The 55,577-nt window shown below is 68.7% G+C and carries 57 protein-coding genes, 2 tRNA genes, 2 pseudogenes and 1 riboswitch (2 of these 62 cut by a window edge); of the genes and pseudogenes, 34 read left to right on the top strand and 27 right to left on the bottom strand.

The features are described 5' to 3' along the window. The 4 genes from ACWEKS_RS14220 to ACWEKS_RS14205 form a co-directional block, all read left to right on the top strand. Positions 1-1,201, top strand: the 3' portion of a protein-coding gene (locus ACWEKS_RS14220) for an MFS transporter (protein ID WP_452340454.1). 38 nt of this gene lie to the left of the window's left edge; only the last 1,201 of its 1,239 coding nucleotides appear in the window; its start codon lies off the left edge, out of view; its stop codon occupies positions 1,199-1,201. Between the two features lie 79 nt (positions 1,202-1,280). Next, positions 1,281-1,465: riboswitch (M-box (ykoK) riboswitch) on the top strand. 355 nt (positions 1,466-1,820) lie between these two features. Beyond that, on the top strand, positions 1,821-2,606 hold the full coding sequence (locus ACWEKS_RS14215) for a hypothetical protein (protein WP_452340453.1): 786 nt from the start codon (positions 1,821-1,823) through the stop codon (positions 2,604-2,606). Positions 2,607-2,642: 36 nt separating this feature from the next. After that, entirely contained in the window at positions 2,643-4,400 is a 1,758-nt protein-coding gene (locus ACWEKS_RS14210; RefSeq protein WP_452340452.1) for an ABC transporter permease, read from the top strand. Between the two features lie 26 nt (positions 4,401-4,426). Further along, positions 4,427-5,713: an ABC transporter ATP-binding protein gene (locus tag ACWEKS_RS14205; RefSeq protein ID WP_452340451.1), complete on the top strand. Its 1,287-nt coding sequence runs from the start codon at positions 4,427-4,429 to the stop codon at positions 5,711-5,713. Between the two features lie 73 nt (positions 5,714-5,786). Here the strand turns inward: ACWEKS_RS14205 and ACWEKS_RS14200 are convergent, their stop codons facing one another. Further along, positions 5,787-7,121 carry a DUF2786 domain-containing protein gene (locus ACWEKS_RS14200; RefSeq protein ID WP_452340450.1) on the bottom strand — a complete coding sequence of 445 codons (1,335 nt, stop codon included), beginning with the start codon at positions 7,119-7,121 and terminating at the stop codon, positions 5,787-5,789. Between the two features lie 168 nt (positions 7,122-7,289). On the opposite strand from ACWEKS_RS14200, the gene ACWEKS_RS14195 reads away from it, so the two are divergent. Continuing rightward, positions 7,290-7,652 carry a hypothetical protein gene (locus ACWEKS_RS14195; RefSeq protein WP_452340449.1) on the top strand — a complete coding sequence of 121 codons (363 nt, stop codon included), beginning with the start codon at positions 7,290-7,292 and terminating at the stop codon, positions 7,650-7,652. A gap of 258 nt (positions 7,653-7,910) precedes the next feature. On the opposite strand, the gene ACWEKS_RS14190 is transcribed toward ACWEKS_RS14195, so the two are convergent. Beyond that, positions 7,911-8,492 carry a hypothetical protein gene (locus tag ACWEKS_RS14190; protein WP_452340448.1) on the bottom strand — a complete coding sequence of 194 codons (582 nt, stop codon included), beginning with the start codon at positions 8,490-8,492 and terminating at the stop codon, positions 7,911-7,913. Positions 8,493-8,599: 107 nt separating this feature from the next. After that, positions 8,600-9,739, bottom strand: coding sequence for a lipase family protein (locus ACWEKS_RS14185; protein ID WP_452340447.1), 1,140 nt, complete (start codon positions 9,737-9,739; stop codon positions 8,600-8,602). Between the two features lie 120 nt (positions 9,740-9,859). Here ACWEKS_RS14185 and ACWEKS_RS14180 point away from each other — a divergent pair, with 120 nt between their 5' ends. Continuing rightward, positions 9,860-10,468 carry a TetR/AcrR family transcriptional regulator gene (locus tag ACWEKS_RS14180; RefSeq protein WP_452340446.1) on the top strand — a complete coding sequence of 203 codons (609 nt, stop codon included), beginning with the start codon at positions 9,860-9,862 and terminating at the stop codon, positions 10,466-10,468. Positions 10,469-10,519: 51 nt separating this feature from the next. Here the strand turns inward: ACWEKS_RS14180 and ACWEKS_RS14175 are convergent, their stop codons facing one another. After that, positions 10,520-11,173: a hypothetical protein gene (locus ACWEKS_RS14175; RefSeq protein WP_452340445.1), complete on the bottom strand. Its 654-nt coding sequence runs from the start codon at positions 11,171-11,173 to the stop codon at positions 10,520-10,522. Positions 11,174-11,191: 18 nt separating this feature from the next. Between ACWEKS_RS14175 and ACWEKS_RS14170 the strand changes: the two genes are divergently transcribed. Beyond that, positions 11,192-11,374 (top strand): hypothetical protein, encoded by a 183-nt coding sequence (locus ACWEKS_RS14170; protein WP_452340444.1) that lies wholly within the window; start codon positions 11,192-11,194, stop codon positions 11,372-11,374. A 158-nt stretch (positions 11,375-11,532) separates the two neighbouring features. On the opposite strand, the gene ACWEKS_RS14165 is transcribed toward ACWEKS_RS14170, so the two are convergent. Continuing rightward, positions 11,533-12,216, bottom strand: coding sequence for a GntR family transcriptional regulator (locus tag ACWEKS_RS14165; RefSeq protein WP_452340443.1), 684 nt, complete (start codon positions 12,214-12,216; stop codon positions 11,533-11,535). A gap of 89 nt (positions 12,217-12,305) precedes the next feature. Here ACWEKS_RS14165 and ACWEKS_RS14160 point away from each other — a divergent pair, with 89 nt between their 5' ends. Together ACWEKS_RS14160 and ACWEKS_RS14155 are read left to right on the top strand one after the other, a co-directional pair. Continuing rightward, entirely contained in the window at positions 12,306-12,839 is a 534-nt protein-coding gene (locus ACWEKS_RS14160) for a YbhB/YbcL family Raf kinase inhibitor-like protein (RefSeq protein ID WP_452340442.1), read from the top strand. Between the two features lie 46 nt (positions 12,840-12,885). Continuing rightward, positions 12,886-13,728 (top strand): SDR family NAD(P)-dependent oxidoreductase, encoded by an 843-nt coding sequence (locus ACWEKS_RS14155; protein ID WP_452340441.1) that lies wholly within the window; start codon positions 12,886-12,888, stop codon positions 13,726-13,728. A gap of 158 nt (positions 13,729-13,886) precedes the next feature. Here ACWEKS_RS14155 and ACWEKS_RS14150 read toward each other — a convergent pair whose 3' ends face one another. From ACWEKS_RS14150 to ACWEKS_RS14135, 4 genes are read right to left on the bottom strand one after another with little or no spacing between them, the layout of a single operon-like run. Next, positions 13,887-14,078, bottom strand: a complete 192-nt coding sequence (locus tag ACWEKS_RS14150) for a hypothetical protein (RefSeq protein ID WP_452340440.1) — start codon at positions 14,076-14,078, stop codon at positions 13,887-13,889. Between the two features lie 12 nt (positions 14,079-14,090). Further along, positions 14,091-15,056 (bottom strand): sigma-70 family RNA polymerase sigma factor, encoded by a 966-nt coding sequence (locus tag ACWEKS_RS14145; RefSeq protein WP_452340541.1) that lies wholly within the window; start codon positions 15,054-15,056, stop codon positions 14,091-14,093. A 34-nt stretch (positions 15,057-15,090) separates the two neighbouring features. Further along, positions 15,091-15,798 carry a hypothetical protein gene (locus ACWEKS_RS14140; protein ID WP_452340439.1) on the bottom strand — a complete coding sequence of 236 codons (708 nt, stop codon included), beginning with the start codon at positions 15,796-15,798 and terminating at the stop codon, positions 15,091-15,093. Positions 15,799-15,819: 21 nt separating this feature from the next. Continuing rightward, positions 15,820-16,611 (bottom strand): SDR family NAD(P)-dependent oxidoreductase, encoded by a 792-nt coding sequence (locus tag ACWEKS_RS14135; protein WP_452340438.1) that lies wholly within the window; start codon positions 16,609-16,611, stop codon positions 15,820-15,822. Between the two features lie 188 nt (positions 16,612-16,799). Between ACWEKS_RS14135 and ACWEKS_RS14130 the strand changes: the two genes are divergently transcribed. After that, positions 16,800-17,720, top strand: coding sequence for an SGNH/GDSL hydrolase family protein (locus ACWEKS_RS14130; RefSeq protein WP_452340437.1), 921 nt, complete (start codon positions 16,800-16,802; stop codon positions 17,718-17,720). Positions 17,721-17,735: 15 nt separating this feature from the next. On the opposite strand, the gene ACWEKS_RS14125 is transcribed toward ACWEKS_RS14130, so the two are convergent. The 5 genes from ACWEKS_RS14125 to ACWEKS_RS14105 all read right to left on the bottom strand — a co-directional run bounded on the left by ACWEKS_RS14125 (position 17,736) and on the right by ACWEKS_RS14105 (position 23,876). After that, positions 17,736-18,542, bottom strand: a complete 807-nt coding sequence (locus tag ACWEKS_RS14125) for an LLM class flavin-dependent oxidoreductase (RefSeq protein WP_452340436.1) — start codon at positions 18,540-18,542, stop codon at positions 17,736-17,738. 88 nt (positions 18,543-18,630) lie between these two features. Beyond that, a tRNA-Arg gene (locus ACWEKS_RS14120) sits at positions 18,631-18,706 on the bottom strand. A 68-nt stretch (positions 18,707-18,774) separates the two neighbouring features. After that, positions 18,775-18,847, bottom strand: a tRNA-Leu gene (locus ACWEKS_RS14115). Positions 18,848-19,114: 267 nt separating this feature from the next. Next, positions 19,115-19,528, bottom strand: a complete 414-nt coding sequence (locus ACWEKS_RS14110; protein WP_452340435.1) for a pyridoxamine 5'-phosphate oxidase family protein — start codon at positions 19,526-19,528, stop codon at positions 19,115-19,117. A 130-nt stretch (positions 19,529-19,658) separates the two neighbouring features. Then, positions 19,659-23,876 (bottom strand): molybdopterin-dependent oxidoreductase, encoded by a 4,218-nt coding sequence (locus ACWEKS_RS14105; RefSeq protein WP_452340434.1) that lies wholly within the window; start codon positions 23,874-23,876, stop codon positions 19,659-19,661. Between the two features lie 265 nt (positions 23,877-24,141). Between ACWEKS_RS14105 and ACWEKS_RS14100 the strand changes: the two are divergent. The 3 genes and pseudogenes from ACWEKS_RS14100 to ACWEKS_RS14090 all read left to right on the top strand — a co-directional run. Next, positions 24,142-24,477, top strand: a pseudogene (locus ACWEKS_RS14100) (molybdopterin-binding protein); the annotation flags it as partial. Positions 24,478-24,502: 25 nt separating this feature from the next. Beyond that, positions 24,503-25,351 carry a molybdopterin-binding protein gene (locus ACWEKS_RS14095; protein ID WP_452340433.1) on the top strand — a complete coding sequence of 283 codons (849 nt, stop codon included), beginning with the start codon at positions 24,503-24,505 and terminating at the stop codon, positions 25,349-25,351. 103 nt (positions 25,352-25,454) lie between these two features. Beyond that, positions 25,455-26,198: a pirin family protein gene (locus ACWEKS_RS14090; RefSeq protein ID WP_452340432.1), complete on the top strand. Its 744-nt coding sequence runs from the start codon at positions 25,455-25,457 to the stop codon at positions 26,196-26,198. Between the two features lie 22 nt (positions 26,199-26,220). Here ACWEKS_RS14090 and ACWEKS_RS14085 read toward each other — a convergent pair whose 3' ends face one another. Further along, entirely contained in the window at positions 26,221-26,823 is a 603-nt protein-coding gene (locus ACWEKS_RS14085) for a TetR/AcrR family transcriptional regulator (RefSeq protein ID WP_452340431.1), read from the bottom strand. Between the two features lie 57 nt (positions 26,824-26,880). Between ACWEKS_RS14085 and ACWEKS_RS14080 the strand changes: the two genes are divergently transcribed. Together ACWEKS_RS14080 and ACWEKS_RS14075 are read left to right on the top strand one after the other, a co-directional pair. After that, positions 26,881-27,390 carry an SRPBCC family protein gene (locus ACWEKS_RS14080; RefSeq protein WP_452340430.1) on the top strand — a complete coding sequence of 170 codons (510 nt, stop codon included), beginning with the start codon at positions 26,881-26,883 and terminating at the stop codon, positions 27,388-27,390. 305 nt (positions 27,391-27,695) lie between these two features. Continuing rightward, positions 27,696-28,178, top strand: coding sequence for a hypothetical protein (locus ACWEKS_RS14075; RefSeq protein ID WP_452340429.1), 483 nt, complete (start codon positions 27,696-27,698; stop codon positions 28,176-28,178). Positions 28,179-28,241: 63 nt separating this feature from the next. Here ACWEKS_RS14075 and ACWEKS_RS14070 read toward each other — a convergent pair whose 3' ends face one another. The 6 genes and pseudogenes from ACWEKS_RS14070 to ACWEKS_RS14045 form a co-directional block, all read right to left on the bottom strand. Next, complete coding sequence (locus ACWEKS_RS14070; RefSeq protein WP_452340428.1) at positions 28,242-29,159, bottom strand: SMP-30/gluconolactonase/LRE family protein; 918 nt, start codon at positions 29,157-29,159, stop codon at positions 28,242-28,244. A 45-nt stretch (positions 29,160-29,204) separates the two neighbouring features. Beyond that, complete coding sequence (locus ACWEKS_RS14065; protein WP_452340427.1) at positions 29,205-30,023, bottom strand: helix-turn-helix transcriptional regulator; 819 nt, start codon at positions 30,021-30,023, stop codon at positions 29,205-29,207. A gap of 56 nt (positions 30,024-30,079) precedes the next feature. Further along, a complete protein-coding gene (locus ACWEKS_RS14060) occupies positions 30,080-30,925 on the bottom strand; it encodes a 3-hydroxybutyryl-CoA dehydrogenase (protein WP_354839518.1) in 846 nt (281 codons plus the stop codon). A gap of 180 nt (positions 30,926-31,105) precedes the next feature. Beyond that, the gene (locus ACWEKS_RS14055; protein ID WP_452340426.1) at positions 31,106-31,456 is read right to left on the bottom strand and encodes a hypothetical protein; all 351 of its coding nucleotides are present in this window, start codon (positions 31,454-31,456) and stop codon (positions 31,106-31,108) included. A gap of 194 nt (positions 31,457-31,650) precedes the next feature. Further along, on the bottom strand, positions 31,651-31,986 hold the full coding sequence (locus ACWEKS_RS14050; RefSeq protein ID WP_452340425.1) for a hypothetical protein: 336 nt from the start codon (positions 31,984-31,986) through the stop codon (positions 31,651-31,653). A 450-nt stretch (positions 31,987-32,436) separates the two neighbouring features. Beyond that, positions 32,437-32,577, bottom strand: a pseudogene (locus ACWEKS_RS14045) (RNA polymerase subunit sigma-24); the annotation flags it as partial. Between the two features lie 40 nt (positions 32,578-32,617). On the opposite strand from ACWEKS_RS14045, the gene ACWEKS_RS14040 reads away from it, so the two are divergent. Then, on the top strand, positions 32,618-33,199 hold the full coding sequence (locus ACWEKS_RS14040) for an NUDIX domain-containing protein (RefSeq protein ID WP_452340424.1): 582 nt from the start codon (positions 32,618-32,620) through the stop codon (positions 33,197-33,199). A gap of 198 nt (positions 33,200-33,397) precedes the next feature. Beyond that, a complete protein-coding gene (locus tag ACWEKS_RS14035; RefSeq protein WP_452340423.1) occupies positions 33,398-34,993 on the top strand; it encodes an ABC-F family ATP-binding cassette domain-containing protein in 1,596 nt (531 codons plus the stop codon). Between the two features lie 75 nt (positions 34,994-35,068). Here ACWEKS_RS14035 and ACWEKS_RS14030 read toward each other — a convergent pair whose 3' ends face one another. Beyond that, positions 35,069-36,553 (bottom strand): dihydrolipoyl dehydrogenase family protein, encoded by a 1,485-nt coding sequence (locus ACWEKS_RS14030; protein ID WP_452340422.1) that lies wholly within the window; start codon positions 36,551-36,553, stop codon positions 35,069-35,071. Between the two features lie 67 nt (positions 36,554-36,620). After that, positions 36,621-37,616, bottom strand: coding sequence for a Gfo/Idh/MocA family protein (locus ACWEKS_RS14025; protein ID WP_452340421.1), 996 nt, complete (start codon positions 37,614-37,616; stop codon positions 36,621-36,623). Between the two features lie 134 nt (positions 37,617-37,750). Here ACWEKS_RS14025 and ACWEKS_RS14020 point away from each other — a divergent pair, with 134 nt between their 5' ends. Beyond that, positions 37,751-39,130 carry a glycosyltransferase 87 family protein gene (locus ACWEKS_RS14020; RefSeq protein ID WP_452340420.1) on the top strand — a complete coding sequence of 460 codons (1,380 nt, stop codon included), beginning with the start codon at positions 37,751-37,753 and terminating at the stop codon, positions 39,128-39,130. Here the strand turns inward: ACWEKS_RS14020 and ACWEKS_RS14015 are convergent. Continuing rightward, on the bottom strand, positions 39,084-39,512 hold the full coding sequence (locus ACWEKS_RS14015) for a TIGR03668 family PPOX class F420-dependent oxidoreductase (protein WP_452340419.1): 429 nt from the start codon (positions 39,510-39,512) through the stop codon (positions 39,084-39,086). The genes ACWEKS_RS14020 and ACWEKS_RS14015 overlap by 47 nt on opposite strands. 50 nt (positions 39,513-39,562) lie before the next feature. Next, positions 39,563-40,156: a TetR/AcrR family transcriptional regulator gene (locus ACWEKS_RS14010; RefSeq protein ID WP_452340418.1), complete on the bottom strand. Its 594-nt coding sequence runs from the start codon at positions 40,154-40,156 to the stop codon at positions 39,563-39,565. Positions 40,157-40,246: 90 nt separating this feature from the next. On the opposite strand from ACWEKS_RS14010, the gene ACWEKS_RS14005 reads away from it, so the two are divergent. After that, positions 40,247-41,362 carry a Gfo/Idh/MocA family protein gene (locus tag ACWEKS_RS14005; protein ID WP_452340417.1) on the top strand — a complete coding sequence of 372 codons (1,116 nt, stop codon included), beginning with the start codon at positions 40,247-40,249 and terminating at the stop codon, positions 41,360-41,362. Here the strand turns inward: ACWEKS_RS14005 and ACWEKS_RS14000 are convergent, their stop codons facing one another. Both ACWEKS_RS14000 and ACWEKS_RS13995 read right to left on the bottom strand, forming a co-directional pair. Continuing rightward, on the bottom strand, positions 41,363-41,647 hold the full coding sequence (locus tag ACWEKS_RS14000) for a YciI family protein (RefSeq protein ID WP_354839554.1): 285 nt from the start codon (positions 41,645-41,647) through the stop codon (positions 41,363-41,365). A 43-nt stretch (positions 41,648-41,690) separates the two neighbouring features. Beyond that, a complete protein-coding gene (locus ACWEKS_RS13995) occupies positions 41,691-42,233 on the bottom strand; it encodes an amino-acid N-acetyltransferase (RefSeq protein WP_452340416.1) in 543 nt (180 codons plus the stop codon). A gap of 120 nt (positions 42,234-42,353) precedes the next feature. Here ACWEKS_RS13995 and pgsA point away from each other — a divergent pair, with 120 nt between their 5' ends. From pgsA to ACWEKS_RS13920, 15 genes are all read left to right on the top strand, one after another. Continuing rightward, complete coding sequence (gene pgsA, locus ACWEKS_RS13990) at positions 42,354-43,031, top strand: CDP-diacylglycerol--glycerol-3-phosphate 3-phosphatidyltransferase (RefSeq protein ID WP_452340415.1); 678 nt, start codon at positions 42,354-42,356, stop codon at positions 43,029-43,031. 52 nt (positions 43,032-43,083) lie between these two features. Next, positions 43,084-43,578 carry a CinA family protein gene (locus ACWEKS_RS13985; protein WP_452340540.1) on the top strand — a complete coding sequence of 165 codons (495 nt, stop codon included), beginning with the start codon at positions 43,084-43,086 and terminating at the stop codon, positions 43,576-43,578. Between the two features lie 81 nt (positions 43,579-43,659). Further along, complete coding sequence (locus ACWEKS_RS13980; RefSeq protein WP_452340414.1) at positions 43,660-44,091, top strand: helix-turn-helix domain-containing protein; 432 nt, start codon at positions 43,660-43,662, stop codon at positions 44,089-44,091. A 186-nt stretch (positions 44,092-44,277) separates the two neighbouring features. Further along, positions 44,278-45,105 carry a phage shock protein PspA gene (gene pspA, locus ACWEKS_RS13975; RefSeq protein ID WP_354839563.1) on the top strand — a complete coding sequence of 276 codons (828 nt, stop codon included), beginning with the start codon at positions 44,278-44,280 and terminating at the stop codon, positions 45,103-45,105. Between the two features lie 381 nt (positions 45,106-45,486). Beyond that, a complete protein-coding gene (gene pspM / locus ACWEKS_RS13970; protein WP_452340413.1) occupies positions 45,487-46,395 on the top strand; it encodes a phage shock envelope stress response protein PspM in 909 nt (302 codons plus the stop codon). Positions 46,396-46,626: 231 nt separating this feature from the next. After that, positions 46,627-46,803 carry a hypothetical protein gene (locus ACWEKS_RS13965; RefSeq protein ID WP_354839568.1) on the top strand — a complete coding sequence of 59 codons (177 nt, stop codon included), beginning with the start codon at positions 46,627-46,629 and terminating at the stop codon, positions 46,801-46,803. Between the two features lie 71 nt (positions 46,804-46,874). Next, entirely contained in the window at positions 46,875-47,819 is a 945-nt protein-coding gene (locus ACWEKS_RS13960; RefSeq protein ID WP_452340412.1) for a quinone oxidoreductase family protein, read from the top strand. Positions 47,820-47,943: 124 nt separating this feature from the next. Further along, positions 47,944-49,098 carry a sugar ABC transporter substrate-binding protein gene (locus ACWEKS_RS13955; protein ID WP_379428320.1) on the top strand — a complete coding sequence of 385 codons (1,155 nt, stop codon included), beginning with the start codon at positions 47,944-47,946 and terminating at the stop codon, positions 49,096-49,098. A 12-nt stretch (positions 49,099-49,110) separates the two neighbouring features. Continuing rightward, positions 49,111-49,884, top strand: a complete 774-nt coding sequence (locus tag ACWEKS_RS13950) for an ATP-binding cassette domain-containing protein (RefSeq protein WP_040859440.1) — start codon at positions 49,111-49,113, stop codon at positions 49,882-49,884. 13 nt (positions 49,885-49,897) lie between these two features. Continuing rightward, entirely contained in the window at positions 49,898-51,325 is a 1,428-nt protein-coding gene (locus ACWEKS_RS13945) for a sugar ABC transporter permease (protein ID WP_452340411.1), read from the top strand. A 25-nt stretch (positions 51,326-51,350) separates the two neighbouring features. Continuing rightward, positions 51,351-52,502, top strand: a complete 1,152-nt coding sequence (locus tag ACWEKS_RS13940; protein ID WP_452340410.1) for an ROK family protein — start codon at positions 51,351-51,353, stop codon at positions 52,500-52,502. Positions 52,503-52,579: 77 nt separating this feature from the next. Further along, on the top strand, positions 52,580-53,293 hold the full coding sequence (locus ACWEKS_RS13935) for a PIG-L deacetylase family protein (RefSeq protein WP_452340409.1): 714 nt from the start codon (positions 52,580-52,582) through the stop codon (positions 53,291-53,293). A 114-nt stretch (positions 53,294-53,407) separates the two neighbouring features. Further along, positions 53,408-54,571: a glycosyltransferase gene (locus tag ACWEKS_RS13930; RefSeq protein ID WP_452340408.1), complete on the top strand. Its 1,164-nt coding sequence runs from the start codon at positions 53,408-53,410 to the stop codon at positions 54,569-54,571. Between the two features lie 112 nt (positions 54,572-54,683). Beyond that, complete coding sequence (locus tag ACWEKS_RS13925; protein ID WP_040859434.1) at positions 54,684-54,875, top strand: DUF3046 domain-containing protein; 192 nt, start codon at positions 54,684-54,686, stop codon at positions 54,873-54,875. 10 nt (positions 54,876-54,885) lie between these two features. Further along, on the top strand, positions 54,886-55,577 hold the 5' portion of the coding sequence (locus ACWEKS_RS13920) for an APH(3') family aminoglycoside O-phosphotransferase (protein ID WP_452340407.1). Its footprint extends 28 nt past the window's final position; the window shows 692 of its 720 coding nt (coding positions 1-692); it begins with the start codon at positions 54,886-54,888; its stop codon lies off the right edge, out of view.

Raw genomic sequence — 55,577 nt, 5'->3', positions numbered from 1 at the left:
CGCCGGAACCCCGATCCGCAATTGGCTCGCCGTCGTGGCGGTATCCACCGCCACCTTCGCGATGGTCACCGTAGAGGCCATGCCGGTCGGCCTGCTCACCCCCATCGGTCACACCTTCGACATCTCTCCCGGCGCGGTCGCATTGACGATCACGCTGCCTGGACTCATGGCCGCCGCGGCCGCGACCACCCTGCCCGTCACGATCGGAAGATCGGACCGGCGTACGGTCCTGATCGGGCTGATCGGGCTGATGCTGGCCGCGACAGTGGTCTCGGCGCTGGCACCGGACTTCGCGATCCTGCTCGCCGCACGTGCCGTCGCCGGCATCGCCATCGGCGGCTTCTGGGCCCTGGCCGCCTCGTGCGCGGTCAGACTGGTTCCCGCGCACCATATTCCACGAGCGATATCGCTCGCGTTCGGCGGTGCGACAGCGGCCAACGTGCTGGGCGTGCCGGCCGCGACGCTGATCGGCAATCTGAGCGGCTGGCGCGTCGCCTTCGCCGCACTGGCCGGATTCGGCGCGGTGGTCGCCCTCGCGCTGCGGCTGCTGCTGCCGCCCCTGCCTGCCACCGAGGTGGTCCGCCCCCGCGCCCTGGCGCGGCAGTTGCGCACACCGGCCGTCCGCGCCGGCGTCATCGCCACCTTCCTTCTGGTGGGCGGGCATTGGGCGGCATTCACTTTCGTCCGGCCCATGCTGCAGGACATCTCCGGTCTGGGCGCCGGGGCAATCGGGCCCGCACAGCTGGCCTTCGGCTTGGCGGGCGTGGCCGGAACCTTCGCGGGCGGCGCCGCCGCCGGCCGCGACCCGCGGCGCGCCCTGGTCGCCGCCGCCGCCCTGCTGGCAGTGACACTCGCACTCTTCCCGCTCATCGCGACCACACCGGTCAGCGGCATCGTGGCACTGCTGGTGTGGGGCACGGCATTCGGCGCGATTCCGGTCGGCGTGCAGACCTGGATCCTGCAGGCCGCCCCCGACCATCCCGAGGCCGCGACCGCCCTGAATACCGCCATGTACAACCTGGCCGTCGCCCTCGGTGCGCTCACCGGCGGCGTGATCGTCAGCTGCACATCGGTGACCGGCGTCCTCGTCACGGGCGCGTTGCTCGGCGTGACCGCCATCGCCGCGGTCATGATCGGCGGGCGGCAGCTGACGCGGCGTGCCGGTGCCCTATCAGCGGCGTCGGCCACAGTCGAAGAATGAGAATGGTGATCGTCGGAGCCACCGGACCGCCGAATCCGGCGCCGTTTTGACTTTTAACGAGTCTTTAACTAGGTTCCCTGTTGCACCTCGATAGGCGAGGCTCCTGCACGAACACAGGCCACTGATCTGACGACGTCGAGAGACGCCCAAGGTTAGGACAGATTTCTCCGGATCAAGGGGTAATCCAAAGTGGCTTTCCGATTCGGAACACTCCGGTTCGGAACACGTCGTGCAGTGCCAAAACTCTGACGAGAGGGGTGTGCGTCCGCCCCGAGAGTTCCGGGCGACCTCCCCCGTGCGTTGACGAATCGCGTTCTACCAGTGAGGAGGTCGGGTAGCACGATGGCACCCGATGATGACCCGGGATCTCCGGGTCGGCCCCTCCGCCTCGGTCCGGGCCGCTAGCCACCACACCAACACCGCGTCGATATCTCGACGCACGCAATTCTCCGATATCACGATGCCGCCCGCGCGGCACCGGACTATTCGCATGCACATTTTACGAATGAATTCGGAGATTCGCATATGTATCCGACCCGTCGGCACCACCGTGCCCGACGGTATTCGATGCTGCCCGGAATCCGATGCGGGCAGCAGTATCCCGAGGGGAAACATCCCGATGAGAATTCGCTTGCTCGCATTCGCCACCGCGGCGATGACCACCGCCGGACTGGTCGCCCCTGCCGCCGCTTCGGCCGCGGCACCCGGACCGGACGCCCGGCTCGCCGACGCTGTGACAGCTCAGGCCGTGTCCGGCGACGCCCGGATCGTGGACCGATCGGTGGTGCTGCGCACCGACCTCGGCACGCTCCGAACCACCACCGACCAGCTGCAGATCCTCGACCCGCAGGGCGTGGTGGTGGGGGCGATCCCGCTGACCATCACGAAGCAGGACACGACGTACCCGATCGACGCCCGCATCGACGGCGACAGCGCCACCCTCACTCCGCGCCCGGATCGGGCCCGACCGGTCAGCACCGAGGAACGACGCATCGCCGCGGAGCTGCACGCCGCCGCGGAGGCGCAAGCCGAAGGCCCTGCGGCACAGCCGATTGCCGATCCCGACAGCTTCGAGGATCGGATGAATACCGTCTTCCAGAATGTCAACAACGAGCTCACCGTGGCCCTGGCGGTGGGCACGCTGCTGGGTGCGGTCATCGGAGCGCCGCTGGGCTGCGTCCTGCTGGGCGCGGGCCAGGGTCTCGCGGTCGGCGCATTGACGTTGGGCACGTTGGCGATTCCGGGCGCCGTCACCGGCTGCCTGGAGGGCGCGGTGGCCGGGGCCGGGATAGGAGTCGTGGTTTTCAACCTGCTCGTCGGCGCACCGGCGGTGCTGGCCTCGGCCGTGCACGCCTTCAACGTCATGACCGCACCGCCCGCGGCCGCCGACGAATCGACCAACTGAGTTGCGACGACGCCGCTCGGAGCGAGGTGAACAGCAATGACTCTTGAATTGGCAATTCCGGACCGCCCCAAGATGACTCCCGAGGTGCCGCGGGCGCGCGGCCGGCTCCGGGCGGTGGACTACCTGATCATCGGCGCGGGCGTGCTGCTGATCCTGGTGGTGCTGCGGCTGTTTCGGGACATGTCGGTGCCCTGGACGCCGGATACGGGAACCGAGTCCGTATCAACCGATCCCGCGAACCTGCCCTATTACGCGGCCCGCACCACGCTGCGCATGTTCATCGGCCTGGTGGCGTCGATCCTCTTCACATTGATCGTCGGCCAGTGGGCGGCGCGCTCGCGGCGGGCCGAGAAGGTGTTCATCCCGGCGCTCGACGTGCTGCAGTCGGTGCCGGTGCTGGCCCTGGTCTCGATCACGGTCACCGCGTTCGTGGGCATGTTCCACGGCTCGTATCTGGGCGCGGAGGCGGCGTGCATCTTCGCCATCTTCACCGCGCAGGCCTGGAACATGACCTTCGCCTACTACCAGGCGTTGCGCAATATGCCCCGGGAGCTGGATGATGCGGCCCGCATGATGCGGCTCACCCGCTGGCAGCGGCTGTGGCAGCTGGAGGTGCCGACGGCCATGGTGCCGATGATCTGGAACGGCATGATGAGCTTCGGCGGCGCGTGGTTCATGCTCGCGGCCTCGGAGGTCATCACGGTATCCGGCCGGGACGAGGCGCTGCCCGGCATGGGTAGCTTCATCGCGGCGGCCACCTCCGAGGCCGAGGTCGGCAATCTCATTATGGGTGCGCTGGTCATGGTGCTCACCATCGTCATGGTGAACGTGGTGTTCTGGCGGCCGCTCACGGCGTGGTCGGAGCGATTCCGGGTGGAGCACACCGAAAGTGCGCAGGCCCCACGGAGTCTGGTGCTCGACCTGCTGCGGCACAGCACGGTGCCGGGCCGGCTGGCTCGGGTGCTACGGCCGGTCGGTGAGCGGGTCGATCGCCTCATGCGGGTCTTCGGGCGCAGCACCCGTTCCGCCTACGACGAGCGTGCGGGCAGCCGCATCGGCGATGTGCTCTTCTTCGGACTGCTCTTCGCCGCGCTCGCCTGGGGCACCTGGGCACTCGCCTCCTACTTCGACAGAACCGTGGGCCTGGCCGAATTCGGGCCGACCTCGCTGCTGGGGCTGGCCAGCCTCGGCCGCGTGATAGTGCTGCTGGTGGTCTCCACCATCGTGTGGGTGCCGGTCGGCGTGTGGATCGGGATGAATCCGCGCATCTGCCGGTTCGCTCAACCGGTGGTGCAGGTGCTGGCCAGTTTCCCGGCCCAGTTCTTGTTCATCTTCGTCATCGCGGCGCTCACCTACACCGGCATCTCACTGAATATCGGCGGCATCGCGCTGATGGCGCTGGGTGCGCAGTGGTACGTGCTGTTCAATGTGATCGCGGCGGCCGGGCAGATCCCGACGGACCTGCGCGAGGCCATGGACGATCTCGGCGTGCACGGATGGCAGCGCTGGAAGTCGTTGATACTGCCCGCGATCTTCCCCGGCTACGTGGTCGGCGCGATCACCGCGTTCGGCGGCGCGTGGAACGCCACGCTGGTCGGCGAGGTCGTGGAGGCCGGGAACACCCATATGGAGGCCTACGGCCTGGGCGCGTACATCACCAATGCCACCACCGACGACGTCTTCGCCAAGGTGCTGCTCGGCACCGTGGTGATGAGCGTGGTCACGGTGACCATCAACCGCCTGCTGTGGCGGCGCCTGCAGCGCACCGCCGAACAGCGATTCTCGCTGAGCTGAAACACTTTTCGAAAGGAGGACACACCGTGTCGGCCCCCATCATCACCGTCGATCGTGTCACCAAGAACTTCACCAACCCCTCCGGCGAGCAGCTGCCGGTTCTCTCGGATGTCTGCCTCGAGCTGCAGGAGGGGGAAATCGTCGCGCTGCTGGGCAAATCCGGCTCCGGCAAGTCCACGCTGCTGCGGATCATCGCGGGCCTGATGCTCCCCTCTGCGGGGTCCGCACGCATCCGGCAGACCGAGATCACCGAGCCGAATGCCGATACCGCCATGGTGTTCCAGACCTTCGCGTTGCTGCCGTGGCTGACCGTGCGGCAGAATGTCGAACTCGGCCTTCGCGCCCAAGGGATTTCGGCCTGGGAGCGCGGCGAGAGGGTCACCGACGCCATCGACATGATCGGCCTGGACGGCTTCGAGAACGCCTATCCCAAGGAGCTTTCCGGCGGTATGCGCCAGCGAGTGGGATTCGCCCGCGCCCTGGTGGTGCAGCCGGAGGTGCTGCTCATGGACGAACCGTTCTCGGCGCTGGACGTCTTGACCGCCGAGAACCTGCGCGGCGAGCTCATGCGCCTGTGGGCGGAGACCGCCTTCCCGACCAAGACCATGCTGATGGTCACCCACAACATCGAGGAGGCCGTGCAGCTGGCCGACCGAATCCTGGTGCTGGACAACAATCCCGGGCGAATCAAGGGCGAGATCCAGGTGCGGCTCCCGCGGCCGCGCGACCCACGCGGCGCCGGGTTCCAGGCACTGGTGGACCAGGCCTATCGGATGCTCACCGACGCCACCTTCGATGGCGGCTGGCCGAGCATCACACCCACACCCACCACCCGGCCGCTGCCCGATGCCGGGGTGGACGGAATCGGCGGCATGCTGGATTTCGTTGCCGCCCAAGGCGGGCGGGCCGACCTGCCGGATCTGGCCGGCGGGTTGCGCTTCGAGATCGACGATCTGATGCCGGTGGTCGACGCCGCCACCATGCTGGGGCTGGCCACCACCGCCGACGGGGATATCGAACTCACCGTCGACGGCGCCCTGTTCGCCGAGGCCGATATCGACAGTGCCAAGGCCATTTTCGCGCGGCTGGCGCGAGCCCATGCGCCCCTGGTCGCGGCGATCGACCACGCCCTGACCAGTGCGCGCAACCAGCGGCTGCGCGACGGCTTCTTCCTCGACCTGCTACGGCGGGGCTTCACCGAGGACGCCGCGCGGCGACAACTGCGGATCGCCATCGACTGGGGACGCTATGCCGAACTCTACGAGTACGACGCCGCCGAGCGGCTACTCACCCGGCATCCGGACGATGTCTGAGGCGTCCGCAGTTGCAGCGAGGCCGGGCACGGCGCTCGCCTTCGTGCCTGGCCCGCACCCGGGCCACTGGTCGTCATGACTGTCTCGGGTCGAGGCGGGCGCGGTCGGCGGCTACTCGGCCGGCGTCCCAGCCTGCGGCGCTGCGGATTGTGATCCCGCGGTTCCGGGCTTGTGGAAACAGGGTGTCGAAAGCCGCGTCGACTGCGATCTGGTGTGAGGCCAGGACCGGCAGCAGTCGTTCCGGCTCAGCCGATTCCGCGATGGTGGCCGCGGTGGCCGCGTCCAGGCGCTCCCCGATACGGGTGGCATAGGCGACGAGGAACGACTTCCGGAACGTCCGGCTGCGCGCCTCGTCGCTTCGGGAGGCTTTGTCGCTTCGGGAGGCTTTGTCGCCGTTCGCGATCATCGCCCTGGTGGCCTGTACGAGCAGCGAGGTGGACAACAACTCCACCGCGTCGAGGTCCGCGTCGTCGCCGACGATGGTCATGAAATCCCATGCCGAGGAAAAGACGGCGCGGCATCGATTGGCCTTGGCGACGACGTCGATCAAAAGGGCCTTCGCGTCGGTGTACGGTGTATCCAGCCACATTCGCCGTGCCCCTGGCAGATCCGGGACGGCGGTGTCGGCGTCGACGAGCACCCGATCGAGCGCGTACTTGGTCATCAGCTCCTGGGCCTTGGCCGACAGGGCCTCGGCCTCTTCGGGGAAGGGCGTGGACTCCGCCTTGGCGAGCAGCCCGCGAACGCGGCCGAGCACCTTCTCGTCGACATGATGGGGGACCGCGGCCATCGGGCGTGCGGTACCGGGCAGGGGCCTGATGAGTTCCAGTTTCGGCAGCAGGATCAGCAGTCCGAGGGCCTCGATGACGGTGATGAGCGCTTCGGCGGTGGTCAGCATGTGCTTCGCCGCCCACTGGCCGAAATGCGGCGAAGAATCCGACCACCAGACGTCCGCCGCCAATTCACCGAGCTGAGCAAGCCAGGTTTCGTCGACGGTCGCAGGCGCGAAGGGCCGCACAGAGTCCGCCATGGTGTCGATCAGAAAGCCGACGGCGAAGTCGTCGACCCGCCGTCGCGCCGCCTGCTGAATGTCCGCCGGCAACCAGCCATTCCGGAAGGCTCGCGCCATGAGGTGCTGCTCCGCCAGGTGCACACCCCGCTCCACCTCGTGAAGGAGCGGGTCGTCAGCGGCGAGCCGGCCGGCGAACACGACAACCGGATCATGCTGTACTGATCCTGCCCGCGCCCCACGCTGGGCCGATTCCATGGCGGCCGCCAGGATCGCATTGCCGATCTCCGCAGCGGTCGGCGGCCGCCCCTCGGCCCCACCGGGCATGCCCGGAACGTCGGCTCCGCCGTATCGCGCCCGCTGCTTGGCTGCCCGATGCTTCCGATTCGGCTTACCCATGATCGACTCCACCGACCCTCGAACTGCCACGACCTGTCACGACCCCGACCGTATTTCACCGCTGTACCGTTCCCGCGATGCGGGCCGGACACGGCCAAAAACTTCAGAATGGAAACAAAGCTGGGCTCGGCTACGACGAACAACACAACGCCAATCGGAAGGGTCTTCATGAAAAGGTCGTTGAGTGTCGCCGGACGGGTTGCGATCGCGGGCATTTCGGGTTTGGGTTTCGCGGCCGTCGTCGGGTCGGGTACCGCGCAGGCCGCGCCGCAGGACTGCACCGTGACGAAGGGGGTGTTCGACGCGTCGGCAGTCTGCCGGCCCGACGGTGGATCCAACTACGTACTTCACCTCGACTGCGTCGGCCTCTACGCCAGCGGGCCGTTCCCGCTGTACGCCGTCGGCCCCTACAAGGTGCTCAGCTACCCCTTCACCCCGTCGGGTGACCGTATTACGGCGGCCTGCACCGGCACCGGACCCGGCGTCTTCGCCGTCGCCACCAACGCTTTCGTGGAAATCTACAACCCCTAGGCGACCGTCATGGCGTGACAGCCGACGCGTCACTCGTCCCCGATACCGATTGCCGCACTACCCCTCGTGGGATCGGCGCCACGATATCGGGGACTTGCCTTCGGTGCTCGGGGAGTTGGGCGCGAATCAGGTTCTACGCCAGTAGATTCGCGCGTCTTTCAGGGCGCTGGTCACCCGGAACACCGAGATGATCTAGGGCAGTTGATTTCCCGGCCACTGCGGCGTCGGCACATTGCCGCAGTGACCGGTGGTCCAACGTCAGCTGATCGGAGCCGCGAGCGGGGCGCTGATGTCACCGGCAGCGTGCAGGGTGTTGTACGCCTGCACCAGTGCCGCGATACCGGCGGGGACCCCGGCGACCACGCCGCCGATGATCGGGCCCACCGCCGCGCCGATCCCCAGGCCGGGAATGCAGCCACCGATCGCGCCGACGATCGCGCCGACGACACAGCCGCCCACGAGCCCGACCACGCCACCGGCCATGGTGCCCACGGTCGCGGCCAGCATGAACTCGTTACCGGCCTGGTTCAGTGCATCGGCGATGTCGGCCTGTGGGTCGGTCCCCGCGGCCGCGGCGACCGGGACGGCGCCCGATGCGGACGGAGAAAGTAGCTGCGCCGCAGCGGCATTCGCCAGATCCGCAACTGGCAGATCTGCCGTTGCCGACGGCGTGGACGTCCCGGCGCTGCTGGGGGAATCGGCGCTCAGGGCGGCCGCATCCGTGGCTGTGCCGGTGGCCGGGGCGACGGGCGAGGGGGCGGCCGTGGCCACTTCGATGGTGAGTGTCATCAAGGTCGCGGTCAATGCGGAGGCGACGACGATGCGGGTGCGGGTGTTCACTGAATCTCCTTGGTGGGCAGATGGATTGGTCGACTCATTCGCCGACATGGACGGGGTGGCCGAAGGACCGACGGCTCATCGGAGGTCCCCCAGGGGATTTGTCCGGGTCAGCGCAGCAGTTGCGCGAGGAAGCCGTCGACGTCGGGTTCGGCGGTAGTGAGCAGGCTTTCGTGGTCGTCGCCGGGATAATTGCGCATCTCGACTCGGGTGCCCTGCCCGACGAGCTGGGCTTCCAGGTTCCACACCATGGGCGCGGGGACGTCGGCGTCCACGACTCCCTGTGCGATGAACAGCGGGCGGTCGTAGCCGGATGTGGGGATGTCCATCACCGGATGCGCGAGTACCGGGAAATCGCCCTCGTCCAGCGGGCGGGCCAGCATGTCGGAAACGTTCACATCGGCTGTCTCGGCGATGAGATCATCCAGACACAGCCGCTGGGCGCGGTCGATGATGTCCCGGCCGAACGGGGTGAGGTAGCTGTCGAGATCGAAGTCGGGCCGGGCGGCCTGGAGCCCGAGCAGCGCGTAGGCGGCATACGCATTCATGTCCGGGGGCAGCACTTTCGGTAGACCGGGCCGACCGAGCAGGGTCATCGAGTCGACGGCGCTCGCACCGGGCGCGTAGGCGGCGCCACCGCGATAGTCCAGTTCGGGGGCGTAGCGGGTGGCGTCGATGGCGGTGAACATGGCCGCCTGCCCGCCCTGGGAATGCCCGACGACCGCCCAGCGTGTCGAGAGTCCCGGCTCGACCGTCCGGGCGGCGCGGACCGAATCCACGGTGGCGTTGGCCTCGGCGTGACCGTCGAGATAGGCGTGCGGGCCGGGGGTGCCCAGTCCGATGTAGTCGGTGGCCACGACGGCATAGCCGTCGGCGAGCCAGCGCGAGAACAACTCCGGGTAGTGGTCGTCGGCCAGCCCCATGGTGGACGGTGCGCATTTCCCGGCGACACCCATCGTGCCGTGGTCCCAGGCCACCACCGGTCGGCCGCCCGGCGGCGGAGTCCCCTGCGGCAGGAAGACCAGAGCGCTGGACAGTGCCGGACGGTCCGAGGAGTCCCGGGTCCAGTACGTGATGCGGTCGACCGTCGCCGCCCCCGCGACCCCGAACGTCGACACCGCCGGGCTCCGGTCGGTGACGGTGCCCGCAGGCACATCGGCGGCCGCGCTGTGCGCGGTGGCCATAGTCGTGAGTGCTGCCAGCGCGGCGACTGCCGACAAGCCTCTGCGCAGTGGTGGTGGTGGTGTCATGGATCACCTCGGGTCGATCTTTGAGAGTTCGGACACCGTAACTTACAAGACGTTCGTACGAATAGTTTTCTTGAGATTTGCCCAGTGAGCATCCGGCAAGATGAACCCGAGGAGGTGGCGGTGACAACCGGATATACCGACGGCCGACGTGCCCGGGGTCAGCAGCGATATCAGCTCGTCCTCGATGCCGCACTCGACCTGGTCTCACGCGACGGCCTGCCCGCGCTGACGACACGGGCGCTGGCCGCGGCCGCGGGGGTTTCGCTGGCGTCGATCACCTACCATTTCCCCACACGAGCGGATCTGGTGTATTCGACCTGCGCCGAAGCGGTGCGCCGCGACATCGCCTCCACCCGGGCGATTCTCGATGAACTGCGCCGCGACTTCGATCTGCGCACCGCCTCGCCCACCGAACTGGCCGAGCGGTGGCTACAGGTGAGCACCGCCCCCGACCGTCGCATAATGTCGGTATTCAGCCTGTACCTCGAGGTCGTCCGGCAGCCCGATCTGGCCCCACTGGTGGTTCAGTGGAACACCGACACCCGCGACCTGGTCGCCGCGGCTTTGACGGAAGCCGGTGCCGCGCAACCGATATCGGCCGCGAAGGTCCTCTGCGCGGCACTCGACGGACTGCGACTGCCCATGGTGGCTTTCCCCGACGCCGCACCGACCCGAGCGGACCGCGACGACCTGGCGTTGTTGTTCAGCTGGGCACTCGGCAGGCCATGAGGACCGGACACATCGAGGCCGTCCGGGGATGCGGTAGGTGATGCCGGCGCGTCAGCGTGCGGGAACGTGCACCGTGATTTCCCCGCCGAGGTGATAGCCGCCGGCCAAACGCAGATTGTCGCCGCTCCAAAACCTGCCCGGGTCATACCAGTTCGGACGCTTCTCCGGCAGCAGACCCATGGCCTGATAGGTCATAGCGACGATTTCCGCGCAGTACCCGTTCTCCAGACCGGCGTCGGTTTCGAGCGTTCCCGATCGTTTCGGCAGCGGTACCCGGCCCCGTAACCACCGCCCCGCGAGCGCGCTGGTCGAGGGAAAGGGCATGCCGTCCAGCCGCGCGACCATCCGCAGCGCGGCATCTTCCATCTCGCGGGTAACCGGCCGATCCAGCTGGCGAATCCACGCTTGCTGGCCGTAATCGTTGGCCCAGCGCATGATTGCGGCCCGCAGGTCGTGCAGCTGTGCACCGCGATGGTGGTTGCCCGACCAGACGTCCGGCAGTGCCCGGCCGAGCTCGGCGTGCCAGATCAGGGCCGGGAGGTCATCGATGACAACCGCCATGCCGACATGGTTGACCGGGCTGTTGGTCAGCCCCCGGATCGCGCGGTCGGCACCGGTATGCCCGCGGAACAGCCACAGATCGCCGGTCCGCGTGAGCTCGACCGCGCCATCCAAACCGATACTCGAGAGCGCTTCACGTGGCACGGCGACTAGCCTAGGCGCATGCGCTGGTGGAAGGTGCTCGGCTTGGCAGGGGCCGCGGGTGTCGCGGCGACCGGTGTGGTGATCGTGCGGTCCGAACGCAAACGCCGCGCCTACACCCCGGACCAGATCCGAGATCGGCTACACGCCCGCCTCGGCGATCAACCCGGACCCGTCGAGCCCGTCGGCGACGGCAAACGCTGATCCGGACCCCGAAAGCGTTCACCCACACCGGCTTCGACCGTCATAGCCGGCTCGCCGCGGTACGCCGTGCGCTGCCGAATGCCGGGCGCTGGACCGGCCTGGATATCGGTCGGGAGAACTCGGACAGCGTTCTGGGACTGGAACATTCTGCCGCGGTGTCAGCCTTCTTGTTGTGCCAGTGCGGCCGTCGTCAGGGTGAGGTGTCGGGTCAGTAGGTCGGCGGCGGTGTCCGGGTCACGGGCCAGCGCCGCCTCCTCCAATCGGCGATGTTCGTCGATGCCGTCGCGGTCGGGGTTGCGGTGTGTCGACCAGCGGCGAGCCAGCTCGCTCGCGACCCACATCCGGTCGAAGGTCTCCAGCAGCACCGGGTTGCCGCACCCTGCCAAAAGGGTGCGATGGAACACCCGATGGGCCTCGGCCCAGGCCTCGCTGTAGTACTCGCCGTCCTCCGGGGTGAATGCCGGTGTGCGCGCCAAGCGGTGGTGGGCGGCCCGGACATCGCCCTCCCAGCCGACGTCACCACGGTCGATCGACATGCGGAGCAGGACCGGCTCGATGGTCCGGCGGGCCTCGCCGATCTGCTGCCAGCGGCGATCGGAAAAGGCCGGGACCGCGAAGCCGCGATTGGTCAGCCGTTCGGCCAGGCCCTCACCGACCAGCCGCACCAGCGCCTCGCGCACCACAGCCAGGCTCACACCGTGTTGCTTGGCCAGATCCTGCGGCTTGAGCGCGTCACCGGGCGCGTACTCGCCGCGCATGATCGCGTGCCGCAGGTGTGAGTAGATCTGCTCGGAAAGCATCTGCTTCTCCGGTGAGGTCGAGGTGTTGGCTGCCCTGGTCATGGTTCGATGATAGACGATCTTCGGAATAATCGATTATTTCTGATATCGTCGATCTTGCTTGTCCGGCACGACTCGAAAGGCACGACACGATGAGCGCAAACAATCCCTTCGCCCGGCTCCCCGAGACAGCCTCGTTCACGGTCACCAGCACCACGGTGAGCGACGGCGCCGCCTGGCAGCCCGCACAGTGGTCCTCCGGTGCCCCCGGCGGCAAAGACGTTTCCCCGCAACTGAGTTGGAGTAGCGCCCCGGCGGGCACCAAGAGTTACGCGGTGACCGTGTACGACCCCGACGCCCCCACCGGCTCCGGCTTCTGGCACTGGGCTGTCGCCAACATCCCGGCCACGACCACGAGCCTTCCCGAGGGCGCCGGAGACGACGCGGGTAGCGGGTTGCCGACCGGCTCCTTCCAATTGCCGAACGACGCGCGCCTGCCTCGATACATCGGTGCGGCACCGCCGGCGGGGCACGGTGAGCACCGCTATTTCGTCACCGTGCACGCGCTGGATGTCGACGACATCGGCATCGCCGCCGACTCCACCCCGGCTCTGCTCGGATTCACCATCGCGGGCCACATTCTGGGCCGAGCGACGCTCGTCGCTACAGCGGAGACACTGCCGTGAATTCCACTCGTGCATCCTGACGGGGTCGGTACGGCAAGGAAAGGTTATGAGCGACAAAGATATTGACCGCATCGCTGATCGCACTGTGCTGATCACGGGCGCGACGGACGGACTCGGCCGCGAACTCGCGGTGCGGCTCGGCGCAGCGGGTGCCCGGCTGATCCTGCACGGCCGCAACCCTGATCGGGCCGCTGCGGTCGCAGCCGAGGTGACAGCCGCGAGCGGACACGCTCCGCGGATCATCCTGGCCGACCTGTCACGACTCGCAGAGGTGGACCGGCTGGCCGACGAGATCATCGCCCGCACTTCACGATTGGATGTGCTGGTGAACAATGCCGGCACCGGCGGCCGGCCGGACGGAAGACGCGAACTCAGCGCCGACGGCAACGAATTACTGTGGGCGGTCAACCATCTGGCCCCGTATCGGCTGACCCGGCGCTTGCTTCCGCTGCTGCAGGCATCGACACCGGCGCGGGTGGTGAACGTGGCCTCCGCTGGCCAGCAGGAGATCAACCTCGACGATCCGACCCCCGAGCACGGCTACGACGTGTACACCGCCTACTGCCGCGCCAAGCTGGCGATGGTCATGGCGACCATCGAGTACGCCGAAGATCTCGACGGAACCGGTGTCACCGTGAACGCCCTGCACCCGGCCACCCTCATGGCGACCACCATGGTGCTGGAATCCGGCATCACGCCGATCAGCACCGTCGACGAAGGCGCGGCCGCGACCCTCCGCCTGATCTGCGATCCGGACCTGTCACAGACGACAGGCCGCTATTTCAACGGCACCAGGCAGACCCATCCGCACGCACAAGCCCTCGACCCGAAGGCGCGTCGCCGTCTACTCGAAATCAGTGACGCCGCAGTCGTTTCGGCGCTGGGCTGAGGTGGTGGGCCGGTAGGTCGCGCGATGCAGGACCAACCGGCCCATCACCCCCGAGTACGCATCGAACGTGCCGTCCGAGCGGCCTGTATGCCGGAGCTGTCTGGTTCCTTGGGGGGTGGTTCGAAAAGCATCCACCACAACGCCGATCCGTCGTGAGCCTATCGGCGGATCCCGCAGCGGGCGGCGGCAATACGGAACATTTGAAGGCGTTCCGATGGCCAATTCTCTTGGTAGATCTGCTGAATCATGCAGTCGGCGGCGTCCGCTGAACCGAGCATGAGTTGGCAGAACAGCCGCAGCTGTGCGCGCAGCTCGGCGTCTTGCCGGGCGATGTTTCCCTGTTCGGACATGCCGTTACCTGGTCAGAGTCCGAACAGCGGAAACAACCCGGAGCCGTGGAACGCGACGATCCTGCTGACGCCTTCGTCGGTGATTGTCAATACGTGCAGTGCATGCGGATGCTGCGCACCGTCGTGGCCGCGGGCGTACACCGCGAAGGCGGGCTGTCCATTGGCGGAGGTGGCGACCAGTTCGGCCGGACCGATCATCCGCATCTGTCTGGCCAGGAAGGCGAGGATGGTGTCTCGGCCTTCGAACCAGGTTGCGATCGGCGGCATTTCCCATCGTGCGTCTTCGGTCAAAACCGCGACGAGTTGATCGACGTCCGCGGTTTCGAATGCGGTGACGTATCGGTCGAGCAGGGCGCGCTGCCGTGGTTCGGCCGGTTCGGTCAGACCGTCCTCGCTGACCGGAACCTGGGCTCGCGCTCGCTGCAGCGCGCTGTTGACGGCCGCCGCTGTCATCTCCAGCAGTTGCGCGACCTCGGCGGTCCGCCATTGCAGCACATCACGCAGGATCAGCACGGCTCGTTGTCGCGGTGGTAGCTGTTGGAGCGCCCCCATCAGGGCGAGCCGCATGGTCTGTCGTTGCACCACGACGGTCGCCGGGTCGGTCGGTGTGGCGGTGAACAGGAAGTCGGGTATCGGCTGGAGCCACGACACCTCCGGGCTTCGCTCGATCAGCCAGGCTTCCAGATGTGTCTCGGGGTCGCCGAGATCGGCGGGCAGCGGCCTGCGTCTGCTTTTTTCCAGCGCTTTGAAACACGCCCGGGTCGCGATGCGGTAGAGCCAGGTACGCAACGACGATCGGCCCTCGAACCCGTCGTAGGCCCGCCAGGCGTCGAGATAGACGTCTTGCACCACTTCTTCCGCGTCGTCGACCGAACCGAGCATGCGGTAGCAGTAGGCGAGCAGCTCGCGTCGGAACGGTTCGCTCAGCCGTCCGAAGTCCTCGTTGCCGGTCGTGGTTTCGGTCATTGTGTGCATGATCCGCTGATCCTGCTGTGGGTGTTGTTCATCGTGATCAACCAACGGTGATGTCGGCCATGTCTATGGCGACCAGGACGATCCGGTCGTCGCCCACGGTGGTGTAGGCCCGTCGGGTGGCCGGGATGATGATGCCGTCGATGTCGCGGTAGTCGGCGGCGTAAAGGTGTGACTCGGTGGCGGGGTCGACGATGTCGATGGCGAAGTCGTGGCGGCGTAGCAGCCCGTCCGGGCCGAAGCAGAACACTTGTTCACGGGTGTGGCTCTTGATGTGGTCGGGAAAGGTCACGTGTAGCCGCCGCCATATTTCACCATCGGCCTCGATGGCCGCGATCTCTTCGCAGACGAACCCCGGCCACGTGAACAGGAACGGCGTATTCAAGTACGTCCACAGTGCTTCCCCGGTGAAGTACGCGAGATGCAGGTCGTCCCAAGGCGTTTGGAACTGGTGGCCGTCGAACGACCGCTCCGGATCGTCGCGCGCGTCGACCACCGTGCCGTCGCGTTGCTGCAGGACGACTCGGTCGGGCTCGAAGAGCGACCGTCGGTCTCGACCGGCGAAGTCCATGGTCAGTCGTTCCCGCGTGGTGTCCACCTCGAAGCGGACGTCCCTCAGCGCATCGCCTTTTCCCTTGACCTGCCAGAAGGCCCCGGTGATGGCGGCGTCGACGCGGATCGCCCGGATCCGATTCCATCGGTCCGAACCACCGTGCGCGGCAACCGCGCTCGCGAGTAGATCGTTCATTGCCTTGCTCCTCCGTGGTGGTCAGTCGACGATGATTCCGCCGGTCAGGTTGGCGACGGTTCCCGTCATCGCGGATGCTCGGTCGGAGGCGAGGAACACCGCGACAGCCGTGAGTTCGGCCAGTGTGGTCGGGCGTTTGCGGTGGGTCATCGCGCTGACGGCGGTAGTGAATTGGTCTTTGGGGATGCCCAGCGCGTCGGCGTGCAGCCCGAAAACGGCGTCGATGACCGGTGTCTCGACCATGCCCGTGGTACGCAGGCAGATCGAGCGGACGCCGTGCTGGGCCCATTCGGCCGACAGCGCGCGGTTGAGGGCTTCCATCGAAGCCCAGCCGACGCTCATACCGCCGACCAGGGGCAGGGGCACGCGGGCGGGTTCGGGTGTGTGCATCATGATCACTCCCGATCCTCGGGGAATCATGTGCCGTGCAGCGGACTTCGCGGTCACGAAGTGAGCCTGGGCGTATGTCGTGATGGGTCGCATGAAATTGTCGACCGATAGGTCGGTGAGCGGGATTCCCTGCAGTCCCTGCGGTGAGATTCCGATCGCGTTGAACGACACGTCGATGCCACCGACCTCAGCGACGACGGCGTCGAGGTGTGCGGTGACGGATTTCTCGTCCCGGGCGTCGACCACAGCGGTCTCGACGGCTCCGCCGGCGGCGGAGATTTCCTTCGCGACGGCGTTGACGATGTCGGGATTTCGCCCGGTCAGGAAGACCCTGGCGCCTGCGTCGGCGAATCCGCGGGCAACCGCGCTGCCGACCGCTCCGCCCGCGCCGTAGACAACCACGTTCTTGTTTTCCAGCAACATTTTCCTACCTCCTACTCATACAGAGGCGATCGCAGCGTAAAAGTCATCGGCTGAGTGGGCTCGGTCGGATCTTCGCCGGATTCGCGATCGATCGGCGGCGCTACCGGCGCGCCGCTACAGTAGGCGTTCGAATCTGAAGCGGTCGCGCTTCGCATGTTTTCGCAACGGATCGATAAGAGGTACACAGCTTGAAGAGTTCGGCTCGGTTGCGGTTGCTTGCAGCGTCCACGGTCTGCGGCACCGCAGCGGTGCTCGCCGCGATGGCGCCGCCGACCACGGCGGAGACTCCCGGCGGCAAAACCCTTGTGGTGATCGGCGATTCCTTCTCCGCCAACGGGGAAATCCTCGACCTGCTGAACGCAGGCGGGGATCCCGGCTGCAAGCACGTGCCCACATCATGGCCGACGCAGTTGACGCAGCGTATCGGCTTGTCGCCGGACGACGTCGAGGACACCTCCTGCCAGGGCGGCACGATCGACACCTCGGGCTGGACCCTGGTGCACCAGGTGAAACGGGCCATGTCCGATAGCGCGTTCGGACCGCGCACCCGGACCGTGACGATTCAGCTCGGTATGAACGACGCCTGGGGAGCCGACAACCCGGTCGCCTTGTCCCGTGCCTTCACGTGCCTGACCGACCTGATCGATGGTTGCGGTCCGGAAGCCGCAGCGCAGGGCCGCGCCCCCGACCTCGACACCGTCACCGGTCAGGCCTATGCCGATCGAGTCCGGCAAGCGGTGGATTACATCCGCTACTACGCCCCGAACGCGCGGATCGTTTTCGTGGGATACCCGGAAATACACTCTCCCGGCCAGGATTCCGCCTGCGCGAGCATCCTCGGCGTCGACGTGGTCCAGCCCCGAGCCGGCGCGGTCACCGGGTTCCTGGACCGGATCGACACGGCCCAGCGCGAGGCCGCCGGCATTCTGAACGTGACCTTCCTCGACACCCGAGCGGTGACCGCCGGGCACGGCGCCTGCACGGCGGATCCCTGGGTGGACGGAGCGTTCGACCCGCACACCGAACCGCTCGGGTTCCCCTGGCACCCCAGCGCGCACGGCGACTCGATGGTCGCAGCCGCCATGCAACAGTGGATCGCCCGAGGCTGAAAGCTGTTCCGGCAACTAACGTCCGGTGAGCTCGGCGACGACCGGAGCGAACCGGTCGGCGACGTCGGCGCCGAAGACGAAATAGGAGAAGCCGATCTCCTCCCGTCGCCGCTGGATTTCCTCGGCGGCGGCGGCCGGGTCATCCGGAAGGACGGTCATGGCGTCCGCCGCGCGAAGCGCGGCAGTGTCGGTGTCGGGAGGCGCCATGTGCGGCGCGACAGTATCGCCGATAACCGGTACGGCGAGCGCGAGCTCGGCGTCGCTGGTGGTACGGAAGTCGCGTGCCAGCCGCTCGACCTCGCCCCGAGGCTGATCCCCGAGCGCGAAGGTGACCGTGTCCGCGACCTCGGCCGCCAACGCCCGGGCCTTCGGACCGAGTACGGCCATAGCCACGGGCGTGTGACGTTCGGGGCCGTCGAGATCCCGCAGCCTCCGGACGGTCTCACGGACCTGGGCCAGCCGCTCGAAAGGCGGCGGTACGGCGGGCATTCCCTTGTCGCGGAGCTCGTCCTCGATTCCCGGTCTGCCGGTGCCGATGCCCATCTCGAAGCGCCCCTCGGTCAACAGCGACAGCGAGTGCGCTTCCCACGCCGTCAGCCAGGCCGGGCGTAGCGGAGAGGCGTACACCCAGGTCCCCACGCGCAGGTCGGTCAGGGCCGCGACGGTGGCCAGCATGGGACCCGGCGCGGGTTGCATCTTCGGAAAGTCGGGCACCAGCAGCGTCGAGTACCCGCTGTCGGCGATGCGGCGCACACGATCTCGCCACGCCGGAAGGTCGGTTCTGAGCGGGGCAACGACCCCGAATCGAAAGGGTCTCGTCATATCTGGACTCCTGTCTCTCGATCTATCCGGAGGAGTCGACGACGGATCCACCCGAAATTCATCGGCGCGGCCATGCTTCATCAAATGCTGGTGTGCCCGGAAGGACTCGAACCTTCGGCCTCCTGCTTCGTAGGCAGGCGCTCTCTCCGCTGAGCTACGGGCACCGGGCCCCGCGCGGATGTCGCCGTTGACATCTACTCCGCGTTGAGGTGCGCGGGGCGTGAAAGTTGGGTTCCCTCGGTGAGATTCGAACTCACACTTGACGGCACCTGAGACCGTTGCCTCTACCTTTGGGCTACGAGGGAATGGGGGTGGGGTGAGGGGATACGGAAAGGGCCGCTCCCCGCGGCGTTTTGCCCGGAAGCGGCCCTGGCGGGTCGGTGATGCCGAGGCCGCTAGGAGACGCTCCGGACGCGGAGCAGGCGGGCGAGGTTGAACGTGGTTGCGGGCTGAATCAGCTCGGTCATGGGGCCGCCTTTCCGGTGTCGTCGGGTGGAGGTGTTGAAAACACGGTAGCAACGGGATCCGAAGCGGTAAAACGATTTTCGGAGTTGGGGGTGGAGGTTCGGCGGTCAGCTTCCGGTGCGGGGGAGTTGGCCGAGGCGGCTGAGTTGGGCGGGTGGGGCGAGGTTGAAGCGCCGGCAGTCCGCGCATCGCCGGGATGTCGCGGTCGAGGTGGCCGTGTGGTGGAGTACGGCCAGGGTCGGCGCGATCTCGAGGGTGTAGTCCCGCAGGGTGGCGTGGCCGTCGATGATGAGCGCGTGACCGTCGGCGGTGGCTGGTGGCCACAGCAGGGTGACTGCCGGGTTGGCGGTGATATTGCGGCAGGTCACGGGTCCGGGTGCCGTGATGGTGAAGCTGCCGCCGGTGAGGGTGGGGTGCTGCGGCGTGGTGTGCGGTCCGAGGTCGCCGATGCTGACCAGGAAGGCGAACTCGTACTGGCCGATCAGATCGACCAGTTCCGCTGGTAGGTCCGGCACGTTCATTCACCAAGCGTAGGCGAATGTACGGTGCCGGAGAGCCGATTCTTCCGCGGATGAGGTTCTACCGACCCTGATGCACCGCAAGTGCGATTCTCGGATGTCGGGGCGACTGCTTCGGACCAGGTCGGCGAGTTCAGTAGACGTCGCGGACGTAGCGCTTGTCCGCGGCGAGTTTCTTGACGTAGGCATCGGCATCGGCGGCATCCATGTCGCCGTGATGAGCGACGATCTCCCGCAGCGCGGTGTCGACGTCCTTGGCCATGCGCGCGGCGTCGCCGCAGACATAGAAGTGGGCGCCGGAATCCAGCCAGCTCCAGAGCTGGGCACCGTGCTCGCGCATACGGTCCTGAACGTAGATCTTGGTGCGCTGATCACGGGAGAAGGCGAGGTCGAGCCGGGTGAGGACACCGCCCTGGAGTTGTTCGAGCTCCTCACGGTAGTAGAAGTTGGTGGCGCGGTGTTGTTCGCCGAAGAACAGCCAGTTGGGCGCTTGGTCGCCCCGCGCTCGCCGGTGTTCGAGGAACCCGACGAAGGGTGCGACGCCGGTGCCGGGGCCGATCATGATCGCGGCGGTGGCCGGATCGTCGGGCGGCCGGAAGTGTGGTGAGCGCTGGATGTGCAGGGCCAGCGGTTGGTCGGTGTCCGCGTCGGCGAGGTAGGTGGAGCAGAGACCGCCGCGGGGGCGTCCGGTCGGGCCCGGATACCGGACGACCGAGACGGTGGTGCGCACGATGCCGGGGTCGGCCAGCGGGCTCGAGGAGATCGAATACAGGCGCGGTTGAATACGTTTGAGCATGTCCGCCCAGCCTTGCGGGTCGGCCAGCCGGGGATGCTCGGCGGCGATGTCGACCGGTTGGCGGCCCCAGAGCCATTTCGCGAGTTCGCCCTTGTTGTCCTGGCGCAGCAGGGTTCTCAGGTACGGGGTGGCGCTGCGTTCGGCCAGGTAGCGCAGCAGCTCCGGCGTCACCTTGGTCAGGTCGAGATGGTCTTCGAGCGCGACCGACAACGGAAGTGGCCCGACCTTGGGGACTTCGACGACGGCGGCGGGGTCGAGCCCGGTGGTGGCCAGGAACTCCCACACCAGTCCCAGATCGTTGGCCGGTCGCACACCGAGCGCGTCCCCGACCTCGTACTGCAGCCCGGTACCGGTGAGATCGAAACTGAACTGCCGCACCTCTTTCTGCGCGCCGGGCAGGCTGAGCAACCGGTTGCCCACCAGTCGTCCCCGGGGCTGGTCCGTCTCGACTCGCGCGGCAGTCGGCGCCGGCACAGTGACAGCCTGCACTGACGCTGCCGAGGCGGTGGCGAGCGCCACCGGTGCGGGTTCCGCTGTCGGAGTGACGGATTCGATGGCCGCCGTGGACGTTTCGGTGAGTGCGGTCCGTAGCTCGTCGAGCCAGGCGGTGGCGGTGTCGTGGTAGTCGGGCTCGCAGTCCGCTCGCGAGACCAGGCGTGCGGCGCCGAGTTCGCCGAGGCGCTGATCGAGACGCTTGCCGTGCCCGCAGAAGGCGTCGTAGTTCGAGTCGCCGAAGGCCAGGACCGCGAATCGGGTGTCGGTGAGCGCTGATTCGGGCAGGGCGGTGAGGGCGTCCCAGAATCCTGCCCCATTGTCGGGAGCGTCGCCGTCGCCGAACGTGCTGCTCACGACGATCAGATCGGCGGCGCGCGGCAGGTCGGCGGCGGACACGGCGTCCATGGCGTGCACAACGGGCGCCCGGCCCGGCGTGGTGAGCGCCGTGGCGAGGGTTTCGGTGGCGAACTCCTCGGCATTGCCGGTCTGCGATGCCCACAGGATCACCAGCGGGCGTGCCGGTGCCGAGGGCTCGACGGCCGTGAGCGTCGACGTCTGCGCGGATGGCAGTGCGGCGGAGTCGATGTGGGTTCGCTGGTGTGGCGTGAACATCCCCGCCAACAGACCGTCGACCCACGCCGCGGTGGTGTCTCGCAACGGATTCGACGCGGGAACGGCGGGCAGCAAGCCGTCTTCGCCGGTGCGCTGTACACCGGCGAGAAATCCTGCCATATAAGCTGATTCGACTTCGGTGAGGGCAGGGGCCGCGAGGTCCGTGATGCCCAGAACAGCGGCGGCCGCTGCCGCGCGACCGTCCGCTGTCGGTGCTACCGGCCCAGGGGAGGCCGCAACGCTGGCCGCGGCCAGTGCTTCGGTGCTCGAGGCGGGTTCCGACTCGGGCCGGACCGGTGCGGAGACTTTCGCGAGAGTGACAGCGCACACCTTGAATTCGGGCTGATGCGAGATCGGGTCGACGGCGTCGTTGGTGACCGCATTGACCGCGAGATACTCGCCGAACAGGTCGTTCCAGTGGAACGGTGCGAACGTGGTGCCCGGCCGCACCCGATCGGTGACCACCGCGGGCAGCACGGCGCGGCCGCGCCGGGACGCCACCTCGACCCAATCCCCATCGGCGACACCGAGTTTCGATGCGTCGTCGGGATGGACCTCGACGAACGGTCCGGGATTGAGCTTGTTGAGCTTGGCCACCCTGCCGGTCTTGGTCAGGGTGTGCCACTGATGCTGGACCCGTCCGGTATTGAGGACGAACGGGTAGTCGTCATCGGGCAGTTCGGCGGCGGGCAGATGCGGGCGCGGGAAGAACACCGCACGACCGGACGCGGTGGGGAACCGCAGTCGCGGTGTGGCGGCGTCGTCGCGGTAACGGATCGGGTTGCGGGCGGGGCCTTCCGGTGCGATCGGCCACTGCAGCGGTCCTTCCCGGAGCCGATCGTAGGTGGCTCCACGCAGGTCGTAGCCGGTCTTCGGATTCCACGCGCCTTTGATCTCCTCGAAGATCTGCTCGGCATCGGTGTAGGTGAAGGCGTCGGAATAGCCCATGGCGCAGGCGATTCGGGCGATCAGCTGCCAATCGGGGATGGCCTCGCCGGGCGCCGGAATCGACTTGCGGACGAGCGTGAGATTGCGCTCGGAATTGATCATCACACCTTCGGCTTCGACCCACAGGGTGGCCGGCAGCGTGATATCGGCGTAAGCATTGGTCTCGGTGTCGGCGAACACGTCCTGCGTGATCACCAGCTCGGCGGCCTCCAGCCCCGCCAGCACGGTCTTGCGATTCGCCACGGTGGCAACGGGATTGGTGCAGATGATCCAGCAGGCCTTGATCTGTCCGGCCGCCATCTTCGCGAACATGTCGATGGTTCCGGTGCCGACGTCGGTGCGCAGGGTCCCCGGCGGCACCTGCCACAGCCGTTCGATGAACTCCCGATCGGCATCGACCAGGACCGACCGCTGACCGGGCAGTCCCGGTCCCATGTAGCCCATTTCCCGGCCGCCCATGGCGTTCGGCTGGCCGGTCAGCGAGAACGGTCCGCTGCCGGTGCGGCAGATGGCCCCGGTCGCCAGGTGCAGGTTGATCAGGGCGTTGGTGTTCCACGTCCCGTGGGTGGACTGGTTGAGACCCATTGTCCAGCAGCTCATCCACTCGCCCGCGGTGCCGATCAGCTCGGCCGCCCGGCGGATGTCGGCGGCCGCGAGCCCGGTGATCTCGGCGACGGCCTCGGGCGGGTAGTCCCGCGCGAACTCGGGCATCGCCTCCCAGCCCTCGGTGAACTCGGCGATGAAATCCGTTGCGGTGTGGCCATTTTCGATCAAGAGGTGCAGCAGGCCGTTCAGCAGCGCGAGATCGGTGCCCGGTTTGATCTGCAGAAACAGATCGGCCTTGTCGGCGGTGGCATTGCGGCGCGGGTCCACCACGATCAGCTTCGCCCCGGCCTTGACCCGATCCATCATGCGCAGGAACAGGATTGGATGGCAGTCGGCCATGTTCGCGCCGATCACCAAGAAGACGTCGGCGTGGTCGAAGTCGTCGTAGGAGCCGGGCGGTCCGTCCGCACCGAGGGAGAGCTTGTAGCCGCTGCCCGCGCTGGCCATGCACAGCCGCGAATTCGACTCGATCTGATTGGTGCCGATGAATCCCTTGGCCAGCTTGTTCGCCAGATACTGGGCTTCCAGCGTCATCTGGCCGGAGACGTACAGGGCGACCGCATCGGGACCGTGTTCGTCGATGAGCGCGCGCAGGCGTCGAGCGGCGTCGGTGATCGCGGCGTCGAGGGCAGCCGGTTGTGGTGCCGCCCCGCGCTCGGCGCGAACCAGCGCGGTGGTCAAACGGCCGTCGGCCGCCATCATGTCGGCGTGGCTGCCGCCCTTGGTGCACAACCGGCCACCATTGGCGGGATGCGCCTTGTCGCCGGTCGCCTTGCGGATCCGGGGTCCGGCGGGACCGGCGTCGAGTTCCACGGTGATCCCGCATCCCACCCCGCAGTACGAGCACACCGTCCGCGCTGGGCCCGCGTCCGCTCCGGAATCGGTTGCCGCCACTGAACATTCCTCCCCGCTCGCGTCTCCGTGTTCGTGGGTCTTCACCGCCACGCTAGGAACGGCCTGTTACCGGATGGTCACGTGCCCGGTTACGTTCACCTCTCCATGGGGTCGGGCTGCCTGTGCGTTCGGAAGGCCCGCACAACGAACCGCAGATGCGGGTGAGATGCCGGAAATACTGCGGCAACTACGGAGAAAGTCCGGCGAAATCTCCGTATCCGAGGATTTATGGATATCAGTCGAATCATCGCAAAGGACGTGATGCGTGAGCGCGGTACAGGCCCGATCCGCCAGGCCGGCAACCGGACCGGAGGTGACGGTGGCGGAGATCGACGCGGTACTGCGCCCGGCCTTGCCGGCCATCCCCGCGCGCTACGCGGCGCTGTCCGAAGCGCTCGGCGCGACCTTGGCCGAGCCGCTGACCGCCATGGCGGCGCTTCCGGCCGCGGACACCGCGGCCATGGACGGGTTCGCGGTCGGTGGCCACGGGCCGCGCTGGCGGCTGCTCATCGGATCGTGCACCGCGGGAAGGCAATCGGGTATCTCGCTCGCCGAGGGCGAGGCGGTGCGGATCGCGACCGGCGCCCTGACCCCGGCCGGGACCACGGCGGTCGTGCGCTCGGAACATGTGCACGTCGAGCGGGCAGGCGGCGATCGTGCTCGCCCCCGGCGTACCGCGCCGCAACGACATTCGCCGCCGGGGCGAATCCTGGTCCGGCGGAGAAGAATTGACAGGGGCCGGTGTCCGGGTGAACGCCGCCGTCATCTCCGTCGCGCAGAGCGCCGAGACACCTATCGCCATGGTCCGGGGCCCGTTGCGCGCCGACCTGCTCCTCACCGGCGACGAGATCCGCGCCACCGGAGCCCTGCGGCCCGGCCAGGTCCGCGACGCACTCGGCACCGCGTTGCCGCACTATCTGAGCCACTGCGACATCGGTGTCCGAAACCTGACCCGGCTCCCGGACGACCGTGCACTGTTGCGGTCCTGGTTCGACCGTGACACCGACGCGGAACTGGCCATCACCGTCGGAGCCACCGGGCGCGGCGCCGCCGACCGGTTGCGTGATGTCCTCGACGAAATCGGCGCCCACATCCTGATCGATGGTGTTCGCATGCGCCCGGGCGGTTCTCACCTGGTTGCGCGCCTGCCCGGCGGTCGCATCCTGCTCGCCCTGCCGGGCAACCCCCTGGCCGCCGTCGCCGCGACACTGGTGACCGGGCGGGCCTTGGCACACATCCTCACCGGCCGCCAGGATTCGGCGGTGTCCTGGGGTCGCATTGCCGACGCGGCGACCCCGGACCACGACCGCACCCGCGTCGTGCCCGTCCGGCAGGTCGAAGGCGGAGTGTGGCGGGCCATCGGCGCCGTCGGCACCCCACACCTGGCCAACCTCCTGAACGCCCACGCCCTGGCACTCCTCCCGCCGGGAACCGGCCGCGGCACCCTGGTCGAATTGCTGCCGCTGCCACGGTGACTCGTTCGGCGCTCGATCCGCGGAGCCCGCTTCGGCGTCACGGTCGGGAATGCCGGCTCGCCTGCAGGGTTACACAGGCGGGAGGGATCGGTTGCGGAGGTGAGTGGTGAGCGAAGCGGGTGTTCGGGTTGTGCCGGGCGCGGATCGCGGGCGCTGGCGGAACGAGTGGCTCGATTCCCGGCAGTCGTTCCCGGCCACCGGCAATTTCGATCTGGCGGCGAATGCCCACGGGCTGCTGATGATCCACAACGAGGACATCGTCGACCCCGGCGAGGGGTTCGACACCCATCAGCACCGTGACATGGAGATCGTGACCTGGGTGCTGGAAGGGACGGTGGTCCACCAGGATTCGGCGGGTCACTCGGGTCTGATTCATCCCGGTATGGCGCAGCGGATGAGCGCGGGCACCGGGATTCTGCATTCGGAGCGCAATGGCGCCGGCCTGCTGGAGCGGCAGCGCCTGCACGTCGTGCAGATGTGGGTGCCGCCCCACGAGCCCGGAGCCGCTCCCGGATACCAGGAGCGGGACATCACCGCGGAGTTGGCAGGGAACTCGCTGATCACCGTCGCATCGGGCATCCCACGCGACCGCGATCGGGCGGCGATCGTCATCGGAAACAGGTATGCGGCCTTCCACGCGGCGCGCCTGGAGCCGGGCCATACGGTGCAGATTCCGGACGCGCCCTACGGCCACGTCTTCGTGGCGCGGGGGAGTGTCGAATTCGAGGGCTCCGGGGTGCTGACCCAGGGCGACGCCGTGCGATTGACCGCCACCGGCGGCCATCGGGTCACCGCTGTCGAACCGAGCGAACTGCTGATCTGGGAGATGCACACGACCTTCGCCTGATCGCCGTGCGTCGACCGATGTGTCAGCCCTCGACCACGGGCGACTCGGCATTCAGCGCGTCACGGACGATCCGGTCGACAGCCGCGGCGGTCCCGGCCGGATCGGCATCAGGCTTGCGTGCGCTGCGCCGCACGGCCGCGTACGGCAATTCGATGATCAGCAGTGCCAGCCGTTCGCGGTCGGCCCGGCTGCGGTAGTGCAGGCGATCGCCCAGAATCCGCACGGCCTCGTTCAGCCGGGCCTGCCGGGCCGCGGCCGCCTCGCGGGCTTCGGCACTCCACTGTGCGGATCCGAACGACTCCGGTCCGGCGAGCAGGACCGCCGCGTCCGTCGGGTGGCGGAGCGACCAGTCGATGACGTGATGCGCGGCCTGGACGGCGGCCTCCTGCGGCGGATCGACCTCCAGCGCCACCAGGAACCCGCGCTGGAATCGATCGAGCGTGCGCAACCACAGACCGGCCAGCAGTGCCGCCCGGTCGGGGAATCGGTAGTAGACCGAGCCGCTCGGCGCACCCGCGGCCGCAGCTACCGCACTCATCGTGACCGCGCCGGCGCCGGCTGTCGCAGCGATCTTCGCCGCGGCGTCCAGTAGTGAGTCCGCGGTGTGCGCAGGTTTCCTCGACATGTTCTAGAGAGTAGCCTCTAATTGGGAATTGGAGAGTAATCGCTAAATGGAGGAATCATGATTCGCAACGTCCACAGCCGGGTGATCGCGGCCGATGCCCAGGCAGTTGGTCGGCTACTCGACACGCTGGCGACCGACGACGACCGGCTGTGGCCGGTCGACCGATGGCCCGCGATGCGATTCGATCGGCCACTGGGAGTCGACGCATCGGGCGGCCATGGTCCGATCCGGTACACCTGCGTGAAGTACGTTCCGGGACGTGAGGTGCTGTTCCGCTTCCGTCGCCCGCTCGGCTTCGACGGCACGCACGGATTCGTCGTGGACGAGGTGGATGCCACGCACACCCGCCTGACACACGAGTTGGTGATGCGGACGCGCGGAATGGATCGGCTCGCGTGGCCACTCGTGTGGCGATGGCTGCACGACGCCCTGCTGGAAGACTCCCTCGACCTCGCGGAGACAGCCTTGGTTCCGGGCACGCCGCCGAGGAGCGTCCACAGCGGCTACGTTCGCTTCCTCCGCGCACGTGTGCACACCGCCGAGGGCCGAAGGGAGCTCGCAGGTTAGAGATTGGGCCTGACGGTCAACCCTCGATCGTCAGGCCCAGGTGCGAACTACCCACTGGGCAGATTCGTACGGAAAGTGGGCTCGTGATCGCCGGAACCGAGTGGGCGAAACGGCTGCGGCGGGACTGAGGGAGAATGGGTGCGTGGGCGACGCAATGAAGAAGAAGTTCGGAGATCGGCTCGGCATTCGGGCGGTCGTGGCGGGAGCGGGTGCCGCGGCGCCCGTCGGCGGCTAGGTCGATGTCGGATCGGGAAGTACCAGGACGCGGATCCCTGCCCGGACCCGGCGGGAACAGGTTCGATGCCGTGGAACGGCTACGCAGGCAGCTCGAGGCATTGAAGGCTGCCGAGCGCGGCAACGCCGACGCCGGGGATGCCTCGTCGAAGATCACCAGGCTGCCGCGTCGCCCGCGGCGCAAGAACGAAGAAGCCGTCGAGCGTCCGCACCAGCCGTGGCGTCCGGAAGGCGGCTCGGTCTACGATCCGGCACCGACCCGGCCGGTGCTGCGATCCGAGCTGCAGCGCGAGACCGGGTGGTGGCCGGTCGACCCCGGCCCGGGGCCGTACCCCGCTCCGGTCACCGATTCGGGTAGCGGCGAACAGGAGGGGAGTGTCATCGACCTCGGCGCCGTGCGGCGCAAGCGAGCCGGTGACGATGCCCCGGCCACCGGTATTCGGCCGGTGGCTCGCCCCCGCAGAATCGGGCCCGCCGCGGGTGAGGGATCCGCACCGGACAGCGGCGGCGACCCCGATCTTCCACCACCGGACGGACCCGCTCGGCGGCCCTGAACCTTCCACGCGCACGCACAGACCGCCTGCGGAGCCGGCTCCTTCCGCCAGGAGTCACCCGACTCAGTCGTCGAGGCGTACGCGAAGCACGTCACCGCGGCCGGTGGCAACCATGAGATCCCGGTCTGAGCCGGGGACCGTCGCCACCGCGGCCAGCGGGTCCCTGGTCAAGAGCGTGCAGCTGGTGTGGGTGCCGGGGTCGACGCGGAGCAGGGTGCCGGACGTCGTGGCGGTGTAGAGGAATCCGCCGGGGCCCACCGCCAGGTCGTCGGCGAGTGGGGTGTCCGTAGTGGTGCTCTGGCGGGACGGGTCGGCGATCGGGATCCGGACGAGCCTGCCCTGCGGGGTGAGATAGACCGTCGTGTAGATCCAATCACCGTGGACGGCAATGCCGTTGACGCCGAATATCTTGGCCTGTGCCGACCACTCGGTGTCGACGGTGCCATCGCGCCGGACCCGGACCACCCCGGACCCGGTATCGGCGACGTACAGGCTGCCCTCGGCGTCGAAGGCCGCACCATTGGCCATGCTCAGGCCGCCGACGAAGGTCTCGGGAACCGGTGTGGTGGCAGTCGGGTCGAAACGGACCACACCGCTGTCGTGACGGCCGGGCAGCAGGTTCACCGAGTTGTCGCCGTAGACGACATACAGCAGTTGATCGGGGCCGAGGCGGATCGCGCCGGGCGAGCTGACCGGGACGGTCGCGGTGACCCGGCCGGCACTGTCGTACCGCTGCACTTCATTCCGGTACAGCCGCGCGATCCACAGGTTGCCCTGCGCGTCGAATCCGAGGTTCTCGGCCCAGTCGACGAACGGGATCACCGCGGTGGCGACGGTCGATACGGTGACGGCAGGGCATGAAACCGGTTGGGACCGCGCGGTTCCCGGCGCGGCCAGACCGGCGGCCGCCACCGCGAGCAGGGTCGCGCCCGCCGCGGCGATCCGGTACGGCCGAGTGTGCGTGTGGGGGAATGGCTTCACGGTCGGTGATGGTAGGTACCAGAACCGATCGGTTGCCTGGGTGCGTTATACCCAGGCTCGCGCAGCGCCGAGGCGCGCCAGGCGCGCGGCGGTCGGGCTGCCGGGCTCGGCCTGATAGACCATCAGCCGCTGGCCCGCGTCGCCGCGCACATCGAAGGACTCGTAGGTCAGGAACAGCTGACCGGCGTCGGGATGGCAGAACTCGCGGGGCTCGGTCGTCGCGGTGCACAGCGTGTAGGAATGCCACAGTTCGGCGAATTCGGTACTGGCCGTGGTGAGTTCGGCGACCACGTGACGCAGGCGTGGATCGTCCGGATACAACGCCCCCGCCTGCCGGAAGCCCGCGACCATGGCCTGGCAGGTCCACGTCCAGTCGACGCAGAACCGGCGAGCGGCCGGTTCGAGGAACGTCATGCGGGCCAGATTGTCGACGCACGGGAATCCGGAGAAGAACGCGCGGGCGATGGCATTGGCGGCGAGGATGTCCATGGCCGGGTTCAGCACCAGGGCCGGCGCGGCCGGATAGCCGTCGACGATGCGGCGCAGCGTGGGGCTGACCGTCTCGTCGGGGCTCGGATGTCGCGCGGGCGGGGCCACCCCCGCGAGGCGGTAGAGGTGTTCGCGCACAGCCTCGTTCAGTCGCAGCGCACCGCTCAGCGCCTCCAGCATCTGCGCCGACGGGTGGCGCTCCCGCCCCTGTTCGAGGCGGGTGTAGTAGTCGCTGTTCATTCCGGCGAGCTCGGCGACCTCCTCGCGGCGCAGTCCCGCCACCCGGCGGCGGCCGTGCGAGATCAACCCGATGTCCTCGGGACGCAGGGCCGCGCGGCGGGCGCGCAGAAAATCGCCGAGCTCGTTGCCGGTCATGCCGACCACGCTAGGTGCTCGCCGCCGCCGGTTGCCCGGCGGCGGCCCCGACGGCGTCAGTAGGTGTAGAAGCCGCGGCCGGTCTTGCGGCCGAGGTAGCCCGCGTCGACCATGCGGCGCAGCAGCACCGGGGGCGCGTACTGCGGCTCGCCGAATTCGGCGTAGAGGGATTCGGCGACCGCGAGGGTGACGTCGAGGCCCACGGTGTCGGTGAGGCGGAGCGGGCCCATGGGGTGGGCGCAGCCGCTGACCATGCCCTCGTCGATGTCCTCGGCGCTGGCGAAGCCGGTCTCGAACATGCGGATCGCGCTGCAGAGGTACGGGATCAGCAGGGCGTTGACGATGAAGCCGGCCTGATCCTTGGACTCGATGGTGCGCTTGCCGAGGATGTCGCGGGCGTAGGCGGTGACCTTGTCGACGACCTCGCGGTCGGTCTTGAGGGTCACCACGATCTCGACCAGCGGCAGCACCGGGACCGGGTTGAAGAAGTGCACACCCACGACGCGGCCCGGGTTGGCGGTGGCATTGGCCAGCCGGATGACCGGGATGGACGAGGTGTTGGTGGCCAGGATGGTCTCGGGGGAGACGATGGCGTCCAGCTTGGCGAAGAACTCGGTCTTCAGCGTCTCGATCTCGGGGGCCGCCTCGATGACCAGCTCGCGGTCGGCGAAGTCGTCGATCGAAGTGGTGAGGGTGATGCGGGCGCGGGCCTCGTCGGCCGCGGCCTGCTCGAGGCGGCCGGACTTGACCGCGCGGGCCAGGGACTTCTCGATGCGTGAGACGGCGGCGTCGGCCGCCGCGGTGTCGCGCTCGAGAACCAGGACCGACCCGCCCGCGCGGGCGGCCACCTCGGCGATGCCGGCACCCATGGTGCCGCCGCCGATCACGCCGATGCGTTGCACTTACTTCTCCTTGTACCTCGGGGAAATCGCCACCTATCTTGCTCGACCATCCGGGACCGCCTTCCGCCGGGCGGCAGCGGCAACAGCCACTGGACAGTGTGCGTGTCTCAGGCCACAGCTCCGGATCGGCGGCACTCCGGCCCGGTACTGTCCAGAGCCGTCAAACATGCTGAGCGATCATCATGGGCGATTACCCCCGAGCGAGCCCCGAGCCGACGCAGACCGGTCCGGGGCTCGATCGGTCACGTTGGGCGTCCGGCCCATCGTGCCCATTCCAGCCGTCAGCGGCTCGTGCCGAGCCAGGTACCGCCGATGTTCGACGGTGATCCAGCCGACGCCGGCGATCAGTGCGATCGCGGCCGCGGCGGCCCACAGATCGGTCCAGCTGCTACCGGGCGTCATGGCCAGCGCGATGACACCGACCAGCAGCAGGGCGAAGCCGGGCCACGACACACCGTCCAGGAGAGTCGGCACCGTGGCGCCCGCGGGTGGCTCACGGACCGTTTCGGGGTGGAGATTGCGTGGTGGCATAGGGGCGCGCTCCTTCCGGTTCGTACACTGCCCTGTCCAACGGGTTCCCGATTGCGCGCTCCCGAAACAGGTTACCGTCGGCGGTGCCCCACTGTGCGCTGGCCGAAATATGTTGTGTACGAACAGGAATCAGCAAATTCGTATAGGCCCGCCGATTTGTGAACGCGCCGGCGCCGAGTGCGTTCCCGCTGGAGTCAGTCCCAGGCGCCGCTGTCGACGACCCAGATGCCGTGGCTGCCCTGTGTCACCGGCTGACCGACCTGCAGCGTGAGTTTGCTGCCGTCCTGATTGGTGACCACGACGCTGGTCGGACCCTCGGCGGCGGCCTGAACAGTGGCCCATCCGAATCGCTGCTGCACGAAGGCCTTTGCGACCTGGACTCGATCCAGGCGCCACGGCTGGTGCCCGCTGTCCACGCCCTGCTGCAGGTCACGGGCTTGCTGAGCGGTGAGGCCCTCGCCTGGAAACGTCTTCCCGGCCTGCGGTTCGGGGCTCGACTCCGGCTGCTTCGACGGTGCCCGAGTCGGCACGACCGGGGGCTCGGCCACCAATGACGTTGTCGGCACAGGGGTTGTTTCAGATACCGAGCCCGGGACAGCAGCCGTCGCCAGGGCGGTAGCTGTCGCCGATGGCCGGCCGGTGGGCGTGACCGTCGACGTCGTCGTGCAGCCCGCAACCACTGCCGCACAGGTGAGGACGCCGACAACGGTCACCCCCGCCCGCTGCCCCACCAGCGCGAACGCGATCGACCGACAGCTGACATGTGTGCTGCGCATAGGTCTCCCCTGATCTTGAACCCGATCACCCCGACCACGATCCACAATGGATCCGCTGCCCTGATGTCGTCCCATCGAACCCGATCGTTAACCGCCAAAACCATTCTGGCGCAGACCTTCCGAACCCCGTCGATGATCAGCCCGAACCCGATGTGAAACATCGCCACCCAACCGCGCGGAGTTTGTTGGTGCGGTGCGCCGGATTCAGCGGCTGACTGTGGTTTCCGGTGCGATCCGCGACAGCTTCTGGGGGTTGCGCACGAAGTAGAGTCCAGTGACGAGGCCGTCGTCGATCCGGACCGCCACGACTCCGCCGATCTCTCCGTCGAGTCGGATGACCAGGGCCGTCTCCTCGGTGTCGTACCCCAGGGGTAGGTTCGCCGGTATGCAGCCTGCTACCGCCCTGGTCGCGGATGTCGTCGCGGCGATCACGCCCTTCGATGAACTCGAACGGCAGCACCGCGCAACCACATTGGAGTGGCTCGCGTCGACCGACGACATCTTCCGGCGTGTCAAGCCCGCCACGCCGTCACCGCATCTTGTCGCCTATGTAGTGCTGGTCGATCCCCGCGAGCGCGGGATCTTCCTCGGCCGGCATCGGATGGCGGGTCTGCACCTGCCGATGGGCGGCCACGTCGAGGCCGGCGAGCATCCACGGGATACCGCCCGCCGCGAGGCGGGGGAGGAACTCGGCATCGACCCGGTCTTCGACCTGGTCGGAGAGCATCCGCTGTTCCTCACCCGGACAACGACAGTGGGGCAGGCGGCGGGCCATATCGATGTGTCGCTCTGGTACGTGATTCGCGGCGACCGCACCCGCGACTATCCGCTCGACCCGACCGAGTTCGACGGCGGCCAGTGGTGGGACCTCGACCCGGACGGCCTGCCCGCCACCGATCCCCACCTGCCGCGATTCATTCTGAAGCTCGACGACTGTCAGCGGGGCGCTGCGGTCACGACGGCTTGATCGCCGTCGACCTGGGTTGTGCGGGCCCTGGTAGGGTGGCCGGATGCTCATCGAGGTCGACAGACTCTAGCCGCCTACTCGAAGGCGGCGTTGCGATCACACCTGCTGCACGGCGTTCCGAATCGGGAATGGGCCGTTGATTTCTGGTGTGTGTCGGCGGCGTCGGTAATCCCATGAGCAGGAAGAGTCTGTCGACACATGTCTTCATCCATGCAAGCAGCGATCACGCTGCAGAATCTGTCATTCGAATGGCCCGACGGGACCGTCGCTCTCGCGGGGGTCGATGGTGTGTTCACCACCGGGCGTACCGGTTTGGTGGGGCGTAACGGCGCGGGGAAGTCCACGCTGCTGCGCCTGATCGCCGGCCTCCTGACCCCGACCTCGGGGCGCGTGGAAACCAGCGGCGACGTGGGGTATCTCCCGCAGCACCTCACGCTCGCCCGGAACGACACCATCGCGCAATTGCTCGGTATCGCAGGCACACTCGCGGCCCTGCGGGCGATCGAAGCCGGCGACACCGAGGAGAAGCACTTCGAGACCATCGGCGACGACTGGGACATCGAAGCCCGCGCCGACGAAATGCTGCACGAAATCGGTTTCAGCGCAGCCGATCTCGACCGCAGGGTCGGCGAGATCTCCGGCGGCGAGGCCGTTCTCATCGCCGTCACCGGGCTGCGGATCAGGCGCACCCCGATCACGCTGCTCGACGAGCCCACCAACAATCTCGATCGCGAAACCCGCGCCAAGCTGGCGGAATTCGTGGACTCCTGGCCGGGCACGCTCGTCGTGGTGAGCCACGATCTGGAACTGCTGGAGCGCATGGACGCCACGGCGGAACTGCACGGCGCGACCCTGGAGGTATACGGCGGTCCCTACAGTGCGTGGCAGGAGCACGTCGAGCAGGAACAGGCCGCGGCCCAGCAGGCGGCGCGAACCGCCGAGCAGGCGTTGAAGGTCGAGAAGCGGCAGCGCATCGAGGCCGAGACCAAACTGGCCCGGCGCGAGCGCACGGCGCGTGCGACGCAGCGGGACGGCGGCATTCCACGCATCCTCGCGGGCAACCGGGCCAGCCGGGCGCAGGGCTCGGCCGGGGCCATGCGCACCACGCTCGACGCCAAAGTCCGTGCCGCCCAGGATGTCCTGGACGCCGCAGCCGCGCGGGTCCGCCGCGACGAGCACATCCATCTCGATCTGCCCGACCCCGACGTGCCGCGCAGCCGCCGCATCGCGGAACTCGGCGACGGCGACCGCACCATCGTCATCCAGGGCCCGGAACGGGTCGCCCTGATCGGCCCCAATGGCGCGGGCAAGTCGACGCTGGTCGAGCACCTGCTCAGCGGCCGCCACCCGGAACGCGGCACCCTGCTCACCGACCGGGTGGGCTACCTGCCGCAACGTCTGGACAATCTCGACGAGCAGGTCGGCGCGCTCGACAATGTGCACGCGGTGGCCACCGGCACCGCACCGGCCACGATCCGTAATCAGCTGGCCCGCTTGCTGCTTCGCGGCAGCAGTGTCGAACGCCCGGTCTCGACGCTGTCGGGCGGTGAACGCTTCCGGGTGTCGCTGGCGCGTCTGCTCCTGGCCGATCCACCGGCTCAGCTGCTGATCCTCGACGAGCCGACCAACAACCTCGATATCGCCAGCGTCGATCAACTGGTCGAGGCGCTGGCCGAGTATCGCGGCGCGATCCTGGTGGTCAGCCACGACTATCCGTTCCTGCACCGGATCGGCATCGACACCGTCGTCGAGCTCGACCGTGCGGGGAATCTGCGGCAACGCGGCTCCCTGTAACCCCCTCCGGCGCCGGGCCCCACCGTGGCCCGGCACCGGAACCGGTGGTGCAACTATGGATTCCGCGACCCTTGTTCAGGACGCCGAGTCCCCAGCGGCCTGCACCTGCGAATGTTGTTGATCGCGATAGGTTTCCAGCAGTCGCAGCCAGATCTCACTGATCGTGGGGTACGCGGGCACCGCGTGCCAGAGCCGGTCGATGGGGACCTCGCCGGTGATGGCGATGGTCGCCGAATGCAGGAGCTCGGCCACCCCGCCCCCGGCGAACGTCGCCCCGACGAGCACCCCGCGCTCGGGATCGACGAGAACCCGCGCCCGGCCGCGATAGTCCGGATCGTATTGCACCGCACCGGCAACCCGGCCGAGGTCGTAGTCGACGATGTCGACGGCCCGGCCCTGGCGCGCGGCCTCCGCGGCGGTGAGCCCGACCGCCGCTACCTCCGGTTCGGTGAACACCACCTGCGGCACGGCGACCAGATCGGCGGTGCCCGAATGCCGTCCGAACGGACCCGTCTCGAGCGTGCGGCCGCGGGCCCGGTCGGCGATCACCGCGCCCGCGATGCGCGCCTGATACTTACCCTGATGGGTGAGCAGCGCCCGATGATTGACATCGCCTGCGGCGTACAGCCATTCGCCGTCGACGGCGGTCACCGTGTAGGTGTCGTCGGTGGCCAGCCACGCGCCCGGGTCCAGTCCGATGGTGTCGAGGCCGATGTCCGCGGTGCGCGGCGCGCGACCGGTCGCGAACAGCAGTTCATCCGCGACGATCCGCGCGCCGTCGTCGAGAGTGAGATGGATGCTGTCATCGGGCCCACCCGCCCGCTCGGCCGTCGCGATGGTCCGCCCGAACCGCAGGTCCACGCCCGCCGCCCGGAGCCGGTCGGCAACCAGGTCGGCCGCGAAGGGTTCCATCCGGTCCAGCAGGCGCGCACCCCGCGCGATCAGCGTGACCTGCGAGCCGAGTGCCCGCCAGGCCGTGGCCATTTCGGTCGCCACCACCCCGGCGCCCACGATGGCCAGCCGCCCCGGAACCTCGGATGCGCTGGTGGCCTCCCGGCTCGTCCACGGCCGCAGCGCATCCAGTCCGGGCAGCGGCGGCAGTGCCGCGCGGCTGCCGGTGCAGATCGCGACCGCGTGCCGGGCCTGCAATCGCACCGTGTCGCCGTCGGGGGTCTGCACCGTCACCTGCCGCACTCCGTCGAGCCGGCCGTGGCCGCGCAGGAGCGAGATACCGGCCTTGTCGAGCCATTCGACCTGACCGTGGTCGTTCCAGTCGGAGGCCATGCGGTCGCGGTGCTCCAGCACCGCGCGGGTATCGAGCGGCCCGGTGACCGCGGCGCCGACCCCGGGGAAGCGCACTGCCTCGCCGTACAGCAGGGCCGGGCGCAGCAGCGCCTTACTGGGCTGGCAAGCCCAGTAGGAGCATTCGCCGCCGACCAGCTCCGACTCGACGATGATCGTGTCGAGCCCGGCCGCGGCGGTGCGGTCGGCGACATTCTCGCCGACCGGTCCGGCCCCGATGACAATGACGTCGCAAGTCTGGGTGTTCACACCGGACATGGTGTGCCCTCGCGCTCCGCGCTCGGCAGCCGGGGGCCCGCCCGGTCCCGGGGAGGCGGTCGTAATGTCAGCTCGGCCGGCGCAGCGGCAGACCGGCCGCCTGATAGACGGCATCGATGACGCTCATGTTCGCGACGGCTTCGGCGGGCGTGGTGAGGATCTGCTCGCCCCGCAGCACCGCCCCGGCGAAGGCGTCGAGCTGATAGTCGTACGACGCGCGCCGCCCGAATTGCCGCAGGCTGCGGCCATTCTCGGTGCTCAGCCACAGCACGTGCCCCAGCTGCGGCGCCACCGGATTGAGCAGCCGCATCCGGCCGCGATCGCCGATCACCCTAGCGCTGATCCGGACCAGATCCGACGACCACATGGAGCAGCGGATGCGGCCGGTGTGCCCGGAGGGGAAGCGCAGCTCCGCGGTCATGGCGCGGTCGATGCGCGGATCGCGCAATTTCGCCTGCGCCGTAACCACTTCGGGCTGCTCGCGGCCGAAGGTCCGGGCCATGTGCACGGCATAGCTGCCCGCGTCCATCAGCGCCCCGCCCGCGAGGTCGTAGTTGTAGCGGATATCGGAGAACTTGGGCAGGGGGAAGCACAGCGCGGTCTCCACCCGCCGCAGCGTCCCCAATTCACCTGAGGCGATGATCTTCTCGGCCGCCAGCGTCAGCGGGTGATACCGGTAGTGGAACGCCTCCATCACCACTCGATCCGATGTTCCGGCCAGCGTGGCGATCTCCCGTGCCTCTCGGGCATCGGCGGTGAACGGCTTCTCGCACAGCACATGCTTGCCGGCCTCGACCGCGGCGCGGATCCACCGCCCGTGCAGGCCGTTCGGCAGTGGGATGTACACCGCGTCCAGGTCGTCCGCCCCGACCAGCGCCTCGTAGCTGCCGTAGACCTGTCCGATCCCGTACATGCGGGCGAACTCCTCCGCCCGTCCCCGGTCCCGTGCCGCGACCGCGGCCACCACAACTTCCGGATTTCGCCCGGCCGGGCCGATCAGCGCCATCGGCGCGATATTCGCCGCCCCGAGAATCCCGATCCGAAGCTGCGTGCCATCGCTCATCCGCCGACCCTAACAGTCTGCCCGCCTCGCGAATACCCGTGCTTCCCAGCCGTTTTACCGCCGTGCTGCGAGAGCCGTGGTGTAGCACCGTGATTGGGAGGATCGGCCGGGCCGGGCTTGGTTATGGTAGCCAAATGGTTTTGGGGGCCAAGGAGTTTGCCGAGGATCTCTCCGGGCGGCGCGACATCACCCGGATCGGTCGCCGGAGCACCGAACCCTGTGTGACCGATCGGATGCTGGCCGGCGGGCTCATCCTCATGGTGGCCGCGCTGCTGTGGCACGTCTTCGCCATACCCATCGGCAATCCGTACTACGGCCTGTTCAACAACGGCCTTGATCTGGACGTGTATCAGGCGGGCGGAGCGACCCTGCGGAATCGGGCCGGGCTCTACGACGGGCCCGTCGTGTTCGGCATGGAGTTCACCTACACCCCGTTCGCGGCCTTGGTCTTCGTTCCGCTCACGATCATCTCCCTGGTCACCGCCGAGGCGCTGTGGTCGGCCGCGACCATACTGGCCCTGATCGCGCTGACCGGGTGCTGCCTGCGCACGCTGAAATACCCGAATACGGTGCGCACCTGGATGTTCGCGCTGGTGCTGGCGGTGATCTGCACGGTGCTCGAACCGGTGCGCTCCACGATCTGGCTCGGTCAGATCAATGTCTTCCTGGTCCTGCTCATCGTCTGGGACCTCACCCGCCCGCCCGCGGCCCGGCTGCGCGGTCTCGGAGTCGGCACCGCCGCCGGGATCAAACTGACACCCGCGTTCTTCCTCGTCTATCTCGCTTGCACCCGGCAATGGCGGACATTGGGTGTGGCGGCCGGGGCGTTCGCCGCGACCATCGCCCTCGGCTTCCTCGCCCGGCCCGGCGACGCGTACTCGTACTGGCGCGGACAGGTCACCGCGGCCGGCCGGGTCGGGGCGGTCGATTCGCCGGGCAACCAGTCCGTCAACGGTCTGCTCGCGCAGCTGCTGCGGTTCTTCGACGTCGAGCGCTACGCGTCGAATGCGTTCGGGGCGACCGTGTTCCAGCCGCCCACCTGGATGTGGCTGCTCGCGCTGCTCCCGGTCGTGGCCCTCGGGCTCACCGCCGCGACCCTTGCCCATCGCGCCCACCAGGAGCTGCTGGCGATCACGGTCACCGGGACGACCGCCGCGTGCGCGTCACCGTTCTCGTGGGGCCACCACTGGGTGTGGTTCGTGCCCTTGCTGATTCTCGCCTGGCATCACGCCCGTACCGCCGCTACCCGCTGGACCTGGCTTGCCCCGGTCGTCGTCGTCCTGGTCGCCTTCAGCTGGTGGTGGACCTTCTCCGACCGGCCGCCCATGGAGGATTCGCCGCACCCCATCGGAATCGGCCTGTTCATGATGCCGCGCGCCGACAACTCGGTGTGGTTCGCCTACATCACGGTGCCCACTTACGCGGGCTGCTATGTCCTGCTCCACATCCTGACGAGCGGCTATGTCATCAGGCGTACGACCAGCCGCGTACCGAGTCGACTGCGATCCGAATGATCGGCCCCGCGGGCGGATCTGCTTGGTACTGCGGATATTTGGCGATCAGCCAGCCGAGCGGCAGCTCACGGTCCACCGTGTCGTCGAGGATGTCGGCGGTGCCGTCGAGACGCGTCCACCACAGCCGGGTCCAGTCCTCGTCGTAGTGATCGGCGAGGAGGGAAACGCGAGGGTTGGCGGCGATATTGCGGAGCCGGCGGAGATCGGTGGTGGTCTTCGGTTTGTTGTCGATCGCGATCACCACCAGCAGCGGCGAATCGGCGGGGGAGACCGCGAAGGTGACGGGAACCAGGTGTGGCACGCCGGTGGTATCGGCGGTGGCCAGCCGGGCCACCCGGGCGGCGCGGAACCTGGACAGAGCCGTGGCATCATCCGATCGCACGAGATCGACGGTAGACCGCCGGTCGTGGTGCGCCACCGCCGGACCGGTGGTCACCGGCGGGTGGACAGCCCGTCCAGCACGATGCGCAGCGTGCGCTGCCATTGATCCGGGGCGGCCCGCAGGCCGACGGTGTGATCGGCGGTGCCGACCCCGGCCAGCGCGAAAGCCACGTCCTCCCAGGTGATATCGGCCCGCATCGAGCCGTTCTGCTGTGCCCTGCCGACCAATTCGCGCAGCCGGTCGCGCAGCTCGCCGATGCAGCGGTCCACCTCGCCGCTGCCCGCGCCGCCCAGTGCATCGTTGACCCCGCAGCTCTCCGCCCGCAAACCCACGTACGCGGCGGCGAATTCGGTGAATCCCTGCCACGGGTCCGGCTGGGCGAGGGCGCGGTCGGCGGCCGCGATGCCCTCGTCGAGGACCTCCTCCAGCACCGCCGTCAGCAGTGCGTCGAGCGAGGGCACCCGCCGATAGAAGGTCCCCTTGCCCACCCCGGCCCGCTGCGCGATCTCCTGCGCGGTGACCGCCACCCCGACCTCCGCCACCGCCGCCCGCGCGGCCGTGACCAGCCGTTCGAGATTGCGGCGGGCATCGGCGCGGGGAGTCGGCGCGGCATCCCGGGCCAGCAGGCGATCGACGGCGGTCATGGCAGCACTCTAGCAAAAGTGGACTTTCCGGGTCCGCTTGTCTACCGTCCAAAACGGACGCATCGAGTCCGCTTGATGAAGGAGTGAGTGATGTCGGATCGCATCCGAGTGGGAATCATCGGCGCGAACCCGGACCGGGGCTGGGCCACCCGCGCCCACATCCCGGCCCTGCGGGCCCTGCCGGACTACGAGCTGACCGCGGTCGGCACCAGCCGCCGCGAGAGCGCCGAGCGCGCCGCCCACCTGTTCGGCGCGGAGCATGCCTTCACCGACGCGCGCGAACTGGCCGAGCATCCCGATGTCGACCTGGTCGTCATCACCGTGAAGGTCCCGGCGCACGCCGAACTGATCCGCGCCGCGCTGGCCGCGGGCAAGCACGTCTACTCCGAATGGCCGCTCACCCGGACCACCGCCGAAGCCGAGGCCATCGTGGCCGCGGCCGTCGACGTTCCCGGACTGCACGTCGTCGGACTGCAGGCCGGGCTCGCCCCCGCCGTCCAGCGTGCGCGAACCTTGATGGTCAACAGCCGCTACGTGGGCAAGGTGGTTTCGGTCACGGTCTACGCGGCCCGCGGCAAGGGCGCGGGCGGCCGCATCCCGCAGTGGGCGGCCTACACCCTGGACCGCGACAGCGGCGCGGGAATGCTGGAGGTCGCGGGCGGCCACACCCTCGCGACGGTCGAATCCCTGGCCGGCCCGCTCACCGAGGTCTCGGCCGAGCTCGCGATCCGTCACCCGCTCGCCATCATCGACGAGACCGGCGAGCGGGTATCGGTCACCAGCCCGGACCATCTACTGCTGACCGGACGCACCGACACCGGCATACCGGTATCGGCCCACATCCACGACGGCAAGGTCACCGACGGCCGCACCCGCATCGAAATCTCCGGCACCGACGGCGATCTGGTGATTGTCAGCGACGGCCCTTCGGGAGCGGGCGGCATCCAGATGAGCGACCTGCGCCTGCTGGGATCCAACGGCCCGGACGGCGCGTGGCAGGACCTGACCCCCGAGGAGGCCGGGCCCTTCGCGACGCTGCCGATCGAATCCCGCAATGTGGCAAGGCTTTACGACCGTCTGGCGGGCGACCTCCGCCGCAACCTCCACCTGGTCCCGTCCTTCGGGACCGGCCTGCACGTGCATCGCGTCCTGGACGCGATCCGGCGCAGCGCCGACTCCGGCAGGCGCGAGACGGTCGAAGCCTGATCAGGACACGAACGCGCCCATGGTCGGCTGCCATTCGACGATGCGCTTGTCGGTCAGCAGGCCCTCGCGGTTGAACGGGTCGTTCTCGAACAGCGTGGTCACCGCCTCCAGGTCGTCGGCCTGGACCAGGATCAGCGCGCCCGACCCGTCCGGGTACGGACCGCTGGTGAGCACGGTGCCCGCGTCGACCAGGCTGTTCAGCCAGGCCCGGTGATCGGGCCGGTGGATGTCGCGGCCGGGGACGGTGGCCTCGGAGTAGACGTAGTGGACGGCGAAGACGGCCATGGGCTCTCGCTCCTGATCGAAGTCGGTACGGATACGGAGAAGGTCAGAGCGTCAACAGCATTCGGGTATTCCCGAGCGTGTTCGGCTTGACGTAGGACAGATCCAGGAACTCGGCGACACCGGTGTCGTAGGACCGGCACATCTCGGCGTACACCTCGGCGGTCACCGGTGTGCCCTCGATCTCCGCGAACCCGTGCCGGGCGAAGAAATCCACCTCGAAGGTCAGCACGAACACCCGCTTCAGCTCCAGCTCGCGCGCGACCGCGATGAGCTGCTCCACGATCAGCCGCCCCGCACCCGTGCCCTTGATGTCCGGGTGCACCGCGACCGTGCGTACCTCGCCGAGGTCGGCCCACAGCACGTGCAGCGCGCCGCAGCCGAGGATCTGGCCGTCGCGCTCGGCCACCCAGAATTCCTGGACCGCCTCGTACAGCGTCACCAGGTTCTTCTCGAGCAGGATCCGGCCGGCGTAGATGTCGATGAGGCTCTTGATCTCGGGCACGTCAGAGGTTCGCGCTCGGCGGACGATCGGCGCTATCGCCGCATGCCCGCCGATCGAACCACTGTCAGGTGCCCGTGTTGTCATGGGGTGCACAGTAGTCGGCCCGCGTACCGATAGGCTTGTCGGTGTGTCGCACATCCAGCTCTCCCACATACCGGCATGGTCCGGAAACCATGGCCGGTCTCTCGGCCGGTGGGGGCGCTGGTGACCGTGCAACGTGACGAGTTGGAGGGTCGCTGGACCGATGCCGGTCCCGCGGCACGTCCGGGATTCGCCCCCGTGCCCCGTCCGGAGGCGGCGGCGGAACCGCCGGCCGTGCCACTGCTGAACATCGCCAATGTGCTGACGGTGCTGCGCATCCTGATCGTGCCGCTGTTTCTGCTGGCGCTGTTCGCCCACGGCGGGCACGACACCGAGTGGCGCTGGATCGCGGCCGGGCTGTTCGGCGTCGCCGCCATCACCGACCGCATCGACGGGCAACTGGCTCGCAAATACGGCCTGGTCACCGACTTCGGCAAGCTGGCCGACCCGATCGCGGACAAGGCGCTCATCGGGGCCGCGCTCGTCGGATTGTCGATGCTGCACGATCTGCCCTGGTGGATCACGATCGTCATCGTGGCCCGCGAGCTCGGCGTGACCCTGCTGCGGCTGGCCGTGGTCCGGCGCGGGGTGATTCCCGCGGGCCGGGGCGGCAAGCTCAAGACGCTGGTGCAGTCCGTCGCCATTGCCGTGCTGTTGCTGCCGCTCTCCGGCGGATTCGCTTCGGCCGGAATGGACTTGATGTATGCGGCCGTCGTGCTGACGGTCGTCACCGGTCTCGACTACGTCGTGCAAGCGGCCCGCCTCTGGTTCGGGTCGCCGGGCGGCAGCCGTGCGGCGTGACGTGCGGCCCGACGTCGAGACCGCGCTGTCCCGCGTAGCCACCGCTCCGCCCATTCCGCCCGACCCGCTCGTCGCCTCGGCGCCCGCCGCCGAGCTGGTGGCCGCGCTCGCCGCCGCCGGCCAGACCGTCGCCACCGCGGAATCGCTGACCGCGGGACTGCTCAGCGCCACCATCGCGGGAATTCCGGGCGCCAGCACGGTGTTGCGGGGTGGACTGATCGTCTACGCCACCGACCTCAAGCAGTCGCTCGCCGGTGTGAGTGCCGACACCCTGGCCGCCGACGGACCGGTAGCCGCGACCACCGCCGAACAGCTCGCCGTCGGGGCCCGCCACCGCTGCGGAGCGGACTGGGGAATCGGACTCACCGGAGTCGCCGGACCCGAACCACAGGACGGGCGACCGGTCGGCACGGTATTCCTTGGTATAGCGGGTCCGGAGTCCACCGAGGTACTTCGGTTGAAGTTGTCAGGGGACCGGTGGACGATCAGGGTGGGCGCGGTTCGCGCCGCGGTCACCGAGCTCGTCCGCATCGTCAGGGACGAGTGACGAGGCCGGGAACGCGCGGCCGACGCCGGACGTTGTCCAGTCAAACGCTGGGTCCGGCGAGACGAGTGTGAGGAGAACGAGATGACGCTGCTGCGAGAAGCCATCGGGGAAAGCCTGCGGCGCGCTCGGGTTGCCCAGAGCCGGACGCTGCGCGAGGTCTCCACCTCCGCGCGCGTGAGTCTGGGGTACCTGTCGGAGGTCGAGCGCGGCCGCAAGGAGGCGTCCAGCGAACTGCTGGCCGCCATCTGCCAGGCGCTGGACGTGCCACTGGCGCAGGTGCTCTTCGACGTGAGTTCCACCATGGCCGACGCCGACAAGGCCGCCGACAAGGCCACCGCGGGTGTGGGAGCCGGCAAAGTGCCCGCCAAAGCCGGGCTCGCCAAGGTGGCCGCGAAGGTTACCCCGCGGGGTGGCGACGGCGACGTTGCCCTGGCCGCGGATGGAACTTTCGGCCCCCGCATTGTGATTCCGGCCCCGAAGTCGGATCGTCTGGTGCTGGTGGCTGCCAAGTGATCACTGTGCTGTGGAGCCGAAAGGGATAAATTCTCTGTAGGCTTCGTGCCGGAGGCGTCGCGCTGTTGCCGAAATCTCCGGAACGGCCGTTGCACAGTGGAGATAGGGACAACAGGGGTGCGCGACGGTCGCGCACTACTGTCGCGCTACGGGGCGCGGCACGTCATATGGAGGCGGGATCAATCGATGGCTAATCCGTTCGTGAAGGCCTGGAAGTACATGATGGCCCTCTTCGATTCGAAGATCGAGGAGCATGCGGATCCGAAGGTTCAGATCCAGCAGGCCATCGAGGAAGCCCAGCGCCAGCATCAGGCCCTGTCGCAGCAGGCCGCGTCGGTGATCGGCAACCAGCGCCAGCTGGAGATGAAGCTCAACCGCCAGCTGGACGAGGTCGAGAAGCTCAATGCCAATGCGCGCCAGGCGGTTATGCTGGCCGACCAGGCCAGCGGTGCCGGTGACACCGAGAAGGCCATCCAATACACCAATGCCGCTGAGGCTTTCGCCGCCCAGCTGGTGACCGCCGAACAGTCCGTCGAGGACCTGAAGGTGCTGCACGACCAGTCGCTGCAGGCCGCCGCGCAGGCCAAGAAGGCGGTCGAGCAGAACGCCATGCTGCTGCAGCAGAAGGTCGCCGAGCGCACCAAGCTGCTCTCGCAGCTGGAGCAGGCCAAGATGCAGGAGCAGGTCTCGGCCTCGCTGCAGCAGATGGACTCCACCCTGTCGGCCCCCGGCGCCGTCCCCAGCCTGGACGCGGTGCGCGAGAAGATCGAACGCCGCTACGCCAACGCGCTCGGTGCCGCCGAGCTGGCGGGCAACTCGGTCCAGGGCCGCATGCTCGAGGTCCAGCAGGCCAGCGTCCAGATGGCGGGCCACAACCGCCTCGAGCAGATTCGCGCCTCCATGCGCGGCGACTCGCTGCCCGCCGGTGGCACCCAGCAGCAGATCCCGCAGGGCCAGCCCGCGCAGCCGGCCGCCCAGCCCAATTTCAACAAGGGCCAGGCCGCCCAGCAGTAACTGCTGCGCGAAAGGTAGTGCACGATGGGGAGATCGCGGGCCGACAAGAGTCCCGCGACCTCCCCTGCCCGTTTTCTGCGCCGTACCCGCACCAGAACCGCCGACCCCATCCCGGGTTTCCCCTCCCCGTTCCCGCCGCCCGCAACCGCGCAGCCTCCGGCGCAGTCCGAAACCGCCGGGCCTGAAACGGCTTCCACACCGGCAGCGAGTATTTCCTCAGCGCCGGAGCACCGCTCGCCCCATCCGGCCGGGTTCACTGGCCACTCGGCATCCGCTGCGCCGGAGCCATCCCCGCCGCCGCGAATCGACCGCGGATCGCCACTGGGCGCTGGTCAAGCGCCGCGTGAATCCACGGTGCAGCCACCGGTTCATTCGCAACCCGTGTCCGGACGTGGCGCCCGCGCCGGTGACCCCGCCGGTGCTGCGGGTGGCGGCCGGCGGAAACGGGCGCGGCGCGAGCGGGCCACCGAGGCGGTGCGAGAAGTGTTGGCGCCCACCGGGTTCGAGCCCGAGGAGTTGGCGCAGCGGCTGCCGGATACGTTGCGGGGGGTGGGGGAGCAGGCGCTGGTGGCCGTGCGGAGGTGGGCGGATCCGCGGGAGCGTGAGCTGCGGAAGCGGCGCCGGGCACGGCGTCGGAGTTTCCGGCTGGGAACAGCTTCGGGGTTGACGACGGCCGGAACCGTTGGACTGGTGCTGATTTCGGCGCCGGCCTGGGCGGTGATCGTAGTCGGTGGTGGTGCGGTCGCGCTGGTCACCGGGACCGCGGTGACGGCCCGGCGGTATCTGGAGATGCGCCGGGAGCCGCTGCCGCAGGCCGCTTTCGTGCCTCGGAAGCTGCCGCCGATCCGGTCCGCGGCGCGAGCGTCGATCGCCCGATTGGTCCGGGCCGAGCGGGCGCTGCACGGGCTGCACTCGCAGATCGCACGGACGGGCCGGCTTCCCGAGGACGATCTCAACGACACCCTGGAAACAGCCGCGTCCGGGGCCGCCGCACTGCACGCGCTGGCACAGGATGTGGTCGCCATGGAGCAGGCCGCCGGTGCGCTCGGCGCGAGTTCGCCACTGGGCGAGCACGTTCGGGCTGTTTCCACCCGCCTTGACGGCGGAGTCGTCGAATACGAGGGTATGGTCGCGGCCGCGGCCCGGGTGCTGGCGGTCCCCGAGAGCGCGGCCATCGCCGACGATCTCGGCTGGGCCATGCTCGGCCTGCGTGACGCCGCCGACCGCCTCGACGGCTGGGCCCAGGCCCTCACAGATCTGGCCGACCAGCGCTTCCGCGCCCATCCCTGACCTGCCCGCAGCGCTGTGAACCGGGCTTTCCCGGGGCGGGGCTCGGGCTGTTGCAGGTCGGCGGGCTGCGGCCCCGGCGAACGCGGCCTGCCGCCTCGGCCGGGGGACTCGGGGAGAACCCTGATCTGTCCCGGATTTCGCTGCTGACCTGGTGATTTTCTCAGGCAGGCGACGCAGTATGGATGGTGTCGGATCGCGCGGACGGCGGTTCGGAGACTAGGGAGGTCAGTAATGTTCTGGAAGATTCTCGGCGTCGTCGTCCTCGTGTGGATCGCCTTCGCGGTGCTCGGGTGGCTGATCAAGGCACTGTTCCCGATTCTGCTGGTGAGCGCCATCGTCTTCGGTCTGTACATGCTGTACAAGGCGGTGTCGGGCTCGAAGGACAAGTCGCCGCTGAGCAAGTTCTGATCGGTCGAAACTTTCGGACCGTCCGGCCCCGGTAGCGGGGACGGGCGGTCCTTTTTTCGTATGATCGCGGGATGGCTACTGCTGTCGTTGCCACCGCTTACGGTGGACCGGAAGTCTTGTCGCTGGTCGAGGTCGAGGTGCCCGAGCCGGGGCCGGGTGAGGTCAGCATCGCGGTGCGGGCCGCCGGGGTGAATCCCTTCGACTACAAGCTCTACAGCGGTGCGTTCGGCACCGATCCCAGCAAATTGCCCATCCGGCTGGGCCTGGAGGTGGCCGGTGTGGTCACCGCGGTGGGTCCCGACGCCGAGGGGCCGGCCGGGCCGATCTCGGTCGGCGACGAGGTGATCGCGACGGTGGGCGGCGGCTACGCCACCGCCGTCACCGGGCCGGCCGCCCGGGTCGTGCCCAAACCCGCCGATGTGGACTGGAAGCATGCGGCCGGTGTGCTCAGTGTCGGCGGGACCGCGGTGCATCTGCTCGCGGCGACCGGCGTCGGGCCCGGGGACACCGTGCTGATCCACGGTGCCGCGGGCAGTGTCGGCGCGCTGGCCGCGCAATTGGCGGTGGCGCGGGGCGCGCGGGTGATCGGCACGGCCTCGCCGAGCCGGCATGAACGCTTGCGCGCCTACGGCGTCGAGCCGGTCGCGTACGGCCCGGGACTGGCTGATCGCGTCAAGGCCTTGGCCCCCAACGGAATCGATGTTGCCCTCGACACGGTGGGCACCGAGGAGGCGATCGACGTCTCCTTGGAACTGGTGGCCGACCGGAGCCGGATCGCGACCATCGTGGCGTTCGATCGGGCGGCCGCGGAGGGGTTCAAGGCCCTCGGCATGGGTCCCGGGGCCGATCCGGGCACCGAGATCCGCGGCAATGCCTGGCGTGAGTTGTTGCCGCTCTTGTCCACGGGCAAGCTGGATCTGGCGATCGCCAAGACGTTCCCGCTGTCGGAGGCGGCCGCGGCGCACGAGCTCGTCATCGAGGGGCACGCGGGTGGAAAGGTCATCCTGCTGCCCTGAACCGGGCCGCATCGATTTGGCCAAACGTCCTATATGAGTGACTCACACGGCATATGTTGTTGCCCACAACATATGCCGTGTGTGCGGTTGCAACCCAGTGACCGCCGCGTGAAAGGTCACCCTGATGAGGACGAAAAGCGCGCTCCCGCCGACGAAGTCCGGACGCCGACGGGGTTACGCCGCCGCCGCGCTCGCACTGTCCGGCCTGCTCACCCTCACCGCCTGCGGATCCAATTCCAGCAGCACGACCTCCTCGTCGAGTGCGCCATCGGGCGGCGGCGCCAATGGGACGGTCGGGGTCATCCTCCCCGAGACCGCCACCTCGGCCCGCTGGGAATCCTTCGACAAGCCGCTACTGCAGAAAGCCTTGAACGAGGCCGGATTCGATGCCGACGTGCAGAACGCGCAGGGCGATGTCCAGAAATTCTCCACCCTGGCCGACGGCATGATCGCCAAGGGCGTCAAGGTGCTGCTCATCGCCTCCATCAACAGCGAGGTGGGCAGCGCGGTCGCGGCCAAGGCCAAGCAGGCCGGCATCCCGACCATCGACTACGACCGCCTCAACCTCGGCGGATCCTCCGACTACTACGTGTCTTTCGACAATGTGAAGGTCGGCGCCCTGCAGGGCCAGGGGCTGGCCACCGCGCTGAAGGACAAGCCGGGCGCGCAGGTCGTCGAGATCGAGGGCGCGCCGACCGACAACAACGCGACCCTGTTCCACCAGGGCCAGGAGCAGGTGCTCCAGCCCCTGTACGACTCGGGCGCGCTGAAACTCGTGCGCAGCCAAGCCATCGACGACTGGAACAACCAGAAGGGCGGCACCACCTTCGAGCAGATCCTGACCGGCGCAAACGGCAAGGTCGACGGCGTGGTCGCCGCCAATGACGGCCTGGCCGGTGCGGTGATCACGGTGCTGAAGAAGAACGGCCTCAACGGCAAGGTGCCGGTGACCGGTCAGGACGCCACCGTGGACGGCCTCAAGGCGGTGCTGCGCGGGGACCAGTACATGACCGTGTTCAAGCCCATCAAGGAGGAGGCCGAGAACGCCGCGAAACTCGCTGTGGCCCTGGCCAAGGGTGACAAGGCGGCCGCGGATGCCCTGGCGCAGGGCGTGAGTCAGGATCCCAAGGGCAAGCGGGACGTGAAATCGGTGCTGCTGCAACCGCAGTTGATCACCAGGGCAGAGGTCAAGCAGGTGGTGGACTCGGGCTTCGTGAAGGCCTCCGACGTCTGCTCGGGCGACGTGAAGTCCGCCTGCACCGAACTCGGCATCGCCTGAGGATCGAGAGACATGAGTGAGCCGCTGCTCCAGATCACCGGCCTGAACAAGAGTTTCGGACCGGTGCACGTGCTGCACGACGTGGACCTCACCGTGCCGGCGGGAGAGGTCACCGCACTCGTCGGCGACAATGGCGCGGGCAAATCCACGCTGGTGAAATGTGTTGCCGGAATCCACGCCGCCGACTCCGGCGAGGTGCGATTCCGTGGCGAACCCGTACACCTGCGTGGCGCCAAGGATGCGGCGGCGCTCGGCATCGAGGTCGTCTACCAGGACCTGGCCCTGGCCGACAACCTCGACATCGTGGCCAATATGTTCCTCGGCCGGGAGCGCGGCAAGCCGTGGCTGCTGGACGAGGCGAGCATGGAGGAGGCGGCGCGGCGCACCCTGGCCTCGTTGGGGGTGCGCACCGTGAAATCGGTGCGCACCCCGGTCGCAGCCCTGTCCGGTGGGCAACGCCAGACCGTGGCCATCGCGAAAGCCGTGCTGTGGAACAGCAATCTGGTTCTGCTCGACGAACCCACCGCGGCGCTCGGGGTGGCGCAGACCCGGCAGGTGCTGGATCTGGTGCGGCGGCTGGCCGAACAGGGGCTGGGGGTGGTGCTGATCAGCCACAACCTGGCCGACGTGTTCGAGGTCGCCGATCGGATCGCGGTGCTGTACCTGGGCCGGATGGCCGCGCAGGTGCGGACCGCCGATGTCACCACCGGCCAGGTGGTGGAGTTGATCACCGCCGGGCGTTCCGGCGATCTGGGCTTGGCGCGGCCGGAAGCCGCGGTGCTGTGAGGAAGCCACTGCTATGACCAATGTTTCGGAATCGGCGACGGCCGAACCGGGTACCGCCATCACCGACTTCGGGATCGACACCACGACCCGGTCGACGCGAGAAGCCGTGCGCGACTACGCGGCCCGGCTGCGCGCCGGGGATATCGGATCCCTGCCCGCGATCCTGGGCCTGATCGCGCTGGTGGTGTTGTTCTCGCTGATGTCGGATGTGTTCTTCTCGCTCAACAATATTGCGAACCTGCTGGCGCAGGGGGCGGGGCAGACCATCATTGCCATCGGGATCGTGTTCGTGCTGCTGATCGGCGAGATCGATCTGTCGGCGGGCACGGCGTCCGGGGTGGCGGGGGCGGTGCTGGCCATGCACTACGTCGACAACGGGAACCTGTTGACCGGCATGGGATCCACGGTGTTCTTCGTGTTCAACGCCATGCTGGTGCTGGCCGCGATCCTGGCGGGGCTGCTGCGGATCTGGCCCGGGGTGGCGTTCTCGGTGCTGGGGATCGTGCTGACGGTCATCGGGTTTCAGGCGAATCCGTGGATCGAGATGCTGCTCGCGGTGTGTGTGGGCGCCGCCATCGGGTGCATCACCGGGTTCCTGATCGCGAAGATCGGGATGCCGTCGTTCGTAGTGACGCTGGCGCTGTTCCTGGCGTGGCAGGGGGTGATCCTGCAGCTCATCGGCGAGGGCGGGGTGCTGGGGATCAATTCCTCGCACGTGCTCAATGCGGTGGCGAACGGAAATCTGTCCACGGTCGGGAGCTGGGTGCTGTGCGTGGTGGCGGCCGGTGGCTATGCGGCGGTCACGCTGGGCGGGCATCTGCGGCGCCGGCGTCGCGGGCTGGTCACGTCGCCGACGCCGCTGGTGGTCGCGAAAGTGGTGGCGCTCAGCGGGTTCGCGATCGCGGTGACAGCGCTGCTCACCGTGAATCGTTCACCCAGCAAGCTGATCGTGATCTCCGGTGTGCCGTACGTGGTTCCGATCGTTCTCGTGCTGCTGGTCGCGGGGACCTATGTGCTGACCCGCACCACCTACGGCCGTCACATCTATGCCGTCGGCGGGAACCTGGAGGCGGCCCGGCGCGCGGGCATCAACGTAACCCAGTTGCGGGCAAGCGTTTTCGTCATCTGCTCCGCCTGTGCGGCGATCGGCGCCATCGTCTACTCCTCGAAGGTCGGCTCGGTCGATCCGCAGGCGGGCGGGCTCAACACCCTGCTGTTCGCGGTCGGAGCGGCCGTGATCGGCGGCACCTCCCTGTTCGGCGGCCGGGGCCGGGTGGCCGACGCGGTGATCGGCGGCGCGGTGCTGGCCGTCGTGTCGAACGGACTGGGCCTGCTGCGGCAGCCCGCGGCGGTCGTGTCCATCGTGACCGGGCTGGTGCTGCTGCTCGCCGCCACCGTCGACGCGCTCTCGAGACGCCGCGTGGCGATAACGGGCCGTTGAGCCGCGCAATGGTATTACCGAGTCCATGACCGTCGCCCGACCGGACGAGGTGCGCCGGTTCAACCGGTCGAGCCTCCTGCGGCTGCTACACATCGGAGGCCCCGCCACCCGGGCGACGCTGGCGGTCGAGCTCGGGCTCAATCGGTCCACCATCAAGATGCTCGTCGACGGGCTCGCCGAGGACGGGGTGGTGGAGGAGAAGGTGCCGCGGCTGGCGCGCGGCGCCGGCCGGCCCTCGCTGCTGGTGCTGCCGCAACCACAGGCGGCGGTGGTGCTGGCGGTGGATGTGCAGGTCGAGCACGTGGGGATCGCGCTGGTCGGCTTCGGCGGGCAGGTCATGGGACGCAACAGCTGGAATCTGCGTGGGCGGCAACGGGAACCGGACGAGGTGATCACCCACGTCGCGGAATCGGCGACCATGCTCGCGGAGGATCTGGGCCTGCGGCCGGTGGCGGCGGGCGTGTGCGTTCCCGGTGTGGTGCGGCGCGCGGACGGCCTGGTGCACCATGCCGCCAACCTGCGCTGGGGTGAGGTGGCGCTGGGACAGCGGCTGCACGCGGTGCTGGACCTGCCCGTCACCGTCGGTAACGACGCCGAATTCGGTGCGCTCGCAGAGCATGCCAGGGGTGCCGGGCGCACGGCCGCCGATGCGGTCTTCGTCTCCGCCGATGTCGGGGTCGGCGGCGGGCTCATCGCGCAGCGCGCGCTGCTGCGCGGATCCGCGGGGTATCTCGGCGAGATCGGCCACATGACGGTGCGGCCGGGCGGGCGAAAGTGCCACTGCGGCAACGAAGGCTGCTGGGAGACCGAGGTGGGCGAGGCCGCGCTGTGCCGCGCCCTCGGCATGCCCGAGCACGGCCCGCGCGGGGCGATCGTCGCCGAACTCCGTGAGCTGCGCGGTGATTGGGAAACCAGGCTCGCCGACTACCTCGACTGGATGACCCTGGGCCTGGTCAATGTCGTCAATATCCTCGGGCCCGAACTGCTGGTGCTCGGCGACCTCTTCACCGCGCTCCCCGAACCGGCCATCGCGCGGGTCCGCGATCAGGTCCACCGCCGCAGCATGGTGAGCCGGGCCTTCGGCGGGGTTCGCATCGAAAAGTCGCGTCTGGGCCCGGATCTGAAGCTGCTCGGGGCGGCGGAAGCGGCCTTCGAGGGCGTACTCGCCATGCTGTGACGCCGCGGCGTGGCCGTGGGGTGCGAAGTTCGCGTCGGCCAGGTGTGGGCGGTGGCGGCTGGTGTTGAATGCAGGATATGGAGCAGCTTCCCGAGGACTGGCAGCGCGGGATCGTCATCGCCGCGCATCCCGATGACATCGAATACGGTGCGGCCGCCGCGGTCGCGCGCTGGACCAGGCAGGGCAAGGCCATTCGCTACGTGCTGGTCAGCAGCGGCGAGGCGGGGATCGCGGGGCTGCCGCCGGCCGAGTGTGGGCCGCTGCGGGAAGACGAGGAGCGGGCCTCGGCCAAGATCGTCGGCGTCAGCGAGGTGGAATTCCTCGGGCACCCGGACGGGCGGATCGAGGAATCCCTGGCCCTGCGCCGGGATCTGGCCGCGGCCATCCGCCGCCATCGCCCGAACATGGTGGTGCTGTTCAACTTCGGCGACACCTGGGTCCGCGGCTACGCCAACTCCGCCGACCACCGCGCCGTCGGCCGCGCCGCCCTGGATGCCGTGTCCGACGCCGGCAACGAATGGATTCACCCCGAGCTCGCCGAGCTGCCCGCCTGGTCGCCACGCTGGGCCGCCGTCTACGGCGCCCCGGACGGCAGCCACGGGCTCGACGTCACCGACACCTTCGAGACCGCCGTCGAATCCCTCACCGCCCACCGCCGCTACCTCGAGGCCCTCAGCCCCGACCCGGCCGAAACCCAGGCCCGCGCCGTCCTGGAAATGACCGCCGGCCCGAAGGAGGGCGTCCCCGGTGCCCATGCCCTGACCTTCGAGCTCTACCACTTCGCGGGCTGAGGGGCGGGCCCGACGGCCGGTCCCGGCGCCGGGCGCGCTGGTGGTCGAGTGACACGGGCCACCACAGTGGGTGAAGGTGCCGGGGGCGTCGGTCGGGTGTGGCACCCTGGGGCCGTGCGAGTAGCGGTGGTGGCCGGGCCTGATCCGGGGCATGCGTTTCCGGCGATGGCGTTGTGTCAGCGGTTGCTGGCCGCGGGCGATGAGCCGGTGCTGTTCACCAGCCCGCGGTGGTTCGACGCGGCCCGGGAGGCCGGGATCGGGGTGCGGCGGCTGAAGGGCCTCGCACCCCGGGCCGAGGACGACGACAGTGACGCGGGCGCCAGGATTCATCAAAGGGCCGCGCACATTTCGACCGAGATCCTGCCCGATCTGAGCGCCATGCTGCCGGAACTGGTGGTGTCGGACGTGCTCACCGTCGGGGGCGGGATGGCGGCGGAGCGGCTGCGGCTGCCCTGGGTCGAGCTGTCGCCGCACCCGTTGTACCTGCCGTCGAAGGGCTTGCCGCCCATCGGGAGTGGGCTCGCCGCGGGGGAGGGCATGCGCGGGCGCGCCCGGGACTCGGTCCTGCGCGGGCTGACGTCGCGGGCCATCCGGCGCGGGGGACTGCAACGCGAGCAGGCCCGCGCCAGTATCGGCCTGCCACCGGAGGACCCGGGCCCGACCGCCCGCCTGGTCGCCACCCTGCCCGCCCTCGAGGTGCCGCGCCCCGACTGGCCCGAGAATGCGCACCTCGTCGGCCCGCTGCTCTGGGAGCCGACCGACCACATCCTGGATCTACCGCCCGGCGATGCCCCCCTGGTCATGGTCGCCCCCTCGACCGCCCAGACCGGTACGGCGGGCCTGGCCGACATCGCCCTCGAGGCACTCGAAGGCGCAGGCGTCCGGGTCGCAGTCTCCATGCTCGACACTCCGCCCGCCGACCTCCCGTCCTGGGCCACAGCCGGTTTGGGCCGCCAGGACGAGATCCTGCGCCACACCTCGGTCGTGATCGGCGGCGGCGGCCACGGTCTGCTCGCCAAATCCCTGCTGGCCGGCGTCCCCATCGTCACCGCCCCGGGCGGCGGCGACCAGTGGGAACTCGCCAATCGCGCCGCCCGCCAGGGCAGTTCGATCCTGGTCCGCCCCGTCACCCCCGAAGCCGTCCGGGACGCCGTCAAACGCATCCTCGACGACCCCGCCTACACCGCCGCCGCCCACTCCGCCGCCACCGGCATCACCGTGGTCACCGACCCGGTCGAAATCTGCCACGCCGCCGTCGAATCCCCACCCGCCGCCTGACTTTCGCTCGCGACGCCGGTTGGTAGGACACCGCGAGGCGGTTTGTCGGAGGCGGTGGGTGGCCGCGGCTGGGTTTGGCCCGGGTGCGGGGCGGTGGCGTAGGCTCGCGGCCGTGCGGTTGACGGAGTTCCAGGAGCTGTTGCATACCGAGTTCGGGACGGCGCGGGGAGACGTGCTGCTGACCGATCATGTACTGCCGTCCATGGGGCGGACGGGGGCCCAGGCCATCGAGGCGGGGGTGGATCCCCGCGACGTGTGGCGGGCGCTGTGCGCGGAATTCGATGTGCCGAAGTCGCGATGGTGAGCAGATCCGCATGAGGCTGCGGCTGCCGCCGCGCGTGGCAGAGCTGCTCGGGCCGAATCCAGCGTGGTCGGACGATCACGAGGGCCGCAGTGGCGGGGTCGTCCGGGCCAATGGAACGTATTGGGTCAAGCATGGTGCGGTCGCGGTGGCGGAGTTTCCGCGGTATCGGTGGCTGCGGGAGCGGTCGATGGCGGTGCCGGAGATCGCGGTCTTCGAGGACGACACGCTGGTGCTCGTCGATGCGGGAGTGCCGGGTGTGGCCTCGGTGCAGCCGGGTTCGCCGGGCATGTTGATGGGCGAGACGTTGCGGCGGTTGCACGCGCTGCCGGTGACGGGCTGTCCGTTCGACGGCCGGCTCGACATCACCCTGGCGGAGGCGTCTCGGCGGGTTGCCGAAGGTCTGGTCGACGTCGATGATTTCGATGCGGACAATCTCGGACGGACGGCAGCGCAGGTGTACGCACAGCTGGTCGCCGAACGGCCCGAGGCCGAGGATCTCGTTGTGGCGCACGGTGATTACACGCCGCCGAACGTGCTGGCGGGCGGGATTCTCATCGATGTGGGCCGGCTGGGGGTCGCGGACCGCTACCGCGATCTGGCGTTGGCCGCACGGGATCTCGGCGATGACTTCGGCGCCGGCGAGGTGGAGGCCTTCTTCGCCGCCTACGGCCTGCCCGATCCCGATCCGGCGCGGCTCGCCTA

The sequence above is a fragment of the Nocardia sp. NPDC004711 genome (assembly GCF_053601595.1).
The sequence above is the reverse complement of the archived record's forward strand: the minus strand, read 5'-3'. Positions and strand labels throughout refer to the sequence as shown.

What these genes read in the sequence shown, in the direction of transcription:
- ACWEKS_RS13945 (WP_452340411.1), top strand. Translation starts at nt 49,898, where the DNA reads ATGACCAATGTTTCGGAATCGGCGACGGCCGAACCGGGTACCGCCATC.
- ACWEKS_RS13980 (WP_452340414.1), top strand. Translation starts at nt 43,660, where the DNA reads ATGACGCTGCTGCGAGAAGCCATCGGGGAAAGCCTGCGGCGCGCTCGG.
- ACWEKS_RS13995 (WP_452340416.1), bottom strand. Translation starts at nt 42,233, where the DNA reads ATGACAACACGGGCACCTGACAGTGGTTCGATCGGCGGGCATGCGGCG.
- ACWEKS_RS14020 (WP_452340420.1), top strand. Translation starts at nt 37,751, where the DNA reads ATGGTTTTGGGGGCCAAGGAGTTTGCCGAGGATCTCTCCGGGCGGCGC.
- ACWEKS_RS13965 (WP_354839568.1), top strand. Translation starts at nt 46,627, where the DNA reads ATGTTCTGGAAGATTCTCGGCGTCGTCGTCCTCGTGTGGATCGCCTTC.
- ACWEKS_RS14135 (WP_452340438.1), bottom strand. Translation starts at nt 16,611, where the DNA reads ATGTTGCTGGAAAACAAGAACGTGGTTGTCTACGGCGCGGGCGGAGCG.
- ACWEKS_RS14200 (WP_452340450.1), bottom strand. Translation starts at nt 7,121, where the DNA reads ATGGGTAAGCCGAATCGGAAGCATCGGGCAGCCAAGCAGCGGGCGCGA.
- ACWEKS_RS14095 (WP_452340433.1), top strand. Translation starts at nt 24,503, where the DNA reads ATGTGCACGTCGAGCGGGCAGGCGGCGATCGTGCTCGCCCCCGGCGTA.
- ACWEKS_RS14165 (WP_452340443.1), bottom strand. Translation starts at nt 12,216, where the DNA reads ATGACCAGGGCAGCCAACACCTCGACCTCACCGGAGAAGCAGATGCTT.
- ACWEKS_RS14030 (WP_452340422.1), bottom strand. Translation starts at nt 36,553, where the DNA reads ATGTCCGGTGTGAACACCCAGACTTGCGACGTCATTGTCATCGGGGCC.
- ACWEKS_RS14080 (WP_452340430.1), top strand. Translation starts at nt 26,881, where the DNA reads ATGATTCGCAACGTCCACAGCCGGGTGATCGCGGCCGATGCCCAGGCA.
- ACWEKS_RS14085 (WP_452340431.1), bottom strand. Translation starts at nt 26,823, where the DNA reads ATGTCGAGGAAACCTGCGCACACCGCGGACTCACTACTGGACGCCGCG.
- ACWEKS_RS14140 (WP_452340439.1), bottom strand. Translation starts at nt 15,798, where the DNA reads ATGAACGATCTACTCGCGAGCGCGGTTGCCGCGCACGGTGGTTCGGAC.
- ACWEKS_RS14000 (WP_354839554.1), bottom strand. Translation starts at nt 41,647, where the DNA reads ATGGCCGTCTTCGCCGTCCACTACGTCTACTCCGAGGCCACCGTCCCC.
- ACWEKS_RS14035 (WP_452340423.1), top strand. Translation starts at nt 33,398, where the DNA reads ATGTCTTCATCCATGCAAGCAGCGATCACGCTGCAGAATCTGTCATTC.
- ACWEKS_RS14025 (WP_452340421.1), bottom strand. Translation starts at nt 37,616, where the DNA reads ATGAGCGATGGCACGCAGCTTCGGATCGGGATTCTCGGGGCGGCGAAT.
- ACWEKS_RS13955 (WP_379428320.1), top strand. Translation starts at nt 47,944, where the DNA reads ATGAGGACGAAAAGCGCGCTCCCGCCGACGAAGTCCGGACGCCGACGG.
- ACWEKS_RS13950 (WP_040859440.1), top strand. Translation starts at nt 49,111, where the DNA reads ATGAGTGAGCCGCTGCTCCAGATCACCGGCCTGAACAAGAGTTTCGGA.
- ACWEKS_RS14210 (WP_452340452.1), top strand. Translation starts at nt 2,643, where the DNA reads ATGACTCTTGAATTGGCAATTCCGGACCGCCCCAAGATGACTCCCGAG.
- pspA (WP_354839563.1), top strand. Translation starts at nt 44,278, where the DNA reads ATGGCTAATCCGTTCGTGAAGGCCTGGAAGTACATGATGGCCCTCTTC.
- ACWEKS_RS14150 (WP_452340440.1), bottom strand. Translation starts at nt 14,078, where the DNA reads ATGTCCGAACAGGGAAACATCGCCCGGCAAGACGCCGAGCTGCGCGCA.
- ACWEKS_RS14005 (WP_452340417.1), top strand. Translation starts at nt 40,247, where the DNA reads ATGTCGGATCGCATCCGAGTGGGAATCATCGGCGCGAACCCGGACCGG.
- ACWEKS_RS13940 (WP_452340410.1), top strand. Translation starts at nt 51,351, where the DNA reads ATGACCGTCGCCCGACCGGACGAGGTGCGCCGGTTCAACCGGTCGAGC.
- ACWEKS_RS13960 (WP_452340412.1), top strand. Translation starts at nt 46,875, where the DNA reads ATGGCTACTGCTGTCGTTGCCACCGCTTACGGTGGACCGGAAGTCTTG.
- ACWEKS_RS14125 (WP_452340436.1), bottom strand. Translation starts at nt 18,542, where the DNA reads ATGACGAGACCCTTTCGATTCGGGGTCGTTGCCCCGCTCAGAACCGAC.
- ACWEKS_RS13935 (WP_452340409.1), top strand. Translation starts at nt 52,580, where the DNA reads ATGGAGCAGCTTCCCGAGGACTGGCAGCGCGGGATCGTCATCGCCGCG.
- ACWEKS_RS14185 (WP_452340447.1), bottom strand. Translation starts at nt 9,739, where the DNA reads ATGACACCACCACCACCACTGCGCAGAGGCTTGTCGGCAGTCGCCGCG.
- ACWEKS_RS14110 (WP_452340435.1), bottom strand. Translation starts at nt 19,528, where the DNA reads ATGAACGTGCCGGACCTACCAGCGGAACTGGTCGATCTGATCGGCCAG.
- ACWEKS_RS14160 (WP_452340442.1), top strand. Translation starts at nt 12,306, where the DNA reads ATGAGCGCAAACAATCCCTTCGCCCGGCTCCCCGAGACAGCCTCGTTC.
- ACWEKS_RS14065 (WP_452340427.1), bottom strand. Translation starts at nt 30,023, where the DNA reads ATGACCGGCAACGAGCTCGGCGATTTTCTGCGCGCCCGCCGCGCGGCC.
- ACWEKS_RS14215 (WP_452340453.1), top strand. Translation starts at nt 1,821, where the DNA reads ATGAGAATTCGCTTGCTCGCATTCGCCACCGCGGCGATGACCACCGCC.
- ACWEKS_RS14195 (WP_452340449.1), top strand. Translation starts at nt 7,290, where the DNA reads ATGAAAAGGTCGTTGAGTGTCGCCGGACGGGTTGCGATCGCGGGCATT.
- ACWEKS_RS14010 (WP_452340418.1), bottom strand. Translation starts at nt 40,156, where the DNA reads ATGACCGCCGTCGATCGCCTGCTGGCCCGGGATGCCGCGCCGACTCCC.
- ACWEKS_RS14040 (WP_452340424.1), top strand. Translation starts at nt 32,618, where the DNA reads ATGCAGCCTGCTACCGCCCTGGTCGCGGATGTCGTCGCGGCGATCACG.
- ACWEKS_RS14055 (WP_452340426.1), bottom strand. Translation starts at nt 31,456, where the DNA reads ATGCCACCACGCAATCTCCACCCCGAAACGGTCCGTGAGCCACCCGCG.
- ACWEKS_RS14170 (WP_452340444.1), top strand. Translation starts at nt 11,192, where the DNA reads ATGCGCTGGTGGAAGGTGCTCGGCTTGGCAGGGGCCGCGGGTGTCGCG.
- ACWEKS_RS14155 (WP_452340441.1), top strand. Translation starts at nt 12,886, where the DNA reads ATGAGCGACAAAGATATTGACCGCATCGCTGATCGCACTGTGCTGATC.